At 45.1% G+C, this 57,671-nt stretch carries 59 protein-coding genes (2 of these 59 running past the window's edge); 21 read left to right on the forward strand and 38 right to left on the reverse strand.

Annotated elements, in window-relative coordinates:
* Both ACXAC1_RS04605 and ACXAC1_RS04610 read right to left on the reverse strand, forming a co-directional pair.
* Positions 1–236, reverse strand: partial view of a type II toxin-antitoxin system RelE/ParE family toxin gene (locus ACXAC1_RS04605; protein ID WP_475059322.1) — the 5' portion only. 58 nt of this gene lie to the left of the window's left edge; 236 of the gene's 294 nt are visible here — the first part of the coding sequence; it begins with the start codon at positions 234–236; the stop codon falls past the left edge of the window.
* Positions 233–514 carry a type II toxin-antitoxin system Phd/YefM family antitoxin gene (locus tag ACXAC1_RS04610; RefSeq protein ID WP_475059325.1) on the reverse strand — a complete coding sequence of 94 codons (282 nt, stop codon included), beginning with the start codon at positions 512–514 and terminating at the stop codon, positions 233–235. Before ACXAC1_RS04610 ends, ACXAC1_RS04605 begins: the two co-directional genes overlap by 4 nt.
* 685 nt (positions 515–1,199) lie before the next feature.
* Between ACXAC1_RS04610 and ACXAC1_RS04615 the strand changes: the two genes are divergently transcribed.
* Genes ACXAC1_RS04615 through ACXAC1_RS04625 form a run of 3 tightly spaced genes read left to right on the forward strand, consistent with a single transcriptional unit; the run spans position 1,200 to position 2,584 of the window.
* Positions 1,200–1,880 carry a hypothetical protein gene (locus tag ACXAC1_RS04615; RefSeq protein ID WP_475059327.1) on the forward strand — a complete coding sequence of 227 codons (681 nt, stop codon included), beginning with the start codon at positions 1,200–1,202 and terminating at the stop codon, positions 1,878–1,880.
* 15 nt (positions 1,881–1,895) lie between these two features.
* Positions 1,896–2,114, forward strand: coding sequence for a hypothetical protein (locus ACXAC1_RS04620; RefSeq protein ID WP_475059329.1), 219 nt, complete (start codon positions 1,896–1,898; stop codon positions 2,112–2,114).
* A complete protein-coding gene (locus tag ACXAC1_RS04625) occupies positions 2,111–2,584 on the forward strand; it encodes a hypothetical protein (RefSeq protein WP_475059331.1) in 474 nt (157 codons plus the stop codon). Before ACXAC1_RS04620 ends, ACXAC1_RS04625 begins: the two co-directional genes overlap by 4 nt.
* A 38-nt stretch (positions 2,585–2,622) precedes the next feature.
* Here ACXAC1_RS04625 and ACXAC1_RS04630 read toward each other — a convergent pair whose 3' ends face one another.
* The 18 genes from ACXAC1_RS04630 to pobA form a co-directional block, all read right to left on the reverse strand.
* The gene (locus ACXAC1_RS04630) at positions 2,623–2,895 is read right to left on the reverse strand and encodes a DUF6500 family protein (protein WP_475059334.1); all 273 of its coding nucleotides are present in this window, start codon (positions 2,893–2,895) and stop codon (positions 2,623–2,625) included.
* Between the two features lie 118 nt (positions 2,896–3,013).
* On the reverse strand, positions 3,014–3,586 hold the full coding sequence (locus tag ACXAC1_RS04635) for an NADPH-dependent FMN reductase (protein ID WP_475059337.1): 573 nt from the start codon (positions 3,584–3,586) through the stop codon (positions 3,014–3,016).
* Between the two features lie 43 nt (positions 3,587–3,629).
* On the reverse strand, positions 3,630–4,325 hold the full coding sequence (locus tag ACXAC1_RS04640; protein ID WP_475059340.1) for a nucleotidyltransferase domain-containing protein: 696 nt from the start codon (positions 4,323–4,325) through the stop codon (positions 3,630–3,632).
* Positions 4,326–4,407: 82 nt separating this feature from the next.
* Entirely contained in the window at positions 4,408–4,935 is a 528-nt protein-coding gene (locus tag ACXAC1_RS04645) for a hypothetical protein (RefSeq protein ID WP_475059343.1), read from the reverse strand.
* 49 nt (positions 4,936–4,984) lie between these two features.
* Positions 4,985–5,455, reverse strand: a complete 471-nt coding sequence (locus ACXAC1_RS04650) for a hypothetical protein (protein WP_475059345.1) — start codon at positions 5,453–5,455, stop codon at positions 4,985–4,987.
* Positions 5,456–5,553: 98 nt separating this feature from the next.
* Positions 5,554–6,261 carry a hypothetical protein gene (locus ACXAC1_RS04655; RefSeq protein WP_475059347.1) on the reverse strand — a complete coding sequence of 236 codons (708 nt, stop codon included), beginning with the start codon at positions 6,259–6,261 and terminating at the stop codon, positions 5,554–5,556.
* Positions 6,262–6,374: 113 nt separating this feature from the next.
* Positions 6,375–6,776, reverse strand: a complete 402-nt coding sequence (locus ACXAC1_RS04660; protein WP_475059349.1) for a GFA family protein — start codon at positions 6,774–6,776, stop codon at positions 6,375–6,377.
* A gap of 240 nt (positions 6,777–7,016) precedes the next feature.
* Positions 7,017–7,427, reverse strand: coding sequence for a hypothetical protein (locus ACXAC1_RS04665; RefSeq protein ID WP_475059352.1), 411 nt, complete (start codon positions 7,425–7,427; stop codon positions 7,017–7,019).
* A gap of 105 nt (positions 7,428–7,532) precedes the next feature.
* Positions 7,533–7,850 (reverse strand): hypothetical protein, encoded by a 318-nt coding sequence (locus ACXAC1_RS04670; protein ID WP_475059354.1) that lies wholly within the window; start codon positions 7,848–7,850, stop codon positions 7,533–7,535.
* Positions 7,851–7,937: 87 nt separating this feature from the next.
* Positions 7,938–8,462 (reverse strand): DUF4303 domain-containing protein, encoded by a 525-nt coding sequence (locus ACXAC1_RS04675; RefSeq protein WP_475059356.1) that lies wholly within the window; start codon positions 8,460–8,462, stop codon positions 7,938–7,940.
* Between the two features lie 248 nt (positions 8,463–8,710).
* On the reverse strand, positions 8,711–8,965 hold the full coding sequence (locus ACXAC1_RS04680; RefSeq protein WP_475059359.1) for a YdeI/OmpD-associated family protein: 255 nt from the start codon (positions 8,963–8,965) through the stop codon (positions 8,711–8,713).
* Between the two features lie 155 nt (positions 8,966–9,120).
* Entirely contained in the window at positions 9,121–9,525 is a 405-nt protein-coding gene (locus ACXAC1_RS04685) for a DUF1801 domain-containing protein (protein WP_475059361.1), read from the reverse strand.
* Between the two features lie 112 nt (positions 9,526–9,637).
* Complete coding sequence (locus ACXAC1_RS04690) at positions 9,638–9,916, reverse strand: hypothetical protein (protein WP_475059363.1); 279 nt, start codon at positions 9,914–9,916, stop codon at positions 9,638–9,640.
* Between the two features lie 81 nt (positions 9,917–9,997).
* A complete protein-coding gene (locus tag ACXAC1_RS04695) occupies positions 9,998–10,849 on the reverse strand; it encodes a trypsin-like peptidase domain-containing protein (protein ID WP_475059366.1) in 852 nt (283 codons plus the stop codon).
* Positions 10,850–12,094: 1,245 nt separating this feature from the next.
* Positions 12,095–13,381 carry a TRAP transporter large permease gene (locus ACXAC1_RS04700; protein WP_133561980.1) on the reverse strand — a complete coding sequence of 429 codons (1,287 nt, stop codon included), beginning with the start codon at positions 13,379–13,381 and terminating at the stop codon, positions 12,095–12,097.
* Positions 13,378–13,887: a TRAP transporter small permease gene (locus tag ACXAC1_RS04705; protein WP_475059369.1), complete on the reverse strand. Its 510-nt coding sequence runs from the start codon at positions 13,885–13,887 to the stop codon at positions 13,378–13,380. Before ACXAC1_RS04705 ends, ACXAC1_RS04700 begins: the two co-directional genes overlap by 4 nt.
* A gap of 91 nt (positions 13,888–13,978) precedes the next feature.
* On the reverse strand, positions 13,979–15,007 hold the full coding sequence (locus ACXAC1_RS04710) for a TRAP transporter substrate-binding protein (RefSeq protein WP_475059372.1): 1,029 nt from the start codon (positions 15,005–15,007) through the stop codon (positions 13,979–13,981).
* Between the two features lie 254 nt (positions 15,008–15,261).
* Positions 15,262–16,464, reverse strand: coding sequence for a 4-hydroxybenzoate 3-monooxygenase (pobA, locus tag ACXAC1_RS04715; protein ID WP_475059375.1), 1,203 nt, complete (start codon positions 16,462–16,464; stop codon positions 15,262–15,264).
* A gap of 256 nt (positions 16,465–16,720) precedes the next feature.
* Between pobA and ACXAC1_RS04720 the strand changes: the two genes are divergently transcribed.
* From ACXAC1_RS04720 to ACXAC1_RS04735, 4 genes are all read left to right on the forward strand, one after another.
* Positions 16,721–17,578: a helix-turn-helix domain-containing protein gene (locus ACXAC1_RS04720; RefSeq protein ID WP_475059378.1), complete on the forward strand. Its 858-nt coding sequence runs from the start codon at positions 16,721–16,723 to the stop codon at positions 17,576–17,578.
* A 120-nt stretch (positions 17,579–17,698) separates the two neighbouring features.
* The gene (locus ACXAC1_RS04725) at positions 17,699–17,866 is read left to right on the forward strand and encodes an RSP_7527 family protein (protein WP_162847564.1); all 168 of its coding nucleotides are present in this window, start codon (positions 17,699–17,701) and stop codon (positions 17,864–17,866) included.
* 251 nt (positions 17,867–18,117) lie between these two features.
* Complete coding sequence (locus tag ACXAC1_RS04730; protein WP_475059380.1) at positions 18,118–19,902, forward strand: EAL domain-containing protein; 1,785 nt, start codon at positions 18,118–18,120, stop codon at positions 19,900–19,902.
* A gap of 83 nt (positions 19,903–19,985) precedes the next feature.
* The gene (locus ACXAC1_RS04735; RefSeq protein WP_475059382.1) at positions 19,986–20,786 is read left to right on the forward strand and encodes a UDP-2,3-diacylglucosamine diphosphatase; all 801 of its coding nucleotides are present in this window, start codon (positions 19,986–19,988) and stop codon (positions 20,784–20,786) included.
* 16 nt (positions 20,787–20,802) lie between these two features.
* Here the strand turns inward: ACXAC1_RS04735 and ACXAC1_RS04740 are convergent, their stop codons facing one another.
* From ACXAC1_RS04740 to ACXAC1_RS04780, 9 genes are all read right to left on the reverse strand, one after another.
* Positions 20,803–21,477, reverse strand: a complete 675-nt coding sequence (locus tag ACXAC1_RS04740) for a 3'-5' exonuclease (RefSeq protein ID WP_475059384.1) — start codon at positions 21,475–21,477, stop codon at positions 20,803–20,805.
* Positions 21,478–23,343, reverse strand: coding sequence for a DUF294 nucleotidyltransferase-like domain-containing protein (locus ACXAC1_RS04745; RefSeq protein WP_475059387.1), 1,866 nt, complete (start codon positions 23,341–23,343; stop codon positions 21,478–21,480).
* Positions 23,344–23,473: 130 nt separating this feature from the next.
* Positions 23,474–24,262, reverse strand: a complete 789-nt coding sequence (locus tag ACXAC1_RS04750; RefSeq protein WP_475059389.1) for a diguanylate cyclase — start codon at positions 24,260–24,262, stop codon at positions 23,474–23,476.
* Complete coding sequence (gene siaC / locus ACXAC1_RS04755; protein WP_475059391.1) at positions 24,259–24,636, reverse strand: biofilm regulation phosphoprotein SiaC; 378 nt, start codon at positions 24,634–24,636, stop codon at positions 24,259–24,261. The genes ACXAC1_RS04750 and siaC overlap by 4 nt, the downstream gene beginning before the upstream one ends.
* A gap of 9 nt (positions 24,637–24,645) precedes the next feature.
* A complete protein-coding gene (gene siaB, locus ACXAC1_RS04760; RefSeq protein ID WP_475059394.1) occupies positions 24,646–25,182 on the reverse strand; it encodes a biofilm regulation protein kinase SiaB in 537 nt (178 codons plus the stop codon).
* 1 nt (position 25,183) lies between these two features.
* Positions 25,184–27,184: a biofilm regulation protein phosphatase SiaA gene (gene siaA / locus ACXAC1_RS04765; protein ID WP_475059396.1), complete on the reverse strand. Its 2,001-nt coding sequence runs from the start codon at positions 27,182–27,184 to the stop codon at positions 25,184–25,186.
* 19 nt (positions 27,185–27,203) lie between these two features.
* Entirely contained in the window at positions 27,204–30,185 is a 2,982-nt protein-coding gene (locus ACXAC1_RS04770) for a bifunctional diguanylate cyclase/phosphodiesterase (RefSeq protein WP_475059399.1), read from the reverse strand.
* 225 nt (positions 30,186–30,410) lie between these two features.
* Positions 30,411–31,661, reverse strand: a complete 1,251-nt coding sequence (locus ACXAC1_RS04775; RefSeq protein WP_475059401.1) for an NAD(P)/FAD-dependent oxidoreductase — start codon at positions 31,659–31,661, stop codon at positions 30,411–30,413.
* A 15-nt stretch (positions 31,662–31,676) separates the two neighbouring features.
* Positions 31,677–32,081: a protein tyrosine phosphatase family protein gene (locus ACXAC1_RS04780; protein ID WP_475059403.1), complete on the reverse strand. Its 405-nt coding sequence runs from the start codon at positions 32,079–32,081 to the stop codon at positions 31,677–31,679.
* Between the two features lie 426 nt (positions 32,082–32,507).
* Here ACXAC1_RS04780 and ACXAC1_RS04785 point away from each other — a divergent pair, with 426 nt between their 5' ends.
* From ACXAC1_RS04785 to ACXAC1_RS04800, 4 genes are all read left to right on the forward strand, one after another.
* Positions 32,508–33,836, forward strand: coding sequence for an aminotransferase class I/II-fold pyridoxal phosphate-dependent enzyme (locus ACXAC1_RS04785; RefSeq protein ID WP_475059405.1), 1,329 nt, complete (start codon positions 32,508–32,510; stop codon positions 33,834–33,836).
* A gap of 259 nt (positions 33,837–34,095) precedes the next feature.
* Positions 34,096–34,551, forward strand: coding sequence for a PA2169 family four-helix-bundle protein (locus ACXAC1_RS04790; protein ID WP_475059408.1), 456 nt, complete (start codon positions 34,096–34,098; stop codon positions 34,549–34,551).
* A 223-nt stretch (positions 34,552–34,774) separates the two neighbouring features.
* Entirely contained in the window at positions 34,775–35,872 is a 1,098-nt protein-coding gene (gene nspC / locus ACXAC1_RS04795; RefSeq protein WP_133561941.1) for a carboxynorspermidine decarboxylase, read from the forward strand.
* Between the two features lie 35 nt (positions 35,873–35,907).
* Positions 35,908–37,152, forward strand: coding sequence for a saccharopine dehydrogenase family protein (locus ACXAC1_RS04800; protein WP_475059410.1), 1,245 nt, complete (start codon positions 35,908–35,910; stop codon positions 37,150–37,152).
* Between the two features lie 63 nt (positions 37,153–37,215).
* Here ACXAC1_RS04800 and ACXAC1_RS04805 read toward each other — a convergent pair whose 3' ends face one another.
* From ACXAC1_RS04805 to ACXAC1_RS04815, 3 genes are all read right to left on the reverse strand, one after another.
* On the reverse strand, positions 37,216–39,135 hold the full coding sequence (locus ACXAC1_RS04805; RefSeq protein ID WP_475059413.1) for a TonB-dependent receptor plug domain-containing protein: 1,920 nt from the start codon (positions 39,133–39,135) through the stop codon (positions 37,216–37,218).
* Positions 39,136–39,201: 66 nt separating this feature from the next.
* Positions 39,202–40,749, reverse strand: a complete 1,548-nt coding sequence (locus ACXAC1_RS04810) for an alpha/beta hydrolase (RefSeq protein ID WP_475059416.1) — start codon at positions 40,747–40,749, stop codon at positions 39,202–39,204.
* Between the two features lie 189 nt (positions 40,750–40,938).
* On the reverse strand, positions 40,939–41,964 hold the full coding sequence (locus tag ACXAC1_RS04815) for an adenosine deaminase (RefSeq protein WP_475059418.1): 1,026 nt from the start codon (positions 41,962–41,964) through the stop codon (positions 40,939–40,941).
* 208 nt (positions 41,965–42,172) lie between these two features.
* On the opposite strand from ACXAC1_RS04815, the gene ACXAC1_RS04820 reads away from it, so the two are divergent.
* Both ACXAC1_RS04820 and ACXAC1_RS04825 read left to right on the forward strand, forming a co-directional pair.
* Complete coding sequence (locus tag ACXAC1_RS04820) at positions 42,173–42,451, forward strand: type II toxin-antitoxin system RelB/DinJ family antitoxin (protein ID WP_475059421.1); 279 nt, start codon at positions 42,173–42,175, stop codon at positions 42,449–42,451.
* A 2-nt stretch (positions 42,452–42,453) separates the two neighbouring features.
* A complete protein-coding gene (locus ACXAC1_RS04825) occupies positions 42,454–42,729 on the forward strand; it encodes a type II toxin-antitoxin system RelE/ParE family toxin (protein ID WP_475059423.1) in 276 nt (91 codons plus the stop codon).
* Between the two features lie 77 nt (positions 42,730–42,806).
* On the opposite strand, the gene ACXAC1_RS04830 is transcribed toward ACXAC1_RS04825, so the two are convergent.
* From ACXAC1_RS04830 to ACXAC1_RS04840, 3 genes are read right to left on the reverse strand one after another with little or no spacing between them, the layout of a single operon-like run.
* Entirely contained in the window at positions 42,807–43,469 is a 663-nt protein-coding gene (locus ACXAC1_RS04830; RefSeq protein WP_475059425.1) for an anthranilate synthase component II, read from the reverse strand.
* Between the two features lie 11 nt (positions 43,470–43,480).
* Positions 43,481–44,866 carry an anthranilate synthase component I family protein gene (locus ACXAC1_RS04835; protein ID WP_228191447.1) on the reverse strand — a complete coding sequence of 462 codons (1,386 nt, stop codon included), beginning with the start codon at positions 44,864–44,866 and terminating at the stop codon, positions 43,481–43,483.
* Positions 44,859–45,044 (reverse strand): Trp family transcriptional regulator, encoded by a 186-nt coding sequence (locus ACXAC1_RS04840; protein WP_233402319.1) that lies wholly within the window; start codon positions 45,042–45,044, stop codon positions 44,859–44,861. Before ACXAC1_RS04840 ends, ACXAC1_RS04835 begins: the two co-directional genes overlap by 8 nt.
* Before the next feature lie 235 nt (positions 45,045–45,279).
* Here ACXAC1_RS04840 and ACXAC1_RS04845 point away from each other — a divergent pair, with 235 nt between their 5' ends.
* Positions 45,280–45,699, forward strand: a complete 420-nt coding sequence (locus ACXAC1_RS04845) for an SRPBCC domain-containing protein (protein WP_475059428.1) — start codon at positions 45,280–45,282, stop codon at positions 45,697–45,699.
* Between the two features lie 308 nt (positions 45,700–46,007).
* Here ACXAC1_RS04845 and ACXAC1_RS04850 read toward each other — a convergent pair whose 3' ends face one another.
* The 3 genes from ACXAC1_RS04850 to dctP form a co-directional block, all read right to left on the reverse strand.
* On the reverse strand, positions 46,008–47,285 hold the full coding sequence (locus tag ACXAC1_RS04850) for a TRAP transporter large permease (protein WP_475059430.1): 1,278 nt from the start codon (positions 47,283–47,285) through the stop codon (positions 46,008–46,010).
* Positions 47,285–47,797 (reverse strand): TRAP transporter small permease, encoded by a 513-nt coding sequence (locus ACXAC1_RS04855; protein ID WP_475059432.1) that lies wholly within the window; start codon positions 47,795–47,797, stop codon positions 47,285–47,287. The genes ACXAC1_RS04850 and ACXAC1_RS04855 overlap by 1 nt, the downstream gene beginning before the upstream one ends.
* A gap of 61 nt (positions 47,798–47,858) precedes the next feature.
* Positions 47,859–48,848: a TRAP transporter substrate-binding protein DctP gene (gene dctP, locus ACXAC1_RS04860; protein ID WP_475059434.1), complete on the reverse strand. Its 990-nt coding sequence runs from the start codon at positions 48,846–48,848 to the stop codon at positions 47,859–47,861.
* 357 nt (positions 48,849–49,205) lie between these two features.
* On the opposite strand from dctP, the gene cysP reads away from it, so the two are divergent.
* From cysP to ACXAC1_RS04895, 7 genes are all read left to right on the forward strand, one after another.
* Positions 49,206–50,219, forward strand: a complete 1,014-nt coding sequence (cysP, locus tag ACXAC1_RS04865) for a thiosulfate ABC transporter substrate-binding protein CysP (RefSeq protein WP_475059437.1) — start codon at positions 49,206–49,208, stop codon at positions 50,217–50,219.
* Positions 50,220–50,320: 101 nt separating this feature from the next.
* On the forward strand, positions 50,321–51,178 hold the full coding sequence (cysT, locus tag ACXAC1_RS04870) for a sulfate/thiosulfate ABC transporter permease CysT (protein ID WP_228191443.1): 858 nt from the start codon (positions 50,321–50,323) through the stop codon (positions 51,176–51,178).
* A 15-nt stretch (positions 51,179–51,193) separates the two neighbouring features.
* Positions 51,194–52,051, forward strand: a complete 858-nt coding sequence (gene cysW, locus ACXAC1_RS04875; protein ID WP_475059440.1) for a sulfate ABC transporter permease subunit CysW — start codon at positions 51,194–51,196, stop codon at positions 52,049–52,051.
* Between the two features lie 11 nt (positions 52,052–52,062).
* Entirely contained in the window at positions 52,063–53,187 is a 1,125-nt protein-coding gene (locus tag ACXAC1_RS04880) for a sulfate/molybdate ABC transporter ATP-binding protein (protein ID WP_475059442.1), read from the forward strand.
* Between the two features lie 111 nt (positions 53,188–53,298).
* Complete coding sequence (locus ACXAC1_RS04885) at positions 53,299–55,002, forward strand: sensor histidine kinase (RefSeq protein WP_475059444.1); 1,704 nt, start codon at positions 53,299–53,301, stop codon at positions 55,000–55,002.
* 26 nt (positions 55,003–55,028) lie between these two features.
* Complete coding sequence (locus ACXAC1_RS04890; RefSeq protein WP_133561910.1) at positions 55,029–56,393, forward strand: sigma-54-dependent transcriptional regulator; 1,365 nt, start codon at positions 55,029–55,031, stop codon at positions 56,391–56,393.
* A gap of 349 nt (positions 56,394–56,742) precedes the next feature.
* A protein-coding gene (locus ACXAC1_RS04895) for a TAXI family TRAP transporter solute-binding subunit (protein WP_475059446.1) crosses the window boundary here: on the forward strand, positions 56,743–57,671 show its 5' portion. It continues 100 nt past the right edge of the window; 929 of the gene's 1,029 nt are visible here — the first part of the coding sequence; its start codon is at positions 56,743–56,745; the stop codon falls past the right edge of the window.

Here is a 57,671-nt window from a genome sequence, read left to right on the forward strand (position 1 = left end):
CGAACTTCATGGCTTAAGCTATAGATAATTCGGTAGTGACCAAAGAGGATTTCACGATAGTTCGTATGAGGCATTTCAGGAACCAGTCGCCCCATTTCAGGCATACTTCCAAGCAACTCCGTTTTATCAAAAACCTCGTTGACCCACTTTTCCGCCGCTGATGGATTATCCAAAGAAATAAACTCAGCGATATCGCTGAGCTTTTCAAGTGCTAACGGAGACCAAACTACCTTCACTTCTTAATCCGCCCCAGAACCTGGGCGCGTGCATCTTGATTGGAAACCCCAAGACCAGAAGCCAACTGAGCTTCGGCCGTGCGCATTTCTTCAAGCAACTCGATCTTCTCTTGCATTGCTTCGTACTCTGCAACATCCAGAACCACAGCAACCCCTTTACCATGCTGCGTAATAACCAGTGGACGACGAGTCTCATTGATCTGTTTGATGTAAGAAGCAACCCCTGCGCGAAATTCAGACAACGGCTGAATATCCTGATCGAAACGAATACGATTCATAGCAAACCTCAAATAGTACAAAATAACGTACAAACAATAGTTCAATTGATTAGTTTAGACAAGGCGTTGATGCTTTACAGGCAAGTCACTGAAACATCTCAGTAAACGTGACTGATTGAAGGTTTCAATAAAAATCCGATTGGGGAAGCGTAATCGGATTTTTGTGGGTGTTGTTTGAGGGGTTGTAATGATAAAGCCGCTTGTTCGACCGCGCTGCGCGCGGGAACGGCTTTCAGCTCGAATGCGCTCGTGTAGAGCGAAATGCCAACAACACCCACCTTTGTAAGCAATTTTCTTCAATGACTTCAGGATTATCTTTAAGCGCTTTATACGGTTAATTCATTTTAAAAACTAGAAGCCACTCTCCTTCATCTTGACTTTCATAGTTTTTGGTTTGCACTAAAAATATCGCCATAAAAGAAGAGAATAGTCGTCCCTGTAGACGCCCAACGACCAACCAAGAATAACGGGGGTGGAATGTAAGGCAATTTTGAATGCGCGTTAGTGGGGCATCTTTGCATTGGTATTGGCAGTTACAAGAATGATAGAGTGCAATATTCTTCCTTATTTATTTACATTAACCTGAAACACTTAGAAAAATATATCTATTATTATCTGGGGGTTAAGCAGTTCAATTACTCAACTAAGCAAAGTTATTACTTCTTATTGTATCAAGGAAGACCTAATGGATTTATTACTTAGCCCCGTCCAACAAAAGCGTTTTAAAGACCGTATTGAGCAATCAATCAACCTAAAAAAACTCTATCAGGGAATAGACAGTATACCTGCCTTGACTGGAGCTGGCGTTCGCTTCATAGATTCGGAATTTAATATTGTTGAGTTACGCCCATTTGAGCGTATCTGTCTACGTGATCCTGTTTATATTGTCTTACGAGAGCCCCCAACGGCGTTTAACGCAGATCAATTTGCCTCATATTTAAGACAAAACCAGGAAAATCCAAGGGAGAATAAACTAGTTAAAGAAGTTGCTGGGGCTGTATTGAGTTGTGGTGCTGCGGCTCTAGGTTGGATTGTTATTTTTAGCTCTGCTGCCGCCATTCCTGTTTCAGGAGGAGCTTCCTCTGCTATAACCTATCTATCATTAGGAGCTGCACTAGCTAGTACAGCCCAATGCGCTACTGGTTTATACCGAAGCAAAGAAGAATATCAAGGAAATGGAGCTCATTTGGATGAGCTAGATTCACTAGAGTGGTATCAGAATGTGTCTAGTGCGCTGGATATTATCTCCATCGCTGGTGCTGGAGCAGCTTTTGCATCAGCCATTAAATCGGTCAAACTCTTCAAAGCGAGTACAGGTCGAAGCTATGCTGATATTCTAAAAGGCCTATCGAGAGCGGAAAAATGACGCCTTACGTTAGAAGTGATTCGAGTTAATAATCCTGGCGTTAGCAATCATGTCCTAAAACGTATGATTAGAAATGGCCAATATCCTAAACGCTATACCTCATCAGGTATTCGTAATACCTATGCACTACAAGTCAAAGATGCTGTAGGTGCATCATTATCGTTTGCTGGAAGTGCATTATCAGGAACAATAGGAAATATTGCTGTTGGTATTTGGGAGGAGATTGACGAGTGAAAGATAGAGATTTTTTATCACCATTTCCGCCTTGGAGACTATTTTTACCATTTATGGCTGTCACTATATTTAGTATGGTTCATATGGCATTGAGCGTATCTGTTTTTGCATCCGCCTTTGATATCTCGCCTAAAGCTACAGTCGCACTTTTGCTTTTCTCCGTAGCTATCTTTACGTTAGTAAATTTTAAAATATCTCAGGGAAAATATATATATGCATATTTTCTTCAAGGGTTATGTTTTATCTCTCTAGCTCTATCTATAGCAGGCACTATTTATGAAAAAAATATTGATCACACTGATTATGTAATACTGGGTATTGCCTCAGTGTTGTCAATTTTTTCATTTTTCATTATCAGCACTCGCCATTATAAAGGGTGTATCTACTATAGAATGAGATGTATAGCTTTAATGTACAAAATAAAAAATGGAGAAAAGCTAGATGATGGTAAGTATTTTTATGAAAAGTAGATGGGCTTGTACGACCGCGCTGCGCGCGGGAACGGCTTTTAACTCGAATGCGCTAACGCCTTAACCTTCACCACCTTCTCAAAATGCTCCAGCTGATGTGTTCTAATCCACCACTCCGCAGCCTCCATCAGTAACTCAGGATCGTCGTTTTTATTTTTGAAGAATGCATAGAACGAAACGCCAACGCCCTCGCCTTTGGTAGCGATTTTCTTGTCGCAGACTTCAATGATTTTGGATTTTAAGATTGGGGTCATGGTGTTTTTTTGTGAATCAGTGGTTTTCGTCTGGTTAGCAGGCACAAAAGAATTCATTCCTGTTTTTCCTTGTAACAGACACTTGATGCTCTGCTGGCAGCCTAGGACGCATATCGGTGCTTATAGTCTTCGATTGTATATGACATGTATTACCTGTTGGTTGCTAATGCAGCGCTCAGCGGCTTGTCCGGTGCAATGGATTGTTAGGTTTATCCTCGTTGCATCGCTGAATTTCATTTGAAAAATTAAGTAAGAATGATCGAATGTTGGAATCATGCTCTGACAGAGTCAGCAATGCTTTAACTTCATTCGGCGACTTTCCGATGAGAGGAATACGCAAAAACAGATGTTCAAGAAAATTGTTACTTACTGTCGAAAGGACAAGCCTAAGAGAAGTCAGCATGTCATCACCTCGGTGGGATGCATGTACCAAAGTGATGGGTTTACCTATTATTTCAAAGCGAGAAACCATCCAGTCAATTGCATTTTTGAGACCGCCGGGGATGGCACGAACATATTCAGGGCTTGAAATTATGATCCCATCACTTTCAGAGACTGATTTTAGGAATTTGTTCACTGCAAGTGGTGTTGACTCTCCTTCAAAATCTGGCGAAAAAACAGGTAGTGAACTTAGATTATGAATAACCACCAACTCGACGCCTTCGGGGGCAAGATTTTTCATGGCTTTCAGCAAAGCTGTATTTGTGGATGCTTCGCGTGAGCTGCCCGAAACAGCTAATATTTTCATATTGTTCTCTTATACAGCCTAACTCTTCAAACAGGGGCGCGCGTCAGCGCGTCCCGCCCGAAGGGCTTTGCTGTTTTGATTTGTTAGGCGCATTTTCTGGGATATTATTGTGTTCTGATGTCAAAGTGACTTTCAACCTTTCTATCTCTTTTTCAAGAGGCACAATACGCAGCTCATAAGTTACTTTAAAAGTTATAGCAGCGGCTGCACAAACCGCCACAGCTAAAACCCAAATAGGATGGTCTTTTGCTCTTGGCCACATAGATTCATTTATAGTGCTTTCAATCGCAGCACCTTCTGATACCGCCTCAGCTTTTGACGGAAACGGAACGGCTGAAATGAGTGTAGTCATCATTGGGTTCATTCCTTTGACAACGTCAAAATCCCAGTCAATATCTACTGGTAAAAAGCCAGCCGATTTATCCCAGATTTTTTTAGCACCAAGACTCTTAATTAAAGATTTTTTATTGCTAGCCCGCACTTTACTGCCGTTTGCACAACTAGTGGCAACACCACCTTCAATTAAGAAAAAGTCTAATGCTGGACATTCCCGAAGGGCTAGATCTCTCACATCCTCAGCTATTACTGAGTCGCTAACTGTTATCAACAAATCTACATCTGACCGCGTACTTCTTGTTCTGTGAAGCCGAGAGCCAAATAAATACACTTCGCTAACACCATCAAACTGGTCAGTAAGGGCGCTTAACAATTTCTTTAGGGAATATGTATCGTATCGCATAATTTTTTACGCCTAACGCTGAAATTTGCGGCAATTTTGGAGCCGCGAAGCGGCGGAAAAATTGTCCGGCAACATTGACTTGTTAAATTTTCATTTGTTCATTTTTGGAGTATCGGTATTCGAATTCGTCTCCATATATAGATTCTATCTTTAGTATGTAGTCCAGTCTGTCCTCTTGATATTCCATTAATCGGAGTCTCTCTGCTGGACAGGTTCCTGGAGTGATTGGTGTCTCTTCGGAGGCCTCTATTAGCAATATCTCTTCGCCTACTTGAAAGGAATCGTTTTTCCTCGGCCCTCCGGCAGTAAAGCATAGTATGTTTAAATTTAAGACTCTAAGTGCAGAAAAGAACTTACCCCACTCATGATCAGGAACTTCGACCCCATCGACCAATACTGTAAGCTCAGAGACAAAAGCGGTTCCCATCCCATTATTTATCAGGTAAATACCCCATTGCTCTTCTTTTGCATTACTGGAAAAGTATGAATTAATTCTCGGCTCCACAGTTATATGGTTGTGCTCAATTTGAGTTCGACCCTGCCAAATAGAGAAGCCTAGAGCTATTACTGCAACTAAAAGCGCTGAGATATCGATAACATATTTGTGCACGTCCACTCCCTTGAACTCACGAATTTAACGTTTAAATGAGCCGTGCAGTTTACTGCATCGGCTGGATTTGCTTGTTAAGTGTTTCCAGCCTTTCCAGTGACAGCTGAGCTTTATCAATATTTTGATCGAAATTTGTCAGTGGAAGTGATTTAGGTAGTGGCTGTAAATCCATACAATCTGGGCATTTTTCTATCAATCTTTCAAATGATGACTTGACAGATTCTTCTGCATCAGCCGTCGACCTGAGCTGCTTTAAACGTTCTTGTAACCGCTCGTGTTGCCTAAGCAATTCATCGTATTTTTTCTCAGCGTCAGCTTTAGCATCTTTCGCCTCTTCAAGAGCGGACCTCAAAGCAATGGTCGAAGAAGCTACCTCTGAGGATAGATTGATTTTCGCATTTGCCAGCTCTATAGAGACGGTGCTCGAACGATAAGCAATGTATGTCAGCCCAGCGGAAACGACCAGAACGGCAATACTTAGAGCGTGCCAAAACGTTCTAGGTATATGTTGTATATCCATATCTCAGTCCTTGTTCGCGAAGTAATCGCGGCACTTAACGCTCGTATTTGCGGCTGGTTTGGAGCGCAGCGGAAAACCAGTCCGACAACATGCGCTTGTTAGCCTCCATATACAACGGCCAGTATTAAGACTATTACTACTACCGCAAAAAGCCATTTTCTTTTGGAGCTGCCTTTTGATTCGTTTAAAGAATTAGGCAATGCCGCAGGAGAAGAGGAAAGCTCGTTAATGCTTTTAATAAACTCTTCATCTCGTCTCGTTCTTTTGGCTTTAAGTTTACCTTCGTACTCTCGCCAAACATCATTGTGCATTTCGTGTAATGTTGTATGCACCTCTGGCTCTCCCCAAAGTTCACAAAGCCACTTTACATCGGTTTTGTTTAGCAATTCCAATTTGCTGTACCCAAGAGTTTTGTATGAAAACGGAAGACCTTTCAACTTCTTCCCCGGAACAGATTCAACTACATTGTAACCTGGCTCTTTCAATACATCTGAATATGGAATGGAGAATGAATTGATTGCCGCAAGCCAATACAAAAGAGCCAGTTCTTCTTCATATTCAATTTTTTGCTTGCGCTTGTCTCTAATCAAAGCTCTCGTGGCAATTGCAGCTTCTCTAAAGGACGCAGGCAAAGGCAGGTTTTCAATAGCTAACGCTAAACGTTTTTCAGGATCGTCTCTTAACTTCTTTATACGATCAGCCCAAAATTCACCTTTTTGGAGTTCATCTCTATGGCGAGACCAGAAATCAACAGCATATTCATCAGCATCTAAATCTGTTTCAGTTTTATGCCATGACTCAGTCATTGAGCTTTCCTCTCTTAAGGGCTAACGCCAGCCAGCATGCGCGGCTGCGGAATGGAGGCGAAGCCGCAATGTAGTAGGCGTCGCCGTGCCTGGCCTTGTTATGTGATGGTAGCTCAATCTGGCAGTCCCTCGAACTCTGGCACTTCCCCTGACTCCCCATCCCAAGCAGCTTTGCTGGATGAAAAGATGTGCGCTGTTGGTGCCATAGATATTTCAGTGTCCAAGCACCCTGCGGGAACAACGAGCAAACCTGCAATTTGAGTGCTTGGTAATGCGGAGCCACACAACTTACAAAAGCTTTTGTTATGACGAGTGCCTGGAAGCGTAAAGGACGTCACATTGTCTGAACCTGAACGCCAGACCAATTTAGCTGACTGTGAGAATAGATTTGCTGCATGAGCCGAACCCGTATCTTTTTGGCAGTGCTGACAATGGCACAGGTAAAAGCTATCGAAGTCACCCTTTACCTCAAAACTCACGGTGCCACACAGGCAAGAGCCGGAATAGTCAGTCATCAGAATCCCCTCCTGGGCCTGCTGATGAAATACACATAACGCCTAAACAGCGCGCGTATCGAACTGGCGGGCATTTTGGTACAAAATACGTGACAGTTTGCGAAGTCCTCTGGTTTGCCTTGTTAACTCTATTCATCCCAATACCCTTCTATAAAAACCGATATTTGCTGAAAGTACCTTGATTTTTCAATGTCTTCTAGCATATATCGTCTTTCTTCATCATCTTCGGCGTCATCAAGCTCATTGATAATGATCATCAGTTTTTGAAGACCGCCAGAAACAAATGCCTAGCTTAGGAAAGCAGTAGGAATACCCCAGCTCTGCATCCTCAGTATCAAGAGCCCGATATTTTTCAGTGTGGGCGACAACTTTCGATACTTCAGATTTAAATAGGTTTAGCCCCTTAAAGTTTAAATTGAATGGTGCATTGTTGTTAATGCCGATCCAATCAACTAGACCCGTTTCCGGTTCATACGTGACTTGTATTGCACTTTCTAGAAAGTAATCGCTTTCTGAAAATTTAATTCCCGCGTTTGTGTGTGCAGGGATACTATCTGCGGGACTTTCAATCGCAGCCCTAACAGCTTCTTGCGTCATTCCAAGCTTAATATTACCTATCCCGTCAAATGGGGCGATCTCGATTTCATTCATAAGAGTTAACGCTAAGCTTTGGGGCGCAGGCACGTAGGGCATAATAGCGAAGCGGCCCTGCGTGTTTGCGTCCCAGCGAACGAAGTGAGCGGCAACAGCGTTTTGTTAGCCATGAGCCTGAGACAACCTTATGTACTTGGTTGGCATTAACGCTATGTATGCAAGTGCCAAAAACAATTTAAAACCACGCAATGATGATTCGGCTGTAAGGTGAATCATCCCACCCTCTGAGGGAACGACAGTGAGTTTATTTGAACGGTACCAATCTACACTTAAATAGATTTCTTGCTCATTTGCATCAATTTTAAAATCTTTGGTTTCTCCGTTCCCTATCTTTCCCAAGGTGCTGCCATTGGCAATGACTGTGTAGTCTCTGGTTCTATCCGCAAAGCCGCTGTCACGACTTATCCGAAGTATTGTCATTTCTATATCCTTATAAATGGCTAACGCCGCAAGCAAAGGCGAGCGTTAGCGAGTCCAGCGCTGAAGGCGCGATTTTGGCTTGCTTTGTTAGTTGTATTCATTTGCCCAAGCTGCCCATTTATTTGCAACGTTTTTTGAATTCAGCTTAAGTATCGATTTGGCAGCACGATTCATCATTGTCTCGCTGGGATCGGTACTTTGGATTGTTAAATAAGTAGATTCATTAAAGAAACCTTCATTTTTTAGCTCAAGAAGTGCTGCTGTTAAAGAATTGAACGATTGCTCGACTATTTCTTCAAACTTATCTTCATATTCTTCATCATACTGCTTATCACAGCGCTCCATAAGAAGGTCATAGACTTCATTGAAGCAAGACTCTCCGTCAGAGTATTCCCATTCAGTTGGGAATTGGTAGTCTTCAAGCGAACCTTTGTCAGAAAGCCATTCATCTGTACAAGCGACATGAAAAATTGTCATTACTCCATCGTCAGTACAAAGTGCATATGCGCACATTCTCTCAGGTGAATGCGCTTTATTTAAAGCTTCGACAGAGCTTCGTATTGCCTTCTTTGCAAGGTTTTTTAGATTTTCAAAATCGATGATGTCTTCCATAGTCTAATCTCTGGTGACAACTAACGCCCAGGTAAGCGGCGTTCAGCATGGAGGGGCTGATCGGGCAATAATGGCAAAGCCATGCCCGAGCAGACGCGTAGTGCTGAACGTCCGAGTGAGCCGCAGGCGAGCGACTTGACCGCCTTGGCCGAAACCACCATAAGCCAAAAGCAACTGCTCAGCTGAGGCGACACCATGAACCCCAGCCGGCACCTCCCTGTTCTGAGCTCTATGCAGCGCTGTTCTGCTCATTGCTTAGCAGATGCTGGATGCGACATTTTCATATAGACGCCACCTTTCTCGAGCTCCTCCAGCATTTGCTGCAAACGCTTCTCTTTTGTTTCTTGTTTTTTTGCTTGATTGATCCATCCGAGGTAATCGTTCTGCTGGTACTCGGGACGCGAACGATAATCAGCGAGCAGACTGGAACTCCGCAATGCCTTCTCGACAAACGCGGGCATGGGCTGCCGCGCCCTTTTCAGTTTTGATCCGTTATTGCCCATTTCCTCGATCCTTTCTTACGCCTAACGCCGCGTTAAGGGGTGAGCAACGCAGACCAACCAACCTAAACCATTGTGCCGTAATCACTCAAGCTGAATCAAACCCAAAATGCCGAGCGTTGGGAGTCCCTCTTGAACGCTTTGTTATGTGAATTTTTTCACGCGCCCAAAAGAGGCAAATTTTTACGCTGTTGATAGGTTAAAGCTAACTCTAAACAGGACTTGATTGCTGTTTCTGGTAACGCTTTCGATAAGGACAGAACTATTGCTCTATTTCCCTGAAACACCAATTCTTCACCATACAATTCTCGAAATGTATCGACTAACTTAGTTTGGCAATTAAAGAACAGGTAATAATTGTTAGGAGATTTCAGCTTCCAGTCTATTCTTAGCGGGCTACCTGTTTTTACACTATAGCTAGGTTCACCCCACTTTAGAGTTTCATCGACTTCACCCAGCTCCAAATCAGATGCGATTTGAAAGACTAGATTTCGTAGCTCCTCTAGCCTAATACGAGCATTTTCCGGATATTTATCGAAGCGTTCTTTGACTACCTTGTTCACTGGAACCTCATATTCACATGACGCCCAAAGCTAAGTGGCAAAAAATTAGCTTGGCTAAAATTAGGAACGCAGTGACAAAGCCAAGCTTTATTTGTCTCGCTTTAGTTACTTGTTATGTTTTTACTGCAATGACAACAGTAGCAGCGGCTCCGACTAGCGTTGCAATTGCCAGAACTACATTTAACCAAAAAATTCTATTGCCCACTTTATCAGATGACTCTGCATTTTTAGCCAACTGAGTTTCTAGAGACTGAATTGAGGATTGAATGTCTTCTGTGCACCTAACAGTTATTGCAGATTTTAGCTGTTCATGAACCGCACTATTTGGCTGAGCAACTCTGACGAGATCTTCTAAAATCTCATTTTTACTTTTTCCTTCAATGTGACTCACAAACTTCTCCTAAAAACATAACGCCCGCATTTGCGGCTGGTTTGGAGCGCAGCGGAAAACCTGTCCGACAACATGCGCTTGTTATACGATTTTTCCGTGGCACTCTTTAAACCTCCTACCACTACCACAGTGACAAGGGGCGTTTCTCGGTAAATTTTCAGGTGGAGTCAGATCAATTTCATCTAACATAGAAATTAGCTCTTCAGCAGAAACTGCCTCACCAATCATGACTTGAGTTAAACTCCGCATGTGCACGAGCAGCTCTGCTACTATTTGTGATTCGACGAAGCTTTTTGTTTCACCGTTGCTGCCAGTCGCATTAAACATTACTCCGCTACTATTTTGTGCCAAAGCATCGATTGCGGATTGGTGATAATGGCTAATAGGGGCATGCTTGCTTACGACAATGCCAATAATTTTATTGTCTGAAGCCCTGAATAGGGCACCACCAGAATTTCCTGAGTTAAATGCACCATTAACTATCAGATGTTTTTTTATTCCGTTGGTCGTTTTGTGAGAGACAAAACCCGCCAAATAACCAACAGATAGCAATGGCGCTGGCCCATTATATCCAAGTGGGTAGCCCCAAGTTGTCACGGATTCACCGACATTGAGGCTAACATCCCTAGCGATGGCCAATCCCCCAGACTGCGCGATAGATGGCCTTAAAATCGCCAAATCGCGATCAGCGTCTATCCAAAATTGGGAAATCCTAATTTGTTCTCCAAAAGCAGATACCGCAATTATTTGGCTTTCTACGCAATCTCTTACGACGTGCTCATTGGTTACAATAAGACCGTTATCCAACAAAAAACCAGACCCCTTTGAACCAGTGGCATGGCAAACAATCATATAGACTGAATTCACTGAAGAGCGACCAATCTCACCTACAGCATCCAATGTCCATTGTGTTGATATCGGTATTTCGTTCAAGCATTACTCCATTTCGTATAACATTTTAATAGTGCGCATGCGCGTTTATACAATAAACCGTGCGTGCTCGTTATTCTGTCTAGGTTACTCTTCACAATTGAAGCTAACTAAATGACTTATAAAAGAAAACCATTCAGGACAATCCTCTTGTTATAGAGACAAACGAGCATGCTCGTTTTGTCGAATAACCGCGCATATCAGGGAAGGATGGAAGGTGAGGCTTTCCGTCATCCGTGACAGCAATAGTTAAAGAGTAAGCCATTACTAAGATGTTTCCAATGGCTTATGACATGACATAGATTTGATGTGCTTGATTCGCGCGCTTTTTAATTTTATTGGATTGCATGGAAGCTCCAACCCGCAGCAATCAGGCGAAGCTTTTTGCTGCCTAGGATGCAAGATCTCTCCCCGATGCAATCGGGTCGTACAAATGAACCGCTCCTTTAAACGTTCAGCTTGATAGGGCTTCCATGTGTTTGATTCGCACACTTTTTAATTTTATTGAATTACATGGAAGCTCCTTTTACCCACAAGGGCTGGGATTAACTCTGGTTGCTACCTAGGATGCGAGGCTGCTCCCGCGCACAGCGCAGTCCTACAAGGGTTGGGGTTAATAATGGTTGCCACCTAGGTTGCGCGATCTCTCCCCGATGCAATCGGGTCGTACAAATGAACTACACCTTTTAACGTTCAGCTTGATAGAGCTTCCATGCGTTTGATTCGTGCGCTTTTTAATTTTATTGAATTACATGGAAGCTCCTTTACCCAAAAGGGCTGGGGTTTACTCTGGTTATTGCTGAGGATGCTAGGTTGTTCCCGCGCGCAGCGCAGTCCTACAAGGGCTGGGGTTGCAGGTGCGGGAGATGGTATCGGGTGGTGCAAGTTGTTAACATCGTTGGGATGATAAATGTTGAGACGTTGTCGGTCTGAGTAGGAAGCGTATGTCGAAGAAGAAGCGTAAACCTTGCCCCTATTGTTTAAAGATGCGTTGGATGGTGATTTATCTCGCTTGTATGGGGATGATCGGTTTGCTGTTTTTGCAGCAGTTTATGAATAAGTAGCTGTTAGAGGATAGAGCTGTTGAAAAGCCTGCTAGTTATTCACAGTTCACGGCACGTTCTCTGATTTTCCTCCTCTGTTGAAAACTTTTTAAGCAGTCCTGATTTCAACAGAGCGTCTTTAAAGCAAAAAGCGCTGGGGCTTTCACCACAGCGCTTTTGTCATTCGACACGTTATTGACCTTTGCTATAGCAGTCCCACCGCTAACACTGGGAAGGCGATAATCAGCGCTAAGCGTACCAAGTCCGATACCACGAAAGGCAATACCCCTTTGTACATTGCACCGATGGAAATATGCGGTGCTACGGATTTGATCACGAATACGTTCATGCCCACTGGTGGGGTTATCAAGCCCAGTTCTACGGTAATCACGGCAATGATACCAAACCAGATTGGGTCGAAGCCTGCGGCTTCTACCAATGGATATACCACTGGCACGGTAAGCAGTAGCATGGCAATACTATCCATGACACAGCCAAGCAAGACAAACAGTATCAGGATGCAGAACAGCACCATGTATGGCGTCAGTTGCAGAGCATCCACCCATTCAACTAGAGTGAAGGAAATACGCGAAACCGATAGGAAGTAGCCAAAGATTTCTGCACCGATGATCATGAAGAAGATCATGGCAGACATCACTAATGTTTCCTGGATGGCTTCTAAGAACTTCTCGAAGTTCATGCCACGTACGGTGGCGATCAACCATGTCGCTGCCGCACCCACAGCTGCCGCTTCTGTTGGTGTAAACCAACCAGAGTAGATACCACCGATAATGAATAAGAACACGCCTGTGAACGGCACTAGGCCTTTCAAACCAACGAGTTTTTGCTTGAGTGTTGTCGCTTCCCCTGGTTGCGCAATATTAGGGTAGACAATAACTAAAACTGCGACCGTTACCCCGTAGAGTACCAACCCAAGTAGACCTGGGATAACGCCCGCAATAAACATATCACCGACCGATTGCTCGGTAATCAGTGCATAAAGTAGTAAGGCAATGGAAGGCGGGATCATGATCCCCAATGTGCCACCTGCCGCTAAGGTGCCTGTTGCTAAGGTCGGCGCGTAACCATTTTTCTCCATCTCTGGTAACGCCACACGGGACATACTCGCCGCTGTCGCCATCGATGAGCCAGAGATAGCCGAGAATATGCCACATGAGGTCACGGCCGCAAGGCCCATACCACCACGCCAACTACCAAACAATGTCCGAGCACCGGTGAACAGTTCTTGAGACATACCTGCTTTGGAAGCAAATACCCCCATCAAGATGAACATGGGAACGGGACTAAAGCTGTAGTTTGATAAAGTTTCAAATGGCCCTGTGCCCAAGATCGAAATCGCAGGGTCGAATGCGACGATGGAGCCAAAGCCGATAAAGCCCATGGCCGCCATGCTTAGGGCGATCGGGGCACGAAAGGCGATCATCACCAACATGATGGCGATGCAAGTTAAGCCGATTGCGGTGGTACTCATGCTGATTGCTTCCTATTGAAAATAAGCTCAATGGCACCCATGGCAGCAGAAATGCATAACATTGCTGTGGCAAAGGTTGCTACGGAATAGAAATACGTCATCGGAATGAGTAAGTCTTGCGTGGTTTCATAGCTCATCGCAGCTTCACCAATAAGATGGAAGAAGCTATAGCTCATTGCACCGCCAAGAAAAGCGAAACAAAGCAGGTAGAAGGCTTCAAATAAGTTCTTTTTGCGGTCACTAAAATGGTCCGTGAACAGGTCAACAATCACCTGAGAGCGGCTCACTGAGTGCGGTAAAATGAATAGGACTGTGAACAGTAGGCAGTATTTCACCAGCTCTACGCCACCGATAAAGGTCCAATCTAAGGCTCCATCCGTGAGGGAAAATAACCCTCGCGTGATAACGTCTAGCAAGGTAGAAAACATCATACCAATCAAGAAGACGCCACCAATCCAGTGCATTAATAGGGTAATTCTACCTAATACACGAGAAAGTGATTTCATAATTAACTCCGATCAAAGCAACAGCCTAGGGTACTTCAATGATACTAGGCCATTGAAAGCAGGTGACACCGCTGGCGTCACCCTTGTCAGCTTACTGACATGTTGATTGGCTAAGCTCTACTGCACGGGCATAGACTTTGTGTGCTGGTAGACGTTTCTTTTCCAATTCGTTCAAGTAATCTTCCGTTGCTTGATACAGAACAGGTTTCCAACGAGGGTTTTCAGCGCCGCCTTCGATCACGTTAATTTTGTGACCCATTTCAAGGGCTTGCTTACGACCTTCAGCGTCCAATCGATCAAACAATGCTGCAGCTGTTTTCGCCCAATCCATACCAGTATTGTCATCGATGACTTTCTTCAGGTCTGCTGGAAGTTTGTTGTAGAAAGATTTGTTCATGGTCGCGACAAACGACAAGGTGTACAAACCACCGACTTCGGTATGGTGCGGTGTCAGTTCGTTTAGTCGGAACGTGTATTGGCCTTCCCAAGGAAGCGACACACCATCGATTACACCACGCTGCGTAGACTGATAAGCGTCCGGCGCTGGCATACCAACTGGCTGCGCACCTAGGCCTTCAAGGATCTTAGCCACTACAGATGTTGGACGACGAATACGCAGCCCTTCTAAATCTTCTGGAGAGTTAATTTCTTTTTCAGTGGTGTGGATACCACCTGGTCCGTGAGTAAATAGGAATAGAGGTTTCGTCTCACGGTACTCTTTATCTAGGAAACCTTCGTCATAGATGCTTTGTAGGATACAAGAACCTTGTGCGGCACTGTTCACAATACCTGGAAGTTCAACCACTTGAGTCAGTGGGAAGCGGTTAGCGGTGTAACCTTGTACCGTTACCACTACATCCGCGATACGGTTTTTGGCCGCATCGTATAATGCAGGTGGCTTAGCCAATGTTGAAGATGGGTACATTTCCACCTCAATTCGACCATTAGATTGCGTTTCAATCGCTTCTGCCCACTTGTCAAAAATGTCTTTTTGCTGCCCCGCCACGGCTGGGAAGAAGTGTGCAAAACGCAACGTGTAGTCCGCTGCTTGAACGTTTGCTTGCATTAATGCGGTGGTTGCAATGGCTGCCACGGCAGTCTGTTTTATTATTGTTTTCATAATGACGCTCCGAGTTATTTGTTATTGCTGTATTTTAGTTTTCATCATGAGAGCAATAAACTTATCAATCAGGGTCTACTAATGATAATTAATTAATCTACTTAGTCATTGAAAAAAAAGGATACAGACTATCGGTCTCTGCATAACTCAACAAAAAAGTGAATATTAAGTGTCTGTTTTAAAAGCTCTTTTAAAAAAACAAAGGCCATTTCTTTTAAAGAAAGGGCCTTTTGTTCGGTCTCGGAAACGATGTGTTACTTAATCTCTTCGTAAGGCAACCCTACGTATTGCTGGGCAATCACTCTTCGACCCGACTCATTTTCCGTGTAGAAGTTTAGTTCAGATTCCATAAAGCGGGAGAAGGTTTGGGAATCCGTGCCATTGACTTCTACCTGACCAAAGTCATGCATCATATTAGTCATCCACCATGAGAAGCGTTCACCATGCCAGACGCGACGCAGACACACTTGTGAATACTGGGTGATGCACTCTTTGTCACCGTCTTGGTAAACACGAGTCAAAATCTTATATAACGTTGCCACATCGGATGCCGCTAAGTTCAAGCCTTTGGCACCGGTAGGCGGTACGATATGGGCCGCATCACCGACTAAGAATAGGTGCCCATACTGCATTGGTTCACAGACAAACGAACGCAAAGGAGCAATGCTTTTTTCAATACTAGGACCGGTTTCCATCGTAGCGGCTACGTCCGCTGGCAAACGACGTTTTAACTCTTCCCAGAACGCTTCATCGCTCCAGTTTTCCACTTTGTCCGTCAAAGGCACTTGGATGTAATAACGAGAACGGGTTGGCGAGCGCATGCTGGCAAGTGCAAAACCACGGTCCGTTTTACAGTAGATCAATTCGTCATGAGCAGGCTTAGTATCGGACAGCAGCCCTAACCAACCAAATGGGTAAACGCGCTCATGCTCGGTTTTCACTTCATCAGGAATGGTTTTACGAGAGACGCCGTGGAAACCATCACAGCCCGCGATGTAGTCACACTCTAAGCGAATACTCTCGCCATTTTTGTTAAAGGTGACATACGGTGACTCGGTCTTCACATCATGTAGCTCGACATCAGAGGCTTCGTATACTGTGGTCAAGCCTGCCGCTTCACGTGCCGCCATCAGATCACGAGTGACTTCTGTTTGACCATATACCATTACGGTATCGCCGCCAGTGAGTTCATCTAACGCGATGCGAACTCGCTTATCGTTAAACGCCAGCTCGACACCAGTATGCACTTCACCTTCGGCGTCCATACGTTCCGACACACCGGCTTCACGCAGCAGGTCCACCATGCCTTGCTCCAAGACACCCGCACGTATGCGCCCTAATACGTAATCGCCACTGACTCGTTCAATGATGATGTTATCGATGCCTTGTTTTGCTAGTAGTTGTCCTAGTAATAAACCAGATGGTCCAGCACCGATGATTGCCACTTGTGTTTTCATGATCGTATACCTGTCTTATTTTTGTTCGTTGTGATTGCTGATATGACTTAATAATGGTCAAAGACAGAACAAAAGATCAGGAACTTTTTGGACTTAAAATTGTACTTTTAAGACAACAAGGGCATCTCTATGAATCGGTAATTTCTTAACATAAACCCTAAAATTTATAGACAATCTTGGCTATTTATCACATTTTATACGCTATATTTGTTTTTGAGATCGACATTCATTTTTCAGAAAAAATACAAAAATCGCCATGAATGATTCTATACCTCAGTTTGCTTTGTACGGTGAAGGCCGTTGGTTAGATAATCCAGACTTTGTTCACATCGAAGACATCGCCGCACGCAGTAGCAGCCTTGGCTGGCACATCAAAGCCCATCAACACACGCAGCTGACGCAGATATTGTTGCTCAATAGTGGCTCAGTGCAGTTACAAATGGATTCCGAGAAGCGCTTTCTTGAAGGGTGTTGGGCGATACTCATTCCCCCAGGTACGGTGCACAGCTTTCGTTTTGCCCCCAACACAGATGGTCGAGTGTTATCCATTGCCGATTCGTTATTGGAAAGGGATTATCTGAATGCAGCGTTTATTCAAACGCCCGATTGCATCCAATTAAATTCAGAGCCGGAAGAATTTCAGCACTTATGGCAGCTACTCACTTTACTGGAGCATGAATTCCATCAGGTGAAACCTCTTAAAAACAGCTTAATTGAGCATTTACTGAAAGCGATCCTCGTCTATATCGAGCGCCATCACTCAGGTGTCCGCAACAGCTATCAAACACCCGATGATATGGTGTTACAACGCTTAAAACTGCTGGTTAGCAAACATCTAAAGGAACACTGGAAGCTATCTGATTATGCGTTGGCGTTAAATGTTTCTGAAAAAACCTTAAGTCGATTAGTGCAGAAAGCCTATGGCAAAAGCGTGTTGCAACTTACGCACGAGCACTTACTCAGAGAAGCCAAACGTAACCTGATTTACACGCAAAAGTCGGTTGAAGACATCGCTTACGATTTAGGCTTTAAAGACCCGGGCTATTTCTCTCGTTTCTTTAAACGTGCCGAACAGCTTACCCCTGCTCAGTACCGACGCAGCTTGGATGCTTAACGACCACCCTCGCTTAATAGGTGAGTTTTTCTCAACTTTCTACTGAAAATTGATCGTTTGTTTAGTGTTCTCGGTCTGTTTATTATTTATACATCGAAAGACATTCCTTAGGAGAACATTATGAACAACTCAATCGACAATTTAGATACTGATTACTACGTAGAACGCGCTTACGAGCTTCGCCGTGTATACGTTGCTGCTGCTATGAAAGCTTTTGTTGCCCGCATCAAGGCTGCATTCAAATCAAACAACCGTACAACGACGCTTCAGGGCAACCCAGCTCACTAAGCACCGCAACTGGCTTTGGCCAGAGTTCGTTACTGATCGCACAGTAAAAACAACAAGCCGATCAGGATAACGACCGCCCTGTTTGCTCGGGCACTCTCTCCGCTTTCTATTTCCTGCTTTTCATTCCCTGCTTTCTTTTTCATGATCCGTCTTATGCTGGCTTCTCATTCCAACCGAGAACTTGTCATATAACTGTCACCATTTGTTCATATCATTACAAAAAATTACCTCGGAATGGCAGTAGTGTAACGATGCAATCAGACAGCATAACCTTGCTCAATAAAATACTAGATGAAGGGTTAGTTACTCCTCTTTTTCAACCAATTTATGACCTGGCAACTGGACATATCTATGGTTACGAGGCGCTGTCACGAGGCCCTAAGAATACCGAACTGTTTGCCCCAGACGCTCTCTTTCCATTTGCGCAAGCACAAGGTCGTCTTCATGAACTGGAGTTACTCTGTAGAGAGCGAGCTATTTCACGCTTTGTTGAATTGCAATTACCCGGTCTGTTATTCCTCAATGTCAGTGCATCATTACTAGGTTCCCCAGATCACCAGAAAGGTATGACGCTGGCTATTCTAAAAGAACTAGGGATAGATCAAACCAATATCGTGATTGAGCTTTCCGAGCAGCATCCATACGATCAAAATGGTTTAACTCACCAGAGCGTTGAGCATTATCGACAAATGGGTTTTCAAGTCGCCATTGATGACTTGGGGGCCGGATACTCTGGACTGCGTTTATGGTCGGAAGTTCGCCCAAACATTGTGAAACTCGACAAACACTTTATCGAAGGGATTGATCGTGATCAGGTGAAACGCGAGTTCGTCAGGTCGATCATTAACATTGCCCAGCGCCTACGTTGTGCTTTAATCGCAGAAGGTATTGAGCGGCAGGAAGAGCTAGATCAGCTGCTTGAGCTGGGAGTTCGTTATGGACAAGGTTTTTTCCTCCAACGTCCCACAGCATTACCCGATATACAGCCTAACACTTACTTGATCAATCAAGCGTCGCAACGAAAGCGTTTTCACAATGAACACGGAGAAACCGTATTAACCCTGTGCCGAGAATCAATCTATGTAGAAAGCGCTCGCCCTTTAATGGACGTCGCACGCCTATTCAAAAACAATAAAGACGTATTTGCTCTCCCGGTACTTGAAAACGGCTGCCCAATTGGAATTATAAGGCGTCATGCTTTACATGAACTGTTTTCAACCCCTTATGGACGCGCCTTGTACGAAAACAAGCCTGCGATTTCTATTACCTCTACAGAGGTGTTAGTTGTTGAAAGCACCGTCTCACTATCCAGTGTTTCAACTATGTTCACAGACCAAGAAGCAGATCTACTGAACAATGAGATTTTGATCGTAAAAGAAGGCGTCTACTTAGGTATTGGACACCTGAAGGATCTACTAAAGCGTATTACCGAGCTAAAAATCCAGAATGCGACGTACTCCAACCCATTAACATTGTTACCAGGCAACGTCCCCATCAACCATGAAATTAATCGGCGCTTGATGGCTGAACAAGACTTCTATGTCGCCTATTTCGATTTGAATAATTTTAAACCGTTCAATGACTATTATGGTTATGCTAAAGGCGATGCGATCATTCAACTACTTGGGAGCATTTTAAGAAACGTCGTTAACTCCGATAATAATTTCATTGGTCATGTCGGCGGCGATGATTTTGTGGTGATTTTCAGTGATGAAAATTGGTGTCAGCAGTGTCATGACATCTTAGAGCGATTTTCTAAAGAAGTAACTCAGTTCTATTCTCCGAGCGAGATCAAAGAAGGCGGAATATGGACAAAAAACCGCGATGGCGAACACAAGTTCTTTGATATCCTAAGTTTGGCAGTGGGAGTGGTTAACCCAAATCCAAAAGTTTGCGATAGCCATCATTTTGTTGCAGAACTGGCAGCCCAAGCCAAAAAGTCCGCTAAGGAGCGCGGAGGCAACCAAGTGTACCAGCAGCCTTATCAGTATTTTTATGGTGATAATAACGAGGATCGCCCCCGCTGTTGTAACTAATCTCATCAAATAGACACCTGGTCTTCACATTAGCGTCATCTTTAGCCTCTAGCCTAAACTGATTATCTAGAGAGGACGCATGCATGAACACACAATTTCGAGCGGTCTTTATTTCCGATGCACACCTTGGCACAAAATCTTGCCAAGCTGAGCATCTACTGGACTTTCTTAATAAAGTTGATACCCAGACGCTCTATTTAGTCGGCGACATATTTGACCTCATCGAAATGCGTAAGCGAGCCTATTTCAATGATGCACAACAACAGGTGATACGCCGTATTTTGCAATTGGCTAAGCATGGTAAAAAAGTGGTTTATATCCCCGGTAACCATGATGCTTTTTTTCGCCAGTTCTGTGGGCAAACACTGTCGGGAGTAGCCCTAGAGCGGCAGGCCATTCACACCACCGCAGATGGACGCCGTTTCCTAGTCAGTCATGGAGATGAGTTCGATCAAATGGTGAAAGTTAGCCCTATTATGTTGGCCATTGGCGACAAAGCTCATGGCCTTATGTTGGCTCTAAATCGCTACATTAACAGAGCACGTCGTATGCTCGGCTTGCCCTACTGGTCTTTTGCTGGCTATCTGAAACAACATGTGAGTAAAGCACAGGAGTTCATCACTCGCTTCGAAAGTGCCGCCATCAAAACCGCACGTAATAAAAAGCTCGATGGCTACATTGGTGGGCACATTCACTTCGCGCGTTTTCAAAAACAAGCCGACGTGCTGTATTGCAACGATGGTGATTGGGTTGAACACTGTACCGCGTTAGTGGAGCACGACTCTGGCACGCTACAGTTACTGCATTGGTCTGAGCAACCTTGTTGGTTAGCCGAAGAACCAGAGCACGAAACCTTAGAAGCCACCAACCCAGTTATCGCTTGAGATAGTGGCTCTAAACCTACCTCTCCGTCGAGGAAAGGCGCATACGTCCACCCCCAAGCTTGATCAGTTCTTGCAAGCTGGGGTCATGATGATTGTAGTGCGCCGTCTGAGCGAGCAATAACTCCGCCGTGGCCATGGCATCGGTTAATGCATCATGACCTTGATAATCTGGCAATCCATAGCGTTCTCGACAGGCAGGGAGACGAAAACCGCCTTCAGCAATCACCTCTTGCGCCCTAGCTCGTCGCTGCACCTCTATTTGCATTGTATCAATCCAGTCAAAAGCCAACGCCGGCATAGGCTGTGTTTGCCACAGAGACTTGAGAAAGCCCAATTCCAAAGGCGAGTAGTGCACAACCAGCACCTTATCTTTCATGATCTGTCGTAAATAGCGCAGCACACTGGCATGGCGTCGACCTTGCTCTAGAACATCTCGATCAGTGATCATATGGATCCCGACACTGACATCGTCTATCTGAGCAGAGTCCAACAATAGGTGCTGTGCCGTATCCAGTTGAATACTTCCCTGTTCTACCAACACCCACCCTAGACTGACCACTTGATGATTTTTCGGATCAAGCCCCGTGGTTTCCATGTCTAAGACAAAGTAAGAATGCTCATACCAAGGTAGGCTCTTGCTGTCTCGATGACTACGCCAACGTTCAAAGGCATTGAGTAAGCGTGTTGGCATTTAGGCATAACCCCGAGCAAAGCGTTGCAGCGCTGCAGACTGTCCATCAGCAATGATGGCAAACGTCGACTTCAGGTGCTTACGTTCGAGGGAACTTAATTCACTGGGATCTAAGTACGCACTGGGCGCACCAGAGTTTTGCCAATGTTGTCGCTGGGCTTGTAGACGCAACTCATTGAGCTCATCCCAAGCGTCCATTAGGTTGCGCGCTATATCGAGCCCCATTAGCTTCTCGCGCGCGGCCTGCTCTAGGCGCTCTTTGGTACTGATGCGATAACGTTTGCACCCCAAACCATAAATACGAGCTAGATCATTAATCAATGCCAGCCCTTGATGTTTCAGGTCTAATTGGTGTTTATGCTCGCCAGATGATTCCAATAGAAAGTTTCTGAAGAAGCCTAACGGGGGCTTTGAAACGGTGGCGGCTCGGGTTAACGTCGCTAAGAATAAAGAAGATTTCGCCACCCGCGCCTGCATCGACTCAATCACTTCTTGTACTGGTGCCGCATCGCCATAAACGCAGCGAATATCAAAGAAAATACTGGCGTTCAGTAACGCCGAGGGCGAACTCGCTTCGACCCAGTTTGCAAATGCCTGCTGCCAGCCCTCTTGCGTCATGCGCCACTTAGGATTGGACGCCATAATGTCCCCAGGACAAGTGCGAATACCGCATTGGGCTAAACCTTCACAGACAAATGTTGCTAACTCAGCAAAGTACTGCGCTTCTTGCTCATTGGGTGCGCGTGAGAGCATCATGCCATTATCTTGATCACTGCCAAGGGATTGATCTTTACGAGCTTGGGAGCCAAACACTAGAAACTGGAATGGTAATGGTGCAGGCCCTAATGCTGTCATACCCAACTCTAACAATCGACGAGTCAAACTGTCACTGATCGCGGCAATCACACTGCCTATGTCTGTGGTTTTCATATCCGTTAGGATCAAATTGACTATCAAAGTATTCAGCTGAGCACAGACCTTTTTGAGGGAAGCCACATCTAATTGGCGATTGATCTGATTAATCAACAGCAATGGACTCAGCTCTTGGTGACGCAACAAATCCGCCGCCGTGATCATCCCAACAGGAATATCATCTTTACTCACGACAGGAAGGTGATGGATGTTTTTCTCACTCATCAGCGTTTGCGCATGCATCACTAGGCTGTGCTCATCAATGGTGGCAGGATGGCGCGTCATGATCTCATGCAGAGGCAGCTCCGCTGATGCCCCCACCGCCAATACCCTTGAACGCAAGTCTCGATCCGTGACAATGCCAGCAAGCTTATTCTGCTCTAGTACAAGTATCGAGCTCACCCTAGCCTCTGTCATGACCGCAGCGGCTTGTTGAACCGTATCCTGAGTGCTGGCGCTGATTAATGTCCGCGCCATAATTTGACTAAGAGGGGTAGAGAGTTGCAGCGCGGGTGTCGCAAGGTCTGTTGCGTGAGCCCGTGACAATTTTCTTAGGCGACTGCTGCGGGTGTGGGCAAAGAACAGAGCGAAGTCTTCGTCTTCTTGCAACAGGCTTTGAAAACCTTGCTTTTGAAAGCGGTAAATCAAACTGTCTTCAAGGACGACCACTTGCAGGCCATCAGGGTTTTGCTCTAAAACGGTCGATACGCCAAAACAATCGCCATCAGACAGCTTGTCAACCAACCCGCCTTGAGCTGAACGTATTTCACAGGCGCCACGGCGAATCAGGTGTAAAGTAGCTTGCTCGCCCTGTAGGGTGAGTTTTTCCCCTTGCCTTGCATAGGTTAATGCAACACCTGTTAAAAGCTGTTTCTGCTGTATTTGCGTCAGGCTAGAGAATGGTGGGGTACTGTCAATAAACTTAAGTACCTCTGGTATGTCGATGGCAGCCATAAACCGTGTCCCTGTATTATTGTTATGGCTTAAAGATACGATGAGCTAAGGCAGCAGACCACCCAAATAGCATAATTTAGACTAAGGTATGACGCTAACGAGTCAAATGACCTAGGCGGTCTCACATTATTTATATGAAATTATCACAAACAACTTTATCTCGGCCGCTGTTTTTGGCTCGATATAACGCATCATCCGCTCTAGTAATGAGGCTATCTATGCTATCTCCTGACTGGAAAGTGGTCTTACCTATACTAATGGTGACTCGGATTGGACCTGCTTGACCACTATCGAAACGAGCGTTACGCACCACGTCTGCAAGCTTCTTCAAACAACACTCAACCGCGACAGATTCTACTTGAGAGAAAGCGACTAAAAACTCCTCACCTCCCCAGCGCGCAATATGCCCTAACTCTCCTACCGTATGTTCAATAAGGTTGCCAACTGACACTAAGACATCATCTCCTATGAGGTGACCAAATTCGTCATTAATATGTTTGAAATGATCGATATCAATCATCGCTAAAGACATTGTTCCTTGATGTGACTCAAATTCTGTCTTTAATCGCCTTAACATCTTGCGACGGTTAGGCAAGCCCGTTAAAGCATCCATATAGGACGCCTGCTCCAGTTCGAGGTTAGTCTCGCGCAATACCGTTTGGTAGCGATCAGAAATACGGGTAATTTTCTCTAATTGACGCAAATGTTTATCAAAGCGCTCACCTAACGTTTTCTCACGTTGGAGTACCATGTCTTGGTACGAGTCAGATACTTTGATCATGTGTTCAACCCGAGACCATTGGCTCTGATTATATTGCCAAAGTTGATTCAGGACATCGTGCAAAGGATGATCTTGATATTGATCATCGGCTAACGCAGCGACGACACGTTGTTCTAGCTCTTTGATATTGGGCTTCATTCTTGACCTATTATGTTGAAGCTAAAACTACAGTCTTCCTTAAACTCTTCAGCCAATTCTGCAACACGCTCATTATCCAAATCATAGCGCCAGTTTACGGTAATTTCACGTCCCTGCTGATACGCGTCTTCAAGCTCATCAAAGATATCCATCATCACTTTAATACTGCTTGTATTTAGATATAGCAATGCTAGTTCAAGTACTAGTGGGCGTCCTTGCTCATTAAGATATTGGCTGACCCAAGCCACTAAGTCCGAATAAAACTCAAATGAGTTCTCTGGATAAGAATCTCCTTCCATGTAAATAACCCCTCGTGAACTGTCCGTTTCAATAAGTGGGGTAGACTGTGTAGAGACAATTTTTAAATCATTCATAGTTTATTCTCAAATTCGAACACTTAAGCTTAAGTAGCCCAAGCCATTATCAAGATCTTTCAAGGTCGCTTGCACAGGAGAAGTTGCCTTGCGGGCCATATCAATCAGCCCCAATCCAGCGCCTGTGACGGCTAATTTATCTCTTGGTTGACGAAGCTGCTCTTTGTAGCGTTTTTTTAATTCTACCTTGTCCAAACCACCCAGTGTTGATACAAATTGCTGTACAGCCACTCCATCTTCAAGCGTCACCAAATTTCCAGCAGAGATTCGATAATGGCCACTTTCAGAGCTGACGACCACGGTGGCCATATCAGCCCCAGCCAGCTTTGATTTAAGTGCATAGTGGCGAATGTTCTGGGTCAGTTCGATATACACGGAAAATACATCTAGGGCTGACGCTGGTGGTGCTTTTTCGCTTTTTAAGTAGTTACGCAACGCATTGCCAATTTCTTCAATCAGACTTCGAGATATCGGCCCATTGAAACAAAGTAGGATTTTCTCATTATCAAAGCGCTCTCGTATCTCATAGAGATCAGATACCAACATTCTACCCCCTATCTTTTTGAATTTCTTGCTCAAAACGGAAAGAGAGTAAAGTGATATCGTCCCGCTGAGGCAAGTCTCCCATATATTCCTCTAACGCCTGCGCAAAGCGCGTCGTTTGCTGCGTCAAAGGCCGCTGAGCATTTTCTAACAATAACGTCTCAAAGCGTTTATTGCCAAAGCCAAACTGCTTGTGGCCCCCTGCTTGATCCAAATATCCGTCCGTTGTCATATAATACGTCCAGCCAGAAAGAGGCAATTCCAAGTTTTTATACTCACCTACTTTGCGATCACCAATCGCTCTTTTGCCTGACGAGAACTTTTTCACAGTGTCACCATCGCTCGCATATAAAGCAATTTTTGCGCCACTAAAGCGAATGCGCTTCCCTGCTTGAGGGATATACACCAAGCCAACATCCGCATTGGTTGCAACGGTCGACGTGCCGTTCTCGTTGTGTAACATTGAACGTACAGTTTGATCGATAGCGTGTAATAACTTCGCTGGGTCACTAATGCCTAACTCGTTAACCGCTTTGTCAATTGCGGCACGCATCAGCATGGTCATTAATGCACCAGGCACACCATGGCCAGCACAATCAACAATGCCTAATAAGCAACCATCATCGTGATTATAAAAAAGGTAGAAGTCACCTCCCACAATATCTCGTGGGCGCCATACCACACTATGATGCTCACCTAAAAACTGCTGCATTTGTCGATCTGGCAGGATCGCTTTTTGGATCAGGCTGGCGTAATCAATGGAGTCTCCAATCTTGCGATTCGCCTCTCTAATGCGGGCATTGCTCTGCTCAAGTTCTTGTGTGCGAGCTTTAACTCGGGATTCTAATTCTGATGTATTGGAAGCAACTTGCTGCGCCATAGTATTAAATGTGCGACTCAAGTCCCCAATTTCATCATCATATTTAACCGGTAAACGCACTTCATATGCTCCCTGTGCAATCGCTTTGGCAGATTGCTGCAGCTGTCGTAAAGGCTGAATAACTAATCGGTCAACTGCCAAGCCAAACAGAATTAAAAGCATGGCGATCAAGATCGCAAAAACGATCCCCACCGCCATAACGAGATCTGTATTCAGTAGTCGCACTTTGTTCAAATTAATGCTGGTGGCAATCAGCCAATTTAGATCTTTCATGTAACGGAGCGCCAAGATATATGGCTCTCCTTTAATCTGAATACGCTGCGTTATCACTTGCTGCTGAGATTTTGCCGCCTGAACCGCTGACTTCACCAAATCAGGATTATCAACAATACTTGCCAAGGTCACATCTTGCTCATGATGACTTGCTATCCCTCCTGTAGAGATCAATGTTTGATCACTATGCGCTTCTATCTTCAAAGAGCTGGCGTTGACAACGAAAGGCTGTACCCCAGGCTGCGGAGAAACAGTGAACGTTTTGATAAATTGTCCTAATTCAAAACCTGTTCCAGCAATTCCTAAGAAGTTACTACCTTTTTTAACTAAGACGTTTATCCAGATCTTAGTTTTATGTAGTTGCTCATTTAAGTCGACGTTAATGCTATACGGTAGGTTTTGTTGCTTAGTCATAAAATACCAAGCGTTAGTATTGATATCAGGGTCCAGAGTATATTGTGGGTCGCCATCTACGGGCAGCTGTGCATCATAGTAGTAATAAGCCAACTCTTTATCGCTGGCAAAGAAGATTGCGCCGCCAGCAAAGGCTGATCGAAATGCTTTCACATCCTCTAAGGCCTCTTGCTTGTAGCTATCATTGTCTGGCGAAGCAAGCCAAGTTGTCATAGAGCTCAGTTCAGCAAAGCGTTGCGCTAATGCTAGCTCTCGAGACATTGGTACCAAAATCTTTTGGTAGTTCAGTTCCGTGAAGCTTTGAGCGAACGTTCTAGCAGAGTATTGTCGCCCTTCAGCGATCACGTACCATCCTAATATCAGTGCAATACAACTTGCCAGAATACCAGCCAGCACAAGCATCGATAGCGATTTCCACCTTAATCCCCAACGCGCCACATTAATGTCCTTACCAAGTTTATGACAGCTTATTCTGTCGATAGAGGTTCAAAAGCTCTGAGATGGACATGGGTTTTGCTAAGCCGAATCCTTGAAATAAGTCACAACCTTGCTGTTCTAACCATGTAAATTGAGACTGCGTTTCAACACCTTCGGCAACCACTTCCATTCCTAAGTTATGACCTAAGCTGATGATTGAATCCGCTAACGTCGCTATCTTTTTATCCTCAATTATGTTCGCAACGAACGACTGATCAATTTTAAGTTGGTCAATTGGCAGCTGATGAAGATAGCTTAAAGAAGAGTATCCTGTTCCAAAGTCATCTAGAGAAATTAATACGCCAAGGGATTTAAGAGTACGCATTTTAGTAATGATATCTTGCTGATCATGGGCCAACATGCTCTCAGTTAATTCAAGCTGTAGAGTCTGTTCTGGCACATTGTGCTCTTCAAGTATCGTTTTAACACGGTCAACGAAGTCATGTTGAGCAAACTGTACAGCACTAACATTTACAGATAATACAAAGCCTGACATCTGATCAGCATTCCGCCACTCCGATAGCCATTGACAAGCCGTACGTAGCACCCACTCTCCAATAGGCAGAATTAGTCGGGTCTCTTCCGCTAAGGGGATAAAGGTAGCAGGTGAAACGTACCCTCGTTCAGGATGATACCACCGTAACAATGCTTCGGCGCCTACCATCCTTTTTGAAGCATCCCATTGAGGCTGCACATGCAACGTCAGTTGATCGTTTGCGAGGGCTTGCCTTAAATCACGCTCTAACTTAACGCGCTCCAGCACGCGTTCTTGCATTCCCGACTGATAAAAGCAATATCGAGAACGCCCCAATGTCTTAGCTTCATACATAGCCAATTCAGCCTGTTTCAACACATCTAGCGGGTCTAGGCACTCTCCATCAAAAGTAGCCAAACCGATACTTGAGGAGATTTGATACTCAACCCCATTAATGACGAACGAGTGCGTCATAACTTGCAGTAATTTTTCAGCTACGTAACTAGCACGGTATATAGCGCGGTCAGGGTTAGCTGATACATCCACAGGTTCAAGCAAGATGATAAATTCATCTCCTCCAAAGCGCGCAATCATGTCTTTATTATAAGTAGAATCGGTTAAACGTTTAGCAACCTGTTTTAATAACTGATCACCAATACTGTGTCCCCAAACATCATTAACATCTTTGAAATGGTCTAAGTCGATAAATAACACGACACTTTGTTGCTGACGTAAATTGCTACCGTGGATATGATAAGACATCTCCTCCAACAACAAGGTTCTGTTGGCCAATCCTGTCAAACTGTCGTAGTAATGCAGCTCTCTAATTTGTCGCTCGGAGGCTTTTCTTTCTGATATATCTTTGAATGTTGCAACATAATGACTTACCTCTCCAAAGTTATCTTGAACAGTGGAAATACTAAGCCACTCAGGGTACACCTCACCGCTTTTTCTTTTATTCCACACTTCACCTTCCCAAGCCCCCTTAGAAGCTAATTGAGCAAACATAGCTTTATAGAATGACTCATCGTGCTTACCAGATTGCAATATTGCTGGGGTTTTACCGATCACTTCCGCTTCGCTGTAACCTGAAATGGATTGAAAAGCTTTATTGACGCGAACAATACGATTATTGTTGTCACTGATGAGCATACCATCTTGAGTTTCGAAGGCGACGGCAGCAATGCGAAGTTGCAGTTCAGACTCATACCTTACCGTGACATCCCGCAACAGCACGACAAAATGTCCAGAAGAGCCCATATCATTATCTTTCACCTGCTGATAGACAACAGACATCTCATACCATAGCGTCCGCTTCTCTTCAGTAACAATACTGAAAAGAGCTCCACGATAACTAGACGTATCGGAGTGCTGAACCTCATTAAAAACTTGCTCAAAAATGTGGCTTATTGAATCAGGTAAATATTTTTTATATGGTTCACCAGGCTTAAAAAAGCTCTTTAGCGCAGCTTCGTCTTGCGGGATTCTGACATTCAGCACAACCCCACTCTGCTGAATCTCCAATAATGGATCAGGAATTGCTTTCCATGTATGCGTTAGCCTCATATCCGTTTCATTTGCAAACTTGGTCTTTTCGGCTAGTAAGCCAGATAAAAGCTCGTTTTGCTCATTTATACGCAGGGCCATAAAAACAAATCGAGCGATCAATGCAGCAAACAATACACAAGCAATGCCGTAGGACAAAAGGTAATACGCCGGCAACCAACCTTGCTCTGGGGACAAGGATAACCGCCATACTGCACCAGGTAGTTCAATATCTATCTTGATGGGATCAGCCAGTTTTGTATCTGCATGACTGGAAATGAGGTAATTGGTGTCAGTCGCTACTCGTTCTAATCGATAAGCATACCCTTGCTCGATTAACGTATTAATTTGAGAGCTTTGCAGCAACGAATCTAATCGGATAACAACATTACTGAACCCCCAAAAGTGTTCAGGCCCTTCATCTCTGTCCTCTAATAATATGGGATATCGAGCAACTACCCCCTTACCCCCTTGAACAAGATTCACTGGCCCAGAAAGCAAAAGTTTTTGTTGCTTCATGGTATCCCATGCATCAGTGCCTTGCTCAATATCCGTTAATTGATTAAAACCGATTGTTTCTTCATTACCTTCCACTGGATAAACTTGATCAATGACACCATCGGGAGATAAAGCAAAATTGTTAACCTCAGGATAAATACTTAAGAATGACTTAGCGACCTGCGGGAACCAACGAGTAAAGCCGCCAAACTCATGTACAATCGCAGCCAATGAATAGGCGCCTGATAAATTATGATCCAGCACACTACGAAGTTGATAAGAATAATCTTGTGCGGCTGAAGCCGCTTGGGTTCGTTGTATAGATTGCTGCTGACTTTGCCAAATGAAAGACACGGATCCAGCAATTAAAAGCGCCACAACGAAGGCGGCAGCACTGAATAGAAAATTACTTCGAGTTGTTCCATGACGTGCCAACTTTCTCATAATTATAGCGTTACTCTATTTTTTTATATCCCACCCTAAGATTGACACAACACTTCAAAGACTTTGAGTATTTATAAAATTTTACTTAATCGAGCCAGAAAAATCTGTGTAGGGACGTGCTTCAAGTTAGGTGCTTGCAAAACAAATGTGTCATATTAACAAGCTTAGTACAACTTGGATAATGGGGGGACGGCCAAAAAATTTTTAGCCGTCATTAGAGAGATATTAGCGTAATGGAGGCTCGTTTGAAATGACAGGCGACACCAGCCACTCACGACCTTTTAGCATTCCGTCCCAGTATACCCACGGCAAACTTTTCTCTTTCAACAACCAAGCTAAGTAAGAAGGTTTAGTGCCATCGATCAGCCAATTAGGAAAACTTGGTTTCACTTTGCCACCGTATACAAACTCAGCCAATACGATCTTGCCGCGCTCGACCGTCAGCGGACAAGAGCCGTAACCGTCGTATAAAGCACGAGGGGATTGCTGCACCAAAACGGATAATACGTTTTCAGCAACAACAGGGGCCTGCGCCCTCGCCGCCGCAGCGGTTTTAGCGTTAGGTGTGTTGGTGCCATCACCTAGACCAAACACATTGTTGTATTTTTTATGCTGCAGGGTATCTGGATAAACATCGACCCAACCTGCATCATCTGACAGTGGGCTATGTTTGATAAAGTCTAGAGCGCACTGTGGTGGGCAGACATGTAACATATCAAAGGACTTTTCTATTTGCTCTTTCTCACCTTGAGCGTTGGTGACTTCGAAGGTCGCAACTTGCTTTTCACCGTCTACTGCGATCAACGTCTGATTCAGGTTTAGCTGAATACGATACTTTTCAATGTATGACATGAGCGCTGGTACGTAGTCCGCCACACCGAAAAGAACGCCCCCTGCGTTACAAAACTCCACTTCTATATCACCCAGCACGCCTTGGCTAAGCCACTCACTGCATGACAAGTACATGGCTTTTTGCGGCGCACCGGCACATTTAATAGGCATTGGAGGCTGCGTAAAAATCGCTTTACCTTTCTTCAACTGCTGTACGTTTTGCCAAGTGTATGGTGCCGTTTCCCATTGGTAATTCGACGTCACACCATTTTTACCGAGTGTTTCTTTTAGTCCAGGAATGGCTTCCCAGTTTAATTTAAGACCCGGTGAGACGACGAGAGCCTTGTAGGAAATAACTTGACCATTGGCTAATGTGACAGAGTTTTCATCTGGCTGGAACGTATCCGCTGCTTCAGAGTAAAGTTTAACACCCTTAGGAATCACAGAAGACATGGGCCGACGCGTTTGCGACTGTTTAAACACGCCACCGCCAACCAAAGTCCAACCTGGCTGGTATGAATGCTCCTTTGCAGGATCGATCAGTGCGATATTTAAATTTGCTCTGCGCTTTAGCAAACTGGCTGCAACCGCTACACCACCTGCTCCAGCACCGACTATGATCACATCATGTTGAACATTTCGCATGGCTAACCTCCTACACTATTGTGCGACTCGATCAATTAAAGCAGTCATGTTGTAACCTGCTGCTTCACTGAGCTGCAGTAGCTCCGACGCTGTCATCTGGTCTGGATTTGCCAATACCCATAGAGATAAGCTTCGTGTTCCTGTTCGACAGAAAGCCAATGTATTTCCAGTGCTGGCAATAGCATCCTTGAACTTCGCCACATCGGCATCATGAAATTGGCCAGGCGCAATAGGTAGGAACGTAAATGACACCCCATGTTGTTGAGCAACTTCTTGAAGGGTTTCACTCAAAGGCTGCTCCTCTGCCTCATGATCAGGACGATTGCAAATCAAGTGTGAAATGCCTGCTTCAGCCAACGCTGGAATATCTTCGGGGTGGATCTGTTCTGATACGAAAAAGCTCTCTGTGATGGGTTTCATGACACTCTCCAATGGCGCTCTCATTTTTATTAGGTAAGATGACGTAAAGTCATTTAATTACTTTTTAGAATAACCTTATAACTTTATTAACCATTATATTAGATCATTCTCAACCAAATTCACAATACATACCTGAAGTCTTTTTAATGCCAGAAAGCATCCGCATAAGCATTCTAAACAAGCGAGCCGATACGATTTTTCCTGTTGAATTCATACGTTAATGGCATACCAAGCTATACTTTAAGCAATCAGAACTTTAAAAATATACATATATTTCAATAATTTAAAAATTAAACCTAATACACTAAACAAGCTCAACTTACTTCCAGCAACTCTTACTATAACCGCTCTAAAAAGAAACTATTCCTCTCGCATTCCATTTAACGATAGGCTCAAGGAGTCATCCCTAAAGTAAGAAATAGTCCTATGTCACACGTACCTTATGCTGATACTCCAATTCACGCAGAAACAGTTTTCAACGCCATCCACGAAGCTGGCATCCCGACCATGGCAAAAGCCGGCATTCGCGAGTTGGTGTCGCTGGTCAATAAAATTGAGCAGCGCACAGGAGATCACTACATTCGTATGGAAATGGGAGTTCCAGGTCTTCCAGCGCCAGAAATAGGCATCGCGGCAGAAGCACAAGCCCTGCGAAGTGGCGTGGGCTCCAAGTACCCGATGATCGAAGGTGTTCCAAGCTTAAAGCAGGAAATTAGTCGTTTCTGCAAACAGTTCTTAAACCTAGAAGTTTCCCCTGAAACCTGTTTCCCGACGGTCGGTGCTGCACAAGGTGCTCTCGCTATGTTTTTGGTTGGTAACCGCATTCGCGAGCAAGGTGGCACGTTATTTATTGATCCTGGCTTTCCTAATCAAAAGCGTCAGCTGGCAATGATTAATCAGAAATGGGGCAGCTTTGATGTGTACAATTATCGTGGCGAAGCACTGAGAGACGCCCTTGAAGAACATCTATCTACTGGTCAGTACACAACATTACTGTACTCCAACCCGAACAACCCAGCTTGGATTTGCTTTGATCATCAAGAACTTCAAATCATTGCCGAGGTGACGAAAAAATACGACGTGATCGTAATCGAAGATTTAGCCTACTTCGGTATGGATTACCGCTCAGACTATTCGGTTCCTGGACAAGCACCTTATCAACCGTCAATCGCTCACTATACAGATCAATATGCGCTGCTGATCTCCAGCTCAAAAGTCTTCAGTTACGCTGGCCAGCGGATTGGTAGCATGGTGATCTCTGAGGCGTTATTTAAACGCAGCTTCCCAACGCTTAAAGTAACATTAGGTCATGAGCAATTTGGTAAAGCCATGGTTTTTGGTGCGCTGCATGGCTTGTCTTCAGGTGTCACGCACTCAACACAATACGGTTTAGCCGCCATGCTTAAAGCGGCTAACGACGGTACGCTTCCATTCCTAAATATGACGCAAGTATATGAAGCCCGTGCGGCAAAAATGAAACAGCTCTTCGTCAAACACGGTTTTAAAATCGTCTACGACAATGACAATGGTGAGCCCTTAAGCGACGGTTTTTATTTCACCTTTGCCTACCCAAATATGAGTGGCGATGAATTACTGACCGCGCTGCTTTACCACGGCATCAGTGCCATTTCCCTAGCCAATACCGGCTCTGAGCAGATTCATGGCGCGCGCGCCTGCGTTTCCCAAGTACGTGACGAGCAACTTGTAGACCTTGAATATCGCTTAGTGGCTTTTCAAAAGCGATTCCCTCGATAACAGCTGATCAAACAGGGCTTCAATCATACTTCAGTGAAGCCTTTCTTCATCCTTTCGCCCATCTGCATGACGTAAGAAACCACCAAATACCGTCTATTTTTCTGACAATTATGCGAACAATGAATAGCTAACGTGTAGTAAGCGTGCAGTCTTTCGATAACGCTTGAAAACTCAGCCCTCACCATCAAACCTAATGATTAACACGTTGCGAAACGTCTTCTCGACTTAACTAAGATTGGACGAATGAAAGGAGAGAACGATGCAAAACCAAACACAAGCAATTGAAACGAAACATGTGGCAGACATTATCAAAGTCATGAATGGTGGTATTGAATTCTACGAAAAAGCCAAACAGGAAGTAGACAGCCCTCGTATAGAACGCATGTTTAACAAAATGATCGAAGCGAAAGAAGCCGCTGTCAGTGAGTTACAGCCATTTGCGATTGCAGAGAAAGGTCACGTTGAAGAAGGCTCTAATTTAGAAGTGGAAGCACGTCAGGCTTATACTAAATTATTGGATAAAGTCACTAAGGCTTCCACTGAACATACTTACGTTGACCAACTAGAAGAAGTCGAAGACAAGGTGCTCGAAGAACTTGATGAGGCACTCAAGCTCGATCAGCCATCTGGTTGCGAGAGAGCTTTACGTGCGGTCCAAGCTCGAATGCGAGAGTGTCATGATGAGATGAAAGCTCTACAAATGACGACTCATTAAGGCTATTTAGTTAGTGCTTAAATTGAATCGCAAAAACGGCCTCTATCGAGGCCGTTTTTCTATATCAAAATACACATTAGACTAACAAGAAGCGATTAGCCATCTTCGATGCATTTTTGCCGCAAATGGCCTGTAAAAATGTCTAAAATTCGCACGTTTCGCGCTAGTCACCAGAATACCTTTCTACTAGAATACCGCCTTTTCAACGACGGGGCTGACCGCCATGTTACAGACACCTTACTACCTCATTGATAAAGCGAAACTGCTAAAGAATTTAGAGAAGATCGCTTACGTGCGCGAACACTCCGGCGCAAAATCACTGTTGGCCTTGAAGTGCTTTGCTACTTGGTCGGTATTTGACCTGATGCAAGAGTACATGGATGGCACGACCTCATCCTCGTTGTATGAAGTCAAACTGGGCAAGCAAAAGTTTGCTGGTGAAACCCATGCCTACAGCGTGGCCTATGCCGACAATGAAATCGAAGAAGTGCTGGAAAACAGCGACAAAATCATCTTCAACACCATTGGCCAATTTGAACGCTTCAAAGAAGCAAGCCAAGACAAAACTCGCGGTCTACGCGTCAACCCACAAGTTAGTACTTCTGAGTTCATCATCGCAGACCCTGCTCGCCCATTTAGTCGCCTTGGCGAATGGGACCCGAAACGCATTGAAAGCGTGATCGATGACATTTCAGGCTTTATGTTCCACAACAACTGTGAGAACAATAATTTTGATCGTTTTGACGAAATGCTCACTTTGATCGAAGAACGCTTTGGTTACCTAATCGAGAAAATGCAGTGGATCAGCCTAGGTGGCGGTATTCACTTCACTGGTGAAGGCTACCCAATCGACCAATTCTGTGCCCGATTAAAAGCCTTCTCAGACAAGTACGGTGTCCAGGTTTACCTAGAACCAGGTGAGGCCTCGATCACGAAGAGTACTACCCTTGAGGTAACCGTATTGGACACTTTGTACAATGGCAAGAACTTAGCCATTGTCGACAGCTCAATCGAAGCCCATATGCTGGATCTTTTGATCTATCGTGAAAACGCTCGCATGACCCCATGTGATGGCGATCATGAATACATGATTTGCGGTAAGTCTTGTCTGGCGGGCGATATCTTTGGCGAATTTAAATTCAACCATGAACTCAAAGTCGGTGATCGTATCTCCATCGAAGATGCAGCAGGCTACACCATGGTGAAGAAAAACTGGTTCAACGGCGTCAAAATGCCATCCATCGCGGTGAAACAATTAGACGGTACCATTGAACTGGTGCGCGAATTTGACTACGACGACTTTATGCACAACCTTTCCTAAGGCTGCATCATTTCAACACTGGAGATAGTAATACCATGAAAAAGAACGTACTGATTATCGGTGCCGGAGGGGTTGCACGCGTTGTGGCTCACAAATGCGCCCAACACAATGACACACTGGGCGATATCGCCATTGCCTCACGCAGCGTTGCGAAATGCGAAGATATCGTTGCCAGTGTCCACGAGAAAGGCGCTATGAAAGTTGAGGGCCGCATTCAGGCATATGCTCTTGACGCTCTTGATGTTGCCGCAACGGTTAAACTGATCAAAGACACCAACTCTGAGATCGTCATCAACGTAGGTTCTGCCTTCATCAACATGTCTGTTCTTGAAGCATGTATGGAAGCAGGCGTTGCTTACCTAGACACAGCGATCCACGAAGATCCAACGAAAATTTGTGAAACCCCACCATGGTACGCAAACTACGAGTGGAAACGCCGCGAAGCCTGCAAAGAAAAAGGCATCACAGCGATTTTGGGTGTAGGTTTTGATCCAGGTGTTGTAAACGCCTACGCAGCCCTTGCGTACAATCACTACTTCGACAGCGTAAGTGACATCGACATCATCGATATCAACGCAGGTAGTCATGGCAAGTACTTCGCGACTAACTTCGACCCAGAAATCAACTTCCGTGAATTTACCGGTGTTGTGTACTCTTGGCAGAATCGCGAGTGGAACGTCAACAAAATGTTTGAAGTAAGCCGTACTGATGACCTACCTGTGGTAGGTAAGCAAACGTCTTACATGAGTGGTCACGACGAAGTGCACTCCATTTCACAAAACCTAGACGTGCCAAACGTACGTTTCTGGATGGGCTTCGGTGAGCATTACATCAACGTATTCACCGTATTGAAGAGCCTAGGTCTATTGTCAGAGCAGCCAGTTAAAACAGCAGAAGGTCTAGAAGTGGTACCACTTAAAGTGGTGAAAGCCGTTCTGCCTGATCCATCTTCTCTAGCACCAGACTACACAGGCAACACGTGTATCGGTGACAAAGTGAAAGGCATCAAAGACGGTGTAGAGAAAGAAGTCTTCATCTACAACGTTGCTGATCACAAAGACGCTTACAACGAAGTGGGCAGCCAAGGTATCTCTTACACGGCAGGTGTTCCACCGGTTGCTGCAGCAATTCTTGTGGCAAACGGCACTTGGGACTGCGCTGAAATGCGTAACGTTGAGCAACTAGACCCTCGCCCATTCCTAGGTCTATTGAACGAGATGGGTCTACCAACTCGTATCCAAGACGAAGACGGCGACCGTCCTTTCGAATACAACGCGTAATTTGAATGAGTCGAAAAGCCCCAGTTCTATCTGGGGCTTTTTTGCTAGAAAGTAATTACATCATCAGAAATGATAATTAGCACTAACGTAATAGCTACGTCCTAACTCAAATGTCGTAAAGTCTGAATCTTCCTCATCCAGGCGCACATCATTTAAATTTTTAATGCCCGCGCGAATCACTAAGTCATCAGTGACATCGGCAATAACACCAATATCTGCACGGTAGTATGACGATAAAGTTTTGATGTCATTGTTGTCGTCAGTACCTTTCATACCAGAGATAAAGTTCACATTTAAGAAAGTCGCCAATCGATCGGTCGTTTGATGATCAAAACCAATCATAGCTTGATGTTTAGCGCGCCCAGTAAGTTCCGTAACATTACCACTGTCATCCTCGGACTCGGTGTCTAAGAAAGTATAGTTCGCACTCACCATCAAGTCTTCAGTTAAATCCATCGACGTCGACAACTCAAAACCTTGTGTCATCGCTTTATTAACGTTGACCCATTGCACACTAATTGGATCCGTCGAGCGGTCTACTGTGCGTGTAATCATGTTATCAATGTCATTCTTAAAGATCGCTGCACTGAGATCATAAGATGCTTTGCGCAATTCGAATCCGATTTCATAACTGGTGCTCGTCTCAGCTTCAAGGTCAGAGTTACCGGATAGGAAACAGCTGCCGCCACAACTTACTTGCGAATAACTACTATTAGACTGTGCAATAGAAGGGGCTTTAAACGCTTGGCTAACACCCCCTTTTATCGTTAAGCCATCCCCCGCATCAACCACTAGATAAGCCTTTGGAGAGAAGTTACTGCCGTATATTTCGTGATCATCCATTCGGCCGCTCAGCGTCAGATTGACGGCATCATTTAAGGCTATGCCATCCTGCACAAACACACCATATTGGTCGGTTGAGTCACTGCCGTTTTCCAAGAAGTACGGATCAGTTACTTTCTCAAGCTTGTAATCCACACCTGCCAATACATTATGTACGCCGAAAGTGGCGTCGGCATAGGCTTTAGCGTAAGTGTTGCGTTGCTCTAAATTGTCATGATCCGGCGTTGGGTAACGAGAGTTATAATCGCTGACGTCACTGTTTTCTTGCTTGATAAACGCTGTTGTATTACCCCAATCCCAAGCCCCTTTGTAAGTGGCACCCAAATCTATACGAGTGATTTCTTGCTCTCGATAGGCCCCCTCACTGTACGCTTGATAAGGACGTTTATCATGGTTGTAACCAAAGTCAAAGTCGACACTCTGCTCGGCTGTGGCCTGCCAAGCAAGGGTAGAGGTCAGGTTTTGAACTTTTCGTTCCTCACGTTGAGAAACTTCGTCCTCCGCATTTAGATACCAAGGATCTTGCTGCTGCGCTTCTGCACTCACGGATACTTTCAGATTGTCCGCTAATGGTCCTTGTGCCGACGCACCTAGACGATATTGAGCTCCCTCATCTCCAGACTCGATCATACGCACTTCTGCATTAACAGTGCGCTGCCATTGGTCATCCAATGGTTGCTTGGTAATGATATTCACCACGCCACCGATCGCATCGGCACCGTACAATGCAGACATCGGGCCACGAATAATTTCTACTCGCTCAATTGCATTGAGAGGAACCGAGTTCAAATCTGTATCGCTACCTTTAGCGAATGCGCTGCTCGAAGAAACACGCTTGCCATTCACTAAAATGACCGTATAAGCACCATCTAGACCACGGATCTGAATCTCATCGCGGCCACTACTGTCAGTGCTATTGTTTACCCCCACCGTCTCACGCATTAAATCCGATAAGCTGCTGACTGCTGACTTTTTAATATCATCTGAGGTAATCACCGTCGCAAATGCAGGTGCCTCCTCCGATTTTTGAGAAGCCAGTGTTGCTGTAACCAACAGTTCATCTAACTCAACCCCAGCTGCGAACGAAGCACATGGCAACGCAGCAAGAACAGAAAGGGCTAGGCACTTCTTGGCAAACATATGAATAAACTCCATCTTTAATGATAACCGTTATCATTATACATATTGTTTAATTTTTTACACGATTTACTTACGTTCTCCCGCTAAATAGGTCAAGCCCTCTTCCAGAGCTAACGACCACGAGTAGTAATCGTGCCCAGCCGATAATAAGGTCAATTTATAGGGCACATTTCTAGCGTCCAGTAACGCGGCCACGTCTACGTTGTGCTCAAGGATTCCCGCTTCATCATTACGCCCTGTTTCAAATTTGCCTGCACTGAGATACACCGATAAGGGTAATTGCTCGGAACTTGCCAAACGTTCTTGCATTGAGCCACCCGCTCCCCGCCACCAAAAAGATCCAGACATAGACAACACATGACCTACTCGATCTGGCCGATTAAGGCTCGCAGATAGCGCAGCTAAACCGCCGTAACTAGACCCCGCAACAATGACCTGCTCTCGCTTAAAGGTCTGTCCTGCATGATGTTCTAACCAAGGCAACAGCTCATCAGCGATAAAATCTGCGTACAATGGGTTGGCAGGAAGCTCATTGCTTCTGGCTTCGGCATCAGGGTTGTTAACCAGCAATAGCCATAATGGTCCTGTTAAGCCACTTTCGTACAAATGATCTATACGTTCTGGAGCGGAAACTTTGTGCTCGTATTCGTTCCCATCCAACAGGATAACCAGGTGAGCAGGCCGCTCTGGTGTCATGACGTTAGGTCTATACAGGGTCACTAAACGTTCGTTATCTAAGATATTGCTGTGTAGCCAATGTCGCGTTAAGCGTTGATCATCGAGCGGTATATCGGGGATTGAAACCTGAGACGCTATGTCAACGCGGGAATACTGAACAAGTTGTTCATCTAAAGGCCACACATCGGCATTTAAAGGATCGGTCTCTGCTCGGCTTAAAATCGCCACCCGATTTTCACGCTTACTGGCGTCTAGATGTGGTACATCTGGAGCGACGCGATAACTTAGCAGAGTATCAGCGGGAACAGCAAAGCTACGGAACCATATATTACTGTCTTTCAGCTTTTGTAATGAAATAATGTCATTCGATGGCGCCCCTAAAATACGCACATTGTGCTTCGCTCCAAGATAAACAAAAGTCATCAGGCGTTCGGACTCAGATTGTCCAGGTAGTGTCTCAATAATGGGAGAATGAGTTGGTACTTGCCCTTCTTTAACCCATTGCTTTAACTGAGGACTCTTAAGTTGCTCAATGCTAACTTCTTTAACGGGTGGTGCAGGCAGCACTTGAATAGGACTCAAAGACCAGTGCAACGGAGTATCGTAATCACTCCATTCATTCGCTATCTGAAGTTTTAGCGACGCTTTATTTTGACTCATAAAACGCAGTTGCTCTGTACCACTGGCAAATGAAGTTAATACTTTCCTCCCCGACTCTTGCTCTAATACAACATGCAACAAAAGCCCTGCAGGTATGTGTAACTCAGCGATCCAATATTGTTCATCGGAGGTTGCGGGAATGATTAGAGCTTGCTCAGCCGCCGCCTCGAAAGACAACTGTCCAGCCGTAGAAGTTGGCTTTCCAGTACCATTTGCGATACTAGAAAGTGGATAAATGGCCAAAAACAGAGCAAGCCATACTTTGGGAATTGTCATAAAAAATGCCTCTTAAATTCCATTTATGTGATTCAGCAAGCACTATCGAACCACAAAAATTAATAAAAATCATTATCAAATGAGAGGCGTTTTTTTATAGCAGAAATATGCCATGTATATTTTTTGGGGGGAAGACGAAAAAAAAACCGCCAGACAGGTTTTATGATACTGCTTGGCGGCTTTGAAGACTCATAAGGTATGTTTAAATAGTTCTATAACAGTCTTTATATGTTTTTCCTTAGTGGACTTATCAAGCCAGCTGCCCTCAAAGGCATTGCAAGCCAGCGCCAACAATTCCTCTTTGGTAAGCTGTGTTTGGGTCACTAGTTCACGGAAATTATCATTCATATACCCCCCAAAATACGCCGGATCATCCGAGTTCACTGTTGCGTTTAAGCCATAACGCAGCATGGTGCGAATGGGGTGGTCCTCTAATGTATCCACCACACAAAGCTTAAGATTGGACAATGGACAAACCGTTAACGTCAGGCCTTTATGTTTAATCGTTGCAATTAGGTCTTCGTCTTCTAACGCACGGTTACCGTGGTCAATACGATCCACACCGATCACATCCAGCGCTTGCCAAACATATTCTGGCGGCCCTTCTTCCCCAGCGTGTGCCGTCACAGGAAGCCCTAGCGCTTTACATTCACGGAACACATTTTCAAATTTCACTGGCGGATGGCCCACTTCTGAGCTGTCCAACCCAACACCATCGATCCACTCTAAATAGGGTTTAGCAAGCTCCAACGTTTCAAACGCACTGGCTTCATCTAGGTGTCGTAAGAACGACATAATCAGTTTGAATGTGATACCTAAATCACGTTCGGCATCTTTCAGTGCACCATAGATCCCTTTGATTTGTGTGTCAAAACTCACCCCACGGCTCAAGTGCCCCTGTGGATCAAAGAAAATCTCGACATGCACTACATTATCTTCGTGCACACGCTTTAGGTACGCCATGGTTAAATCGTAAAAGTCCTGCTCTTTAAGCAGCACCGACATACCTTGGTAATACAGATCCAAGAAGTCCTGCAGGTTCTCGAATTGGTAGGCTTCTTTTAACTCTTCCACTGAGTTGTACTTCAGCGCAACTTGGTTACGTTGGGCGATGGCGAACATCTGCTCTGGCTCGAACGTGCCTTCAATATGCAAATGCAGCTCCGCCTTTGGCATCTTCATTGCCAAATCTAATAATGCTTCAGAGCTGGTCATGTCTCTCCCCTTACTCAATGCTTTCTCGATGGAATGTATTGTTGTCTTTATGGCTCTCTAAAAGTTAGCAAGGGTTTGCTCTTTTAGAAAACTTAACTAATTGGTTAATTTGTATTTTAAAGCAAAAACCATGCTAACGAGAGAAAAAACCACCCGACAAATATCCTGTGCTAACATTTGTCAGACAAGATACTAATGAGGCTAAGTTATGGAAACACGTATTCAATTTCGCGTGGACGAGGAAACTAAGCGTTTAGCTCAGATGATGGCAGAAAGCCAAGGAACCACTTTAAGTGGCGCTTGCCGAGCGCTTGCAGAGCAACTGGCCGAGCAACAACGTAAGCGTTTATCGCACGATCAATGGCTAGCAGAACAAGTGGAAAGAGCGTTTGACAAGCTTGAATCGCAGCAAGCCGAATTTGTAGAAGCTGAACAAGCAGAGGCTGAAATGAACGCTTTCAAGGCCGCACTTAAGGCCAAGGAGTAAGCATGATTTTATGGGAAAAGGACGCCCTAAAGGATCGAAAACGGCTCTACGAATTTTTATACGAATTTAACCCGATCGCCGCAGATAAAACCGATGATCTACTGGTTGCGAAAATCAAACTGCTTATCGAACACCCCAATATGGGTGCGGTGAAGCCAAATCAAAAAGGCAGGATGCTGATCATTCCCGATGTATCACTGCTAGTGCTGTATCACCTTGATCAAAGCAACATCAAGGTTCTACGTATCTTACATATGAAGCAGAAGTTTCCAGAATGATAGGCCGAGCAGCTATCACTGCTCGGCTTTCTTTAACGCCTTTGGTCAGACTTACACCTGCTCTCTACATTTACTTTTTACATTTGAAATAAGAAGTTCTTAATCAGATCGCGGCCGCCTTCGGTGGCGAAAGATTCTGGGTGAAACTGAATACCTTGAATCGGGTATTGCTTGTGGCGCACGCCCATAATTTCGTAATCCCCGCCTTGATGAATCACGGCATGGTTGGCAAAGTCTTTCAGTTTCAAATCACCCACAACTGAGGTGACTTCTAGACACTCCGGTAAGCTTTCAGGCTCAGCCATTAACGAGTGGTAGCGCATGATTTCTAGCTGATCAGGGATATCGTGGAAGATACCTTCACAGTTATGAGTAATCGGGCTCACTTTACCGTGCATCGGTACGTGAGCTTTGACCACTTTGCCACCAAATACATGACAAATACCCTGCATGCCCAAGCAAACGCCCATTAATGGGATGGTTTTACCCAATTCACGAATCACATCAGCACATACGCCAAAGTAAGCCTCGTCGTCAGGTGAACCAGGTCCTGGTGAAATGATAATGCGATCTGGTTGTAGCGCTTCAATGTCTGCCAAGTTCACTTCATTGTTACGCTTAACAATGACATCAAACTTCTCAAGTTCACCTTTACTTTGTGCCGCCATCAGAATTTCACCGATGTACTGGTACAGGTTGTAAGTAAACGAATCGTAGTTATCGATAATTAACACTTTCATCTGCTAAGCCCTTACTGCGCTGGTGCGAATTGATCTAGCACGCGCTTGGTGCCAGCAAATTTACGTTGAATCTCTTCGTACTCACCTTCTGCATTGGAGTCATAGACGTTACCGCCACAGGTTTGTACATAAGCTTTATTGCCTTTTGCGAACACGGTACGAATCGGGATAGCAAAGTTACAGTCACCATTAAAAGAGAACTGCCCCACCGCGCCACCGTAAGGACCACGGCCGTCACCTTCCATATCATCGATGATCTTCATGGCTTCGATCTTGGGTGCACCAGTCAAGGTACCCGCAGGGAAATTGCTGGCTAATGCGGAGAACATATCCTGATCGTCGGCGATAATCCCCACGATCTCACTGGAAATATGCTGCACGTGACTAAAGCGTTTTATATCCATCAAAGAGCGTACTTTAACGGTACCAAAGCGCGCCACACGACCGATATCGTTACGGTGCAAGTCAACGATCATATTGTGCTCGGCGATCTCTTTAGGATCGTTCAACAAAGCACGGGCCAGCGCCACGTCTTCTTTTTCATCGACGCCACGCTTTGCTGTACCTGCTAGCGGGAAGGTTTCCATTTCACCTTGGCGCAGACGGAACAGCAATTCTGGACTCGCGCCAATAACCTTTTGTTCACCAAACTTAATGTAATACATCTGTGGTGATGGGTTCACTTCGCGCATCTGTTCATAGATACCGATGGTGTCACCATCCAGATCAAACCACTTTTTAAAGCCCACTTCAGTTTGGAAAATTTTACCGTCGACGATGTCCTGCTTCACTTTAGCCACCGCTTGCGCGTGCTCTTCACGACTCATAGATTCACCCGCTGGGGTGACGACCAATGGGCCGTTCTCTGGAACAGGTGCTTTTAGCAAGGTTTGTACTAATTCAGAACGGTCTTCGTCATAATAGAAGTAGAAAACCTGTCCCGTCATTTTGTCCAAGATTAAACCGTCTTTGTATAAACCAAAGCGGAAACCGTCGAACATATCACTGGTCTGTAGATTGAGCGTTGGCTCAAAGTAGTTCATCGCATCGTAGCCGATGTAACCGGTTAGACCACCAGCATAGCCACGGGAAATAATGTTCTGCGGCACAATACTGCGTAGCAAGTAGTAGGGATTATCCGATTCGTAAGATTCAGTCGCGCCATCACGCTCTTGGATAAATAGGGTATTACCCTCTGCCCACAGCAATTTTTCAGGGTCAAAACCAATGATGGAATGGCGCGAGATATAACTCTCTTCACCTAAGGATTCCAACATAAAGCAGTTGGCAAATTGCTTTTCGACTTTCTTAAACATGCCGAAAAAGTCACAGTCCGAGCTGATGGTCACGTATTTAGGCTTACGTGGCAGCTCAATGCGTGGCGGAAGGTTACTCATGATCTTTTAATTCCTTTAAAGCGCGGGAACCACGGGTTACGGTCGCAATCCCCACACCTAGCTGTTTGGCAATTTCTCGTTGGGACACACCTTCTTCTAGCAACGCAAAAATCTGCAAACGGCGCTGCATCTCGCTGATCTCATTGGGCGTGAGTAAAGCGTTTAGCTTCTGCGCCATCGCCTCAGCATCTGGGGTGTCTAAAAAGTAATGAATCAAATTATGCACAAAGGCGTACCTTGATGTATCAATGTACTAGTACACTAAACCTCAATACTAACTTAATCAAGAGGTACTGCATTTTTTAAATCTATAAATTCATTTTATGTCCATATTATTCACATCTCTTTGCTCGACAGAGGTAAAAATCTCATCTATAAATTTTACAGTGCAAATCAATGGAAGGATGCCGAGTATGCAAATCACCGTCGAAACAACTGTTAATGCCCCGATAGAAAATGTTTGGGAAGCGTGGACAACGCCAGCTGTGATTCAACAATGGAATGCAGCCTCTGATGATTGGTGCTGCCCAAAAGCAGAGATTGATTTGCATGAAGGTGGGCTTTTTGACTATCGCCTGGAGTCAAAGACTGGCACTCATAGCTTCAACTTCTCTGGCCGCTTTACCCGCCTCAAGCTACTACAACGAATTGAATACACCCTAACAGATGGAAGGCAAGTCGCTATCTTTTTCTCTGAGACTGCTGATGGTGTCCTCATAACAGAAACATTTGAAGCTGCCTCCAAGTACGCTATTGAAGCAGAAAAAGAAGGCTGGCAAAGCACCCTCAACTACTTCAAACAAATTGTCGAAACCAATCAATACCTGTCGTAATGCTACGCCCAGAGCACAATGGCAAAAGTGATTAAGGTTAGAACGATGACCTTCAAGGCAATCAATACAATGAGTTTTTGTGGTGATAAATTCATGAGATCTCCTCTCAGTAAGCTCACTATAACAAATTTCATAGATGTCGCTTTTGAGATAAGTGCATCTCACGATCTACATCAAACCTCTTCACTCCTAGAGTTCACTAACTTCGCAGAGTGACAGGTTAATTAGAATTTGTGCGCAGCATTGCCTAAGAAGTATCGTTATAAAAAAATACCGACATCTTAAATAATTAGATGCCGGTATTAAGATTATCGAGCGAGCTGATAAGGAATATATAGAGCTAAGTCTGGCCAGAACCAAAGAAGAATTGCTGTTAAAATCATTATGATTGCGAACGGCAAAGCACCTTTTGCAACATCTTCCAATGACGCTTTAGCAACCCCCTGGATGATAAATAAGTTCATCCCTACCGGCGGTGTGATCAACGCAGTTTCAATTAACACAACAAAGAATATTCCGAACCAGATAGGATCTATGTTCATATTCAGTACCGCTGGAAGCAACACGGGAACCATGATCAGCAGCATTGAGAGGCTCTCTAAGAAAAATCCAATCAAGAACAGCACTAGCCCCACAGCTAAAATAAACAACCCAGGATTAGAGATATTTTGCGTTAAAATTATACTGATGGTTTGCGGTAACATATAAAGAGTAATCGCATAAGAAAACACCTTTGCGCCAGCAACGATTAACATCACCATTACTGTGGTTTTAAGGGTGCTTTCCACACTTTCTTTCAATAAAGTCCAATTCATACGCCCCATTGCGAAAGTCATGATTAATGCTAGTACAAAGCCTAGACCCGCACTTTCTGACGGTGTCGCAATACCCGCATAAATCGAACCTATGATACATACAGCCAATAGAATCGTAGGCAAGGCCATTAAAGTCGCCCGTTTACGCTCAGCCCAATCAACTTTTGGCATCGGTTGATAATGATTGGAAAGGCGCGCAAATAAGACACCGTAAACAATGAACGCCGTAGCCAAGAACAATCCAGGGCCCACACCCGCTAAGAATAGAGTTTTGATCGAAGACTCCGAAACAATACCGTAGATAATCAACGGTATTGATGGTGGAATCAAAATGCCTAGAGTCCCCCCTGCAGCCAGCATCCCAAATACAAACTTCCGATCATAGCCACGCTTAACCATTTCAGGGATCGCAATCGTACCGATGGTAGCAGCTGTCGCTACCGATGAACCAGAGATCGCAGAGAACAAGGTGCAGGACATGATGGTGGCAACACCGAGTCCTCCGGGAAAATGTCCCACCCAAGCTTGAACACCAGCAAAAAGATCTCGACCAACACCACCACGCAAAAGTACGTTAGACATTAATAGAAACATTGGCACAGCAAGAAGCTCAAAGCTATCCATTGCTCCATATAAACGCTGAGGAACTCCTACCATTGGGAGTCCTTTGAGCGCCAATAAAATAATACCAAGACCACCTAGAGCAAACGCTACAGGAGTGCGAAGTACCAACAACGCAAGCAACGCCACAAGAATAAATAATGCTTCCATTAGTGCGCCCCACCCTGACTTATAGATGATTTATTGTGGGTGGGTAACCAAATTTCTAGCAGTTCAACAATGCCTTGAAATATCAACAAGCCCGATCCGAGCCATACTGGGGCATGGGTGAACCACTTTGGCAATGCCAGATAAGTATCGGTAGTATGTCCCGCCAAAGTAGACTTCAGCCATAACTCAAACCCGAAGTAACATGCTACTGAAGCAAAAATGAACATAAATAAAATTGCGAAGCTATCACAAAGTCGACGCCCTAGGGTTCCCGGCGTACGAAATGCCAAATCGATAACAATCACTTCTCGATGTTTCAAAGCGAAAGCCGCCGCCAAATATACTGACCAAACCATCAAAACACGACTCACTTCATCTACCCAAACGGTTGGCGCGTTAAATACATAACGCATCACAACTTCGTAAGTAATGAAGCAGCCTACTGCAAACAAGCTCCAAGCACACAATTTCCCAGTCCATTCGGAAACTGTATTCATCACACGCGAAAACATGTGTAACTCCTAGATAAAATTGAAAGCGTTAGGAAGAATTCTCCCTAACGCAAATGGACTTCTACTGTACTGATCGAATAGCTCGTACGGCTTCCGCACCGGTCTCGCCAGTCTCTTTAACAAAGCGATCAACCACAGACTGAGTCGCTTCTCGCCACGCTGTACGCTGCGCTTCAGTCAGCTCAACCACATTCATATAGTCTTTCATTTCATCCACTGTTGCGGATTCTTCCGAATAGACTTTATCTCGTAGTTGCTGCTCAACCGTTTTCGCTGCATCGTTTATGACTTGTTGTTCGTCACTGGACAAGCTTTCATACAGGTCATTATTAATCACTGCAACGAACTCAATCGCGCTATCAAAGGTCAGCGTCATATTATCCATGACCTCATATAGTTTTCGTGATTTCACTGCCGAGGCGCCAGTCATACCAACATCTACAGCACCTTGTTGATAAGCAAGAAACTGCTTAGATCCAGACAGTAAAGTTGGCGCTCCATTTAAAGCTTCTGCTGTCCAACCATGAACTTTACCGTAGGTACGTACTTTCTTGCCTTCAATATCAGAAGGCTCAACAATTGGTTCATCATTACTTAGATACACATTTCGGCCAAAAGCTTGCCACCACAGTACACGAGCACCTGTTTCTTCTAAAATCTTGCTATCTATCGCTTTACGAAGGTCAGAGCCCGGTGCAACCGACGCTCGAATATGTGCTTCGTCGTTAAAAATAAACGGAACTGCGATAACATCCACAGCAGGCACTGATCCGGCAAAACGTCCAATGAAGGTAGAGCCGGCATTAATCGCTCCAGAGCCCACAGCCTCAGGCACCTCTTTATCTTTGAACAACTGAGCAGATGGGAAAAGTTGAATACTTAGATCACCATTCGACTTCTCCGAAATTAACTTGCCAAAATCAATCCAGTTTTGACTAACAGGATGCGTTTCAGGGAGCTGGGATGTCACAGTAATTGTGGTCGCCTGTACCGCAAAAGATGAGCAAAGGACGGAGATACCAAATAAAGAACTGCTAATTATTTTTTTCATGTGTTGCCTCATTATATTTTTCGTCTGTTTACACCAACGAAAAGGACATATGAACTCTATTTTAAGCAAGAGATTCAAAGCCTTCCGTGGTATTAAAGCAGGGGGCAACCAGTTAACTCAATCAACTCTAAAAAATCAAAATGAACTCTATCTGCCAATTCGATATCCTTATTTCCTGCAATATTACACAATGTAACTAATCAGCCTAAACTCATTTTTGATCATTACAGTAGATTCATCGAAAAACGTTATTCCTATATTCCAAAATCTTCCATTTTTCGATCTTGTAATAACTAAATCTTTTAAATAAGATACTTGCTAATTATTAATGATTCGCATTTATCGAAAGGTATTCCCATGAAATTTAAGTTTAAACAGATCAAGTCAGTCGCGGGTGCGCTGCTTTTAGGTTCTGCAGTGAATGCCTCTGCAGCCGACCAAACCATCTTAAACACGTCTTATGACATTGCCCGTGAGTTGTTCGCAAGCTACAACCCGGTGTTCCAAAAGCACTGGGAAGAGAAGACGGGCCAAACGGTTGAAATTAAACAGTCTCATGCAGGCTCGTCCAAGCAAGCACGTTCTATCCTGCAAGGTCTGCCTGCGGATGTGGTGACCTTTAACCAAGTCACTGACGTTCAAATTTTGGCAGATCGTGGCAATTTAGTGGCTGAAGATTGGAAACAAAAGCTGCCAAACAACAGCTCACCATACTACTCAACGACAGCGTTCCTAGTACGTAAAGGTAACCCTAAAAACATCCATGATTGGGGTGATCTAGCGAAGGAAGACGTAGGTCTTGTATTTCCGAATCCGAAAACCTCGGGCAACGGTCGGTACACTTACCTTGCAGCACTTGGCTATGCTCAAGATCAGTTCGGTAAAGACAACACCGAGGCACAAAAAGGTTTCTTGAAAACCTTCCTAGCCAATGTTGCGGTATTCGACACAGGTGGCCGTGGCGCAACCACAACGTTCGTTGAACGTGGCATCGGTGATGTATTGATTACCTTCGAATCTGAAGTAAACAATATCCGTCAGCAATACGGGGTGGATGACTATGAAGTCGTGGTACCAAAAACATCGATCCTAGCGGAGTTCCCAGTTGCAGTTGTGGAGCGTAATGCTAAGAAAAATGGCACTCTAGACGTTTCGACTGAGTACCTAAGCTACCTATACAGCGAAGAATCTCAGCGTCTACTGGCAAGCTTTAACTACCGCGTGCACAACGATGTGGTGAAAGCAGAAGTTGCTGACCGCTTCCCTGAAGTAAAATTACTAACCGTTGAAGAAATCGCCGGTGGTTGGCCTCAAGCGATGCAAAACATCTTCGCTAACGGTAAGCAGTTAGATCAGCTTCAGCGTCGCTAATTAACTGACTTTGTTAGCTTTTCTCGCCGGGCGCTATGCGTCCGGCGTTTGCGTTTCTAAGACTTGGATAACTCGACTGATTTCGCCAAGGAGCGATGACCATGTCCACCACGTTAAGTGTTGCCAGCGCCAAGCCTCGTCATAAGCGGGTGTTACCCGGCTTTGGATTAAGCCTCGGCAGCTCGCTGTTTTTTATCAGTTTAATTTTGCTATTACCCATGACTGGTCTGGTCATGCAAACCGCCAATATGGGATGGTCTGAATATTGGTATGTCATTACCGATGAGCGTGTCGTGGCCAGTTACAAGGTCACCATTTGGGCGGCGGTGATTGCATCGGTGTTCAATGGCTTATTTGGTTTGTTGCTGGCTTGGGTATTGGTGCGTTACGAATTTCCCGGTAAGCGCATCTTGGATGCACTGGTGGATTTACCTTTTGCCCTACCAACTGCCGTGGCAGGCATCACTTTGGCTACGCTTTATGCGGAAAACGGTTGGTACGGCCAATTGCTGGCGGAGCTTGGCATCAAGGTGGCTTACACGCCACTTGGAATAGTGGTAGCGATGTCCTTTACCAGTATTCCCTTTGTAGTACGTACCGTGCAGCCAGTACTAGAAGAACTAGCGCCCGAGGAAGAAGAAGCAGGCATTACCCTTGGCGCATCGGATTGGTCGGTATTTCGTCGCATTATTTTACCTTCACTTTGGCCCGCATTGGTCACAGGTGTGGCATTGTCGTTTACCCGAAGCTTAGGTGAGTTTGGCGCGGTCATTTTCGTCGCAGGTAATATGCCTTACATCAGTGAGATCACTTCGTTAATGATCTTTGTACGCTTACAAGAGTTCGATTTTCCTGCCGCAAGCGCCATCGCATCCGTTGTATTGATCGCTTCGCTGGTACTTTTGTTCGCCATCAACATTTGGCAAGCGCGTTACCTAAAACGCTTGCACGGACGTTAATTCGGAGGAAACAACATGGCATCTGGACAACGTCATCAACAACGTGTGGGCGACAGCCCTGCGGTAAAATACACGCTGATTGGCTTAACTTTGGTACTGACTGCAGTGCTTTTGGTAGTGCCTTTAATCAGCATCTTTCAGCAGGCATTCGTCGATGGTTTGGCTGTTTATTGGGATAGCCTTGGCGATCCAGACACGCTGCACGCGATAGGCTTAACGCTGTTCGTCGCGCTACTAACTGTGCCGATTAACTTGGTGTTTGGTGTGCTGCTGGCTTGGTCGGTGACACGCTTTGAATTCCCTGGTCGTAAACTTTTAATGACCTTAATGGATATCCCGTTTGCGGTCTCCCCTGTGGTCGCAGGTCTTCTGTATCTATTGCTGTACGGCAACAACGGTTGGATCGGTGCTTGGCTGTTCGAGCACGACCTACAGCTGATGTTTGCATGGCCGGGCATTGTCATGGTCACGGTGTTTGTCACTTGTCCGTTTGTCGCCCGTGAGCTGATACCGCTGATGCAACAGCAAGGCCGTGAAGACGAAGAAGCAGCGGTGATCTTAGGTGCATCGGGCTGGCAACTGTTCCGCCGTGTGACACTACCAAATATCAAGTGGGCGCTTTTATACGGTGTGATCCTGACCAATGCACGCGCAGTGGGTGAGTTCGGTGCCGTATCCGTAGTGTCAGGCAATATTCGTGGTGAGACCAACACTCTGCCACTGCATATTCAATTGTTATACGAGGATTACCAAGCCACGGCCGCGTTTGCGAGCGCGTCTTTGCTGGCGGTGATCGCCTTGATCACTTTGATTTTCAAAGCCTTTATTGAGTGGCGCCAAGAGCGTGCCCATAAAGCAGAATCGACACATTAATAGGTGACAACATGAGTATTCGCTTAGAAAACATCTCCAAAACATTCGGCCAGTTCCAAGCTTTGTCACCGCTGTCATTGAACATCGACGAAGGCGAAATGATTGGTCTGTTAGGCCCATCAGGCTCTGGCAAAACCACTCTGCTGCGCATCATCGCAGGTCTTGAAGGGGCGGACTCTGGTCGTATCCAATTTGGCGAGCGCGATGTCACGAACTTGCACGTGCGTGATCGTCATGTGGGCTTTGTGTTCCAAAACTACGCTCTGTTCCGTCATATGACGGTCGCTGACAACGTAGCGTTTGGCCTTGAGGTCATGGACGCGAAACAGCGCCCTAATAAGTCTGAAATCCAACAGCGCGTTAAGCATTTGTTAGAAATGGTGCAACTGGGGCATCTTGCCAACCGCTATCCTTCTCAGCTATCGGGTGGTCAAAAGCAACGTATTGCCTTGGCTCGTGCCTTGGCGACTAAACCTGATGTCCTACTTCTTGATGAGCCATTTGGCGCACTAGATGCCAAAGTACGTAAAGAACTACGCCGCTGGTTACGCAGTTTGCACGATGAAATCGGCTTCACCAGTGTCTTCGTAACCCACGACCAAGAAGAAGCGTTGGAACTATCGGATCGCGTTGTGGTGATGAGCAACGGGCACATTGAACAAGTGGACGAGCCTGCACAACTGTATGCTCAGCCAAACAGCCGTTTTGTGTTTGATTTCTTGGGCAATGTGAATGTGTTCGACGGCAAGCTCGAGCAATCTCGTTTAAACAACGAGCAAGCGTGGATCAGTGCCCCAAGTAGTGATGTGCCACTTACCAATGGCCAACTGTACATACGCTCCCACGAGCTTGCTCTGTACACAGACGCAACGACTGTCGCAAACTTGCCGCTTCGCGTTGTAGCAGTGAACCCAATTGGTCCCGAAGTGCGCGTAGAACTTGAACCCCATGAATGGCAATCTGAGCAAATTTGGGAAGCAGATTTAAGCCATGCGGATTACGCTCGTAACCCAGTCAAACGTGGTGAAATCGTGTTTGCCGGACCTAAAAACGCGTACTTCTTCCGCGAAGACAGCCAACAAGCGCCGGAACAGGTCTCTTGGGATAAGGCATCAAACCCAGCAAAAGTAAAATAATACACCTCGTATACCTTCTGATGACCCTATCATCTGCATCGGAAGGTACGCACCTTTCCTGCGTTCTATTGTATGCTGTGTGACCTTTGGTTCATGCATTAGGACAAACACATGACTCTGAAAACCAATAAACGCATCGTTTGGCTGGGCATTGCTTGGTTTCTAGTCTCGATTGTATTGGGAATCGGAGCAGGCAAACTTACCAAAGACCTTGGTTATCAGGCCTTACATGCGGAAGTGTCCGATCGTTTATTAGCGTCAATTCATCGCGTACGAGGCGCTCTCAACAGCTACCACTACCTGCCATTTCTATTGACGCAAAATGAGGATGTGGTCGAACTTCTACAAAACAGCGCCCTCTCCAACAATGCAGCTCAAGCCACAAAAGTCTCACGCTATTTAGAACAAACTAGCCTAGTTGCGGGGGCATCGGGCTTATTCATTGTCGATAAAAACGGTCATACAGTGGCCTACAGTAATTGGCGAGACCAACAAGCCTTAAGGCTAGATGAATTTGCCCAGCTGCCAGTGTTCCAGTTTGCAGCCAAAGGGGAAGAAGGGCGTTTCTATGATCATCAAAGCCGACAGCAGGCTTTTTATTATTTATCCGCACCGATTTACGATCGCTCTGACTTTATTGGTGCGGCCATCGTTCGCATTGATTTAGAAAATCTGATTTTAGATACGCCAGTGGAGGAGTTGTACGCCATCAGTGACGATCAAGGACGTATTTTCATCGCCAGCCCACAAGACTGGCTCAAGTATTCGCTCTCAGACCTTGCCGATATCCGTTCAATTACATTAGGTAATGGCACTCATGCCGAGCTTTGGACCTTTAATCAGCAACACTATATGAGCCATCAAGTGCGCCTTGACGATTTGGGCTGGACCTTCACCTCTTTGGTCTCAGCTCGGCTGGATGAGCGTTATGCCGATCTCGTTGCAGCGATTACCATAGCCGGTCTTTGGATATTAGGTGTGCTGCTGTTGTTTTTACGAGAACGCCATCTTAAGCACCTCTCCCAGCAAGAGACCCGCTTAGCGCTACTCCAAGCAAATGAGTCACTGGAACAAAAGGTCGAGGAGCGTACACAAGCTCTGCGCAATGCCCAACAGGAGTTGGTTCAAACCAGCAAGATGGCGGCTCTTGGGCGCATGTCGACGGCCATTGCCCATGAGTTAAATCAGCCGCTCACGGCTATGCGCACCTACATTGCCATCAGTAAACAACTTCTCGGCGATCCCGCTATGGTAAAAGAGAACCTATCGACCTTAGACGATCTCACCGAACGCATGGCCATTATTACCTCTCAGCTCAAAACATTTGCCTATAAGAAGCCAGAGAATGTTCAGCCGGTTCAATTGGTTACAGCGATCAATCAATCATTTACGCTACTGAGAACACGATTGACCGAAGAAAATGTCACGTTAGAATGCGACAAAGTCTCTGACTCTCATTACGTGCTCGGTGATAATGTGCGTTTAGAACAGGTCTTGGTAAACTTGATTAATAACGCCTGTGATGCTTTGCATCAGCAAACGGATAAACGCATTCTAATTCAGAGTGAGTGCGTCTCAGATGATAAGATCCAATTGAGTGTGGAAGACAATGGTCCAGGCTTTAACGATGAACAGTTAGAACACTTGTTCGAGCCCTTTTACACCACAAAATCGATGGGAAATGGCTTAGGCTTGGGACTGGCTATTGTTGCGGCCATCATTAGAGACCTAAATGGCAGTATCCAAGCTCAGCGCAACGCTCACGGCGGCGCAACTTTTCTCATCTTGTTGCCCAGTGCACAACAAAGCCAATAGATAGAACAATAATAGAAGAGTCCCCCATGCAAACACGCGGCACCGTTTTACTCGTTGACGATGAAGTTATGATTCGCCAAGCCACCGAAAAGTGGCTGCAAATGGCAGGCTTAGAGGTGATCAGCGCCAGCAATGCTGAAGAAGCGTTGCCTTTTCTAAGCGAAGAGTTTCGTGGCATTTTGCTCACGGATGTCAAAATGCCAGGCATGAGCGGATTAGAGTTGATGCAGGTGGCCCATGAGCGTATTCCTGATCTGCCCGTTATTCTGATCACTGGGCATGGAGATATCGATATGGCCATTCAAGCCATGCGTGATGGCGCCTACGACTTTATCGAAAAGCCATTTGTACCAGAGCGCCTAGTAGAAACCTTACTTCGTGCCTGTGAAAAACGTAGCCTGATGATTGAAAACTTAAGGCTGCAAACAGATTTGGCAGCTCGCTCAGGCTTAGACGCAAAAATTATCGGCATCTCCCCGGCGATTCAGCGCATGAAGCGCGAGTTACTTGCTGTTGCAGACATGGACACTAACGTCATCATTTACGGTGAAACAGGCAGTGGCAAGGAGCTCATCGCGCAGTGTTTACATGAGTTCAGTGAGCGTCAAGACAAGCGTTTTGTACCAATTAACTGTGGTGCCATTCCCGAACATTTAATAGAAAGTGAACTGTTTGGCCATGAAGCCGGCGCCTTTACAGGAGCGGCTAAACGTCGAATAGGTAAATTTGAGCACGCAGATGGCGGCACCCTGTTTCTGGATGAAATAGAAAGCACACCCGCGCACCTTCAGATCAAAATCCTTCGAGCACTGCAAGAAGGTCAAATTGAGCGCCTAGGCTCAAATCAAAGTATCCCCGTGAATATTCGCGTGATTGCAGCATCCAAAGCAGACCTTAAAGAAGACGAGAACTTTCGTCAGGACCTGTATTATCGCCTGAACGTTTCGCAGATTTTCTTGCCGCCTTTGCGAGAACGCCCAGAAGATATTCCACTTCTGTTTATGCATTACGTCAACCAAGCCGCCAGCGAGCGAGACAAAGCAAGTCGCCAGCTCAGTACGCAAGATGAACGTATTCTGCGATCTCACCAGTGGCCTGGAAATGTTCGTGAGCTAAAAAACATTGCCATTCGATATGCCTTAGACAATCGCGTTAGCCTTGCAGATTTAATCAATGGACAGCAAAGTTTGATCGCTTTTGAAGAGGTCGATCACAAACCGCTTCCGCTGGCGATTCAAGTAGCCGCTTTTGAAGAAGATATTATTAAACGCGCACTGGAGCGACACCAAGGCAACATTAAGGCCGTCATGGATGAACTGGATTTACCTCGTCGTACCCTTAACCAAAAAATGACCAAGTTCGGCTTAAACCGTTCAGACTATTTAGATTAATTCATATTTTCAGAGTGTTACGTACAATTAAGAAGATAGGCAATAATTTGCTTATCTTCTTATTTTTCTGCGAAATACTTCCTTATATGTATCTTTCTCCCTGTAATCCCACCCTCAAACCACAACTCATAAGCAAATTATTGCCTACGTTTCGATACACCCATGAGCAAGAAATTGCTTATCAGGTTTTAAGAAACAACCACACTTAACTTAAAAAGTGCTTATAAAACAGCTTGCTACCAATTGTTAATACATTTGGCACTATGTTTGCCTATACTCTGTTATCTGAGAGCGAGGATGCTCTTTCAGAGTCCTCTTAAATAAAAACAATACTGATAGGAAACAAACAATGAAGATGACCAAACGTACATTGATCAAAGCAATGAGTGCCGCACTGGTGATGGGTACTGCCGTAGGAACAGCGGGTTTGGCGCAAGCTGCTGACGACCGTTCATACGTGCTAGCCACTGCATCGACTGGTGGTACGTTTTACCCTGTCGGCGTTGCCTTGGCGACTCTAACCAAAGTGAAATTAGAGCCAACAATGGGCATGTCGATTTCGGCGATTAACTCAGCTGGCTCTGGCGAAAACATCAAATTGTTACGTGAAAACGAAGCGCAGCTAGCCATCCTTCAAGGTTTATACGGTGCTTGGGCATGGGATGGTACAGGTCGTATGGAAAAAGAAGGGGCGCAAAAGAACCTTCGTTCGATCTCTATGCTTTGGCAAAACGTTGAGCAATTCGTGGTACGCGCTGAATACGCTAAGTCAGGTTCGATTACAGACATGAACAACCTAGCGGGCGAAAAGTTTTCTATCGGTACGAAAAACTCTGGTACTGAAGGGTCTGGTCTAACGATTCTTGGCAACATGAACGTACCAGCGGATAGCCTAGACATGGCTTACATGGGCTACTCAGCGTCAGCAGATGCCCTACAGAACGGTACGATTGATGGTATGAACATTCCATCGGGTGTACCAACCAGTGCGATCACTCGTGCTTACGCAGCACTAGGCGATGACATTACCATTTTGGAATTCACCGATGAGCAAATCAAACAAGCGAACGGTAACTTCCAGCTATGGACACGCTTTGAAATCCCTGCGAACACTTACCCTGGCCAAACCAAAGCCATTAAGACCATCGCACAACCAAACTTCTTAGCCGTGCGTGACGATCTATCTGAGGAAGATGTTTACCAGCTAACCAAAACCATCTATGAAAACCTTCCTTTCCTAAATGGTATACACAAAGCAACGAAAGCTATGTCTTTGCA

Source organism: Marinomonas sp. AWM4_232 (assembly GCF_056158325.1).

Bases quoted from the DNA above. Each gene is read 5' to 3' on its own strand.
- ACXAC1_RS04855 (WP_475059432.1), bottom strand. From the start codon at position 47,797: ATGTTTTCGCGTGTGATGAATACAGTTTCCGAATGGACTGGGAAATTG.
- ACXAC1_RS04660 (WP_475059349.1), bottom strand. From the start codon at position 6,776: ATGACTGACTATTCCGGCTCTTGCCTGTGTGGCACCGTGAGTTTTGAG.
- ACXAC1_RS04745 (WP_475059387.1), bottom strand. From the start codon at position 23,343: ATGGCTGCCATCGACATACCAGAGGTACTTAAGTTTATTGACAGTACC.
- ACXAC1_RS04785 (WP_475059405.1), top strand. From the start codon at position 32,508: ATGTCACACGTACCTTATGCTGATACTCCAATTCACGCAGAAACAGTT.
- ACXAC1_RS04815 (WP_475059418.1), bottom strand. From the start codon at position 41,964: ATGACCAGCTCTGAAGCATTATTAGATTTGGCAATGAAGATGCCAAAG.
- ACXAC1_RS04725 (WP_162847564.1), top strand. From the start codon at position 17,699: ATGAACAACTCAATCGACAATTTAGATACTGATTACTACGTAGAACGC.
- ACXAC1_RS04825 (WP_475059423.1), top strand. From the start codon at position 42,454: ATGATTTTATGGGAAAAGGACGCCCTAAAGGATCGAAAACGGCTCTAC.
- siaB (WP_475059394.1), bottom strand. From the start codon at position 25,182: ATGTTGGTATCTGATCTCTATGAGATACGAGAGCGCTTTGATAATGAG.
- nspC (WP_133561941.1), top strand. From the start codon at position 34,775: ATGTTACAGACACCTTACTACCTCATTGATAAAGCGAAACTGCTAAAG.
- ACXAC1_RS04675 (WP_475059356.1), bottom strand. From the start codon at position 8,462: ATGGAAGACATCATCGATTTTGAAAATCTAAAAAACCTTGCAAAGAAG.
- ACXAC1_RS04810 (WP_475059416.1), bottom strand. From the start codon at position 40,749: ATGACAATTCCCAAAGTATGGCTTGCTCTGTTTTTGGCCATTTATCCA.
- pobA (WP_475059375.1), bottom strand. From the start codon at position 16,464: ATGAAAACACAAGTGGCAATCATCGGTGCTGGACCATCTGGTTTATTA.
- ACXAC1_RS04780 (WP_475059403.1), bottom strand. From the start codon at position 32,081: ATGAAACCCATCACAGAGAGCTTTTTCGTATCAGAACAGATCCACCCC.
- ACXAC1_RS04890 (WP_133561910.1), top strand. From the start codon at position 55,029: ATGCAAACACGCGGCACCGTTTTACTCGTTGACGATGAAGTTATGATT.
- ACXAC1_RS04750 (WP_475059389.1), bottom strand. From the start codon at position 24,262: ATGAAGCCCAATATCAAAGAGCTAGAACAACGTGTCGTCGCTGCGTTA.
- ACXAC1_RS04790 (WP_475059408.1), top strand. From the start codon at position 34,096: ATGCAAAACCAAACACAAGCAATTGAAACGAAACATGTGGCAGACATT.
- ACXAC1_RS04700 (WP_133561980.1), bottom strand. From the start codon at position 13,381: ATGAGTACCACCGCAATCGGCTTAACTTGCATCGCCATCATGTTGGTG.
- ACXAC1_RS04705 (WP_475059369.1), bottom strand. From the start codon at position 13,887: ATGAAATCACTTTCTCGTGTATTAGGTAGAATTACCCTATTAATGCAC.
- dctP (WP_475059434.1), bottom strand. From the start codon at position 48,848: ATGAAAAAAATAATTAGCAGTTCTTTATTTGGTATCTCCGTCCTTTGC.
- ACXAC1_RS04885 (WP_475059444.1), top strand. From the start codon at position 53,299: ATGACTCTGAAAACCAATAAACGCATCGTTTGGCTGGGCATTGCTTGG.
- ACXAC1_RS04740 (WP_475059384.1), bottom strand. From the start codon at position 21,477: ATGCCAACACGCTTACTCAATGCCTTTGAACGTTGGCGTAGTCATCGA.
- ACXAC1_RS04830 (WP_475059425.1), bottom strand. From the start codon at position 43,469: ATGAAAGTGTTAATTATCGATAACTACGATTCGTTTACTTACAACCTG.
- ACXAC1_RS04655 (WP_475059347.1), bottom strand. From the start codon at position 6,261: ATGACTGAGTCATGGCATAAAACTGAAACAGATTTAGATGCTGATGAA.
- ACXAC1_RS04650 (WP_475059345.1), bottom strand. From the start codon at position 5,455: ATGGATATACAACATATACCTAGAACGTTTTGGCACGCTCTAAGTATT.
- ACXAC1_RS04775 (WP_475059401.1), bottom strand. From the start codon at position 31,661: ATGCGAAATGTTCAACATGATGTGATCATAGTCGGTGCTGGAGCAGGT.
- ACXAC1_RS04845 (WP_475059428.1), top strand. From the start codon at position 45,280: ATGCAAATCACCGTCGAAACAACTGTTAATGCCCCGATAGAAAATGTT.
- ACXAC1_RS04820 (WP_475059421.1), top strand. From the start codon at position 42,173: ATGGAAACACGTATTCAATTTCGCGTGGACGAGGAAACTAAGCGTTTA.
- cysP (WP_475059437.1), top strand. From the start codon at position 49,206: ATGAAATTTAAGTTTAAACAGATCAAGTCAGTCGCGGGTGCGCTGCTT.
- ACXAC1_RS04720 (WP_475059378.1), top strand. From the start codon at position 16,721: ATGAATGATTCTATACCTCAGTTTGCTTTGTACGGTGAAGGCCGTTGG.
- cysW (WP_475059440.1), top strand. From the start codon at position 51,194: ATGGCATCTGGACAACGTCATCAACAACGTGTGGGCGACAGCCCTGCG.
- cysT (WP_228191443.1), top strand. From the start codon at position 50,321: ATGTCCACCACGTTAAGTGTTGCCAGCGCCAAGCCTCGTCATAAGCGG.
- ACXAC1_RS04880 (WP_475059442.1), top strand. From the start codon at position 52,063: ATGAGTATTCGCTTAGAAAACATCTCCAAAACATTCGGCCAGTTCCAA.
- ACXAC1_RS04840 (WP_233402319.1), bottom strand. From the start codon at position 45,044: ATGGCGCAGAAGCTAAACGCTTTACTCACGCCCAATGAGATCAGCGAG.
- ACXAC1_RS04850 (WP_475059430.1), bottom strand. From the start codon at position 47,285: ATGGAAGCATTATTTATTCTTGTGGCGTTGCTTGCGTTGTTGGTACTT.
- ACXAC1_RS04640 (WP_475059340.1), bottom strand. From the start codon at position 4,325: ATGCGATACGATACATATTCCCTAAAGAAATTGTTAAGCGCCCTTACT.
- ACXAC1_RS04615 (WP_475059327.1), top strand. From the start codon at position 1,200: ATGGATTTATTACTTAGCCCCGTCCAACAAAAGCGTTTTAAAGACCGT.
- ACXAC1_RS04710 (WP_475059372.1), bottom strand. From the start codon at position 15,007: ATGAAAACAATAATAAAACAGACTGCCGTGGCAGCCATTGCAACCACC.
- siaC (WP_475059391.1), bottom strand. From the start codon at position 24,636: ATGAATGATTTAAAAATTGTCTCTACACAGTCTACCCCACTTATTGAA.
- ACXAC1_RS04730 (WP_475059380.1), top strand. From the start codon at position 18,118: ATGCAATCAGACAGCATAACCTTGCTCAATAAAATACTAGATGAAGGG.
- ACXAC1_RS04735 (WP_475059382.1), top strand. From the start codon at position 19,986: ATGAACACACAATTTCGAGCGGTCTTTATTTCCGATGCACACCTTGGC.
- ACXAC1_RS04770 (WP_475059399.1), bottom strand. From the start codon at position 30,185: ATGAGAAAGTTGGCACGTCATGGAACAACTCGAAGTAATTTTCTATTC.
- ACXAC1_RS04680 (WP_475059359.1), bottom strand. From the start codon at position 8,965: ATGGGCAATAACGGATCAAAACTGAAAAGGGCGCGGCAGCCCATGCCC.
- ACXAC1_RS04630 (WP_475059334.1), bottom strand. From the start codon at position 2,895: ATGAATTCTTTTGTGCCTGCTAACCAGACGAAAACCACTGATTCACAA.
- ACXAC1_RS04635 (WP_475059337.1), bottom strand. From the start codon at position 3,586: ATGAAAATATTAGCTGTTTCGGGCAGCTCACGCGAAGCATCCACAAAT.
- ACXAC1_RS04670 (WP_475059354.1), bottom strand. From the start codon at position 7,850: ATGACAATACTTCGGATAAGTCGTGACAGCGGCTTTGCGGATAGAACC.
- ACXAC1_RS04805 (WP_475059413.1), bottom strand. From the start codon at position 39,135: ATGTTTGCCAAGAAGTGCCTAGCCCTTTCTGTTCTTGCTGCGTTGCCA.
- ACXAC1_RS04835 (WP_228191447.1), bottom strand. From the start codon at position 44,866: ATGAGTAACCTTCCGCCACGCATTGAGCTGCCACGTAAGCCTAAATAC.
- ACXAC1_RS04800 (WP_475059410.1), top strand. From the start codon at position 35,908: ATGAAAAAGAACGTACTGATTATCGGTGCCGGAGGGGTTGCACGCGTT.
- ACXAC1_RS04665 (WP_475059352.1), bottom strand. From the start codon at position 7,427: ATGAATGAAATCGAGATCGCCCCATTTGACGGGATAGGTAATATTAAG.
- ACXAC1_RS04610 (WP_475059325.1), bottom strand. From the start codon at position 514: ATGAATCGTATTCGTTTCGATCAGGATATTCAGCCGTTGTCTGAATTT.